We start from the raw sequence: 56,342 nt of genomic DNA, 5'->3' as shown, positions 1-56,342 counted from the left end.
AGGCCCAGTTGGCCCATGCCGAGCTGCACTTCCCCGATCACCCCGTGGAAGAGGCCAAGGGCTGGGCCGAGATGGTCCATCGCTACTTCGCCGGCACGCTGGCCGTGGTGATTGCCCTGCTCGCCTTTCAGGCGGTGCGCCGGCATGCTCGCGATGGCCAGCCCTATCGCCTGCCTGTGTTGTTACTGGGTGTGGTGCTGGCCCAGGCGGCTTTCGGCATGTGGACGGTTACCCTGAAGCTGTGGCCACAGGTGGTCACCGCGCACTTGCTCGGCGGGTTCACTACGTTGAGCCTGCTGTTCCTGCTATCCCTGCGTCTATCCCGGGCTTTTGCGCCATTGCCCAAGTTGCCGTTGAGCTTGCGCCGGATCGCTGCATTGGCCCTGCTGGTGGTGATCGGCCAGATCGCCCTGGGCGGTTGGGTCAGTGCCAACTACGCAGCGGTCGCCTGCATTGACCTGCCCACTTGCCATGGCCAGTGGTGGCCGGCGGCGGACTTCAGCAACGGCTTTCACCTGACCCAGCACGTGGGCCCCAACTACCTCGGCGGGCAACTGGACAGTGATGCACGCACGGCCATCCACATCAGCCATCGGCTGGGGGCATTGTTGGTGACTTGCGTGCTTTTGATGCTGAGCTGGAAGCTGCACCGCTGTGGCCTCCCCGGTCTGGCGCGGCTGGTACTGTTGGCGCTGGCCCTGCAAGTGGGCCTGGGCATCAGCAATGTGTTGTTCCACCTGCCGCTGGCGGTGGCTGTGGCGCACAACGCGGGTGGGGCGATGTTGCTGCTGAGCATGGTGCTGGTGAACTATCGCATTCGCGTGGTCGACAAGGTGCGCGTGGGTGTCGGCCACGGCTGGCGCCTGCGGCCGGTGGCCGGCGTGGGCACTTCCCATCACATGAGGAACGATTCGTGGCGACGCTTCTGAGCGCACGGCGGGCCAGCTGGCGCGATTACCTGGAGCTGACCAAGCCCAAGGTGGTGGTGCTGATGCTGATTACCTCGCTGGCAGGCATGTTCCTCGCCACCCGGGCCGGGGTGAGCTGGAGCGTGCTGCTGTTCGGCAACCTGGGCATCGGCTTGTGTGCAGGTGGTGCGGCGGTGGTCAACCATGTGGTGGATCGGCGCATCGATGCGCTGATGGCCCGTACCCACAAGCGGCCCCTGGCCCAAGGCCGGGTCGAGCCACTGCCCGCACTGTCGTTCGCCTTGGCGCTCGCACTGTTGGGCATGGCGCTGCTGCTGGTGTTCACCAACGCCCTGACCGCCTGGCTTACCCTGGCGTCCTTGCTCGGCTATGCGGTGCTCTACACCGGCTTTCTCAAGCGTGCCACGCCACAGAACATCGTCATCGGTGGCTTGGCCGGCGCCGCCCCGCCGCTGCTTGGCTGGGTGGCCGTGAGCGGCCATGTCAGCGCCGAACCCTTGCTGCTGGTGCTGATCATCTTCGCCTGGACGCCACCGCACTTCTGGGCCTTGGCCATCCACCGCAAGGAAGAATACGCCAAAGCCGATATCCCGATGCTGCCGGTGACCCACGGCGAGCGCTACACCAAGCTGCATATCCTGCTGTACACCCTGGTATTGCTGGCGGTCAGCCTGTTGCCGTATGCCATCCACATGAGCGGCCCGCTGTACCTGGCCTGTGCCCTGGCGCTGGGCCTGCGCTTCCTGCAATGGGCCTGGGTGTTGTACCGTGGCAGCCGGCCGCACGCGGCGATCGGCACCTTCAAGTACTCTATCGGTTACCTGTTTGCGCTGTTCATCGCGTTGCTCCTCGACCACTACCTGTTGCTGAACCTATGACCCGAACCCAGAAAACCGTCTTTATCCTCGTTGCCTTGGTCGCGCTGATCATGGGCCTGACTGTCAACAAGGTGCTCAATGGCCGCGACCAGCCCAATCCTACCGAGCTGATCGACGCCGGCATCATCCTGCTGCCGCAGAGCCGTACCGTGGCTGACGTGACCATGACCAACCAGGATGGCCAGCCAGTGCAACTGGATGACCTGAAGGGCAAATGGTCGCTGCTGTTCTTCGGCTACACCTACTGCCCGGACATCTGCCCGACTACCTTGGCCCAGTTGCGCCAGGTGAAGAGCGAGTTGCCCAAGGAAACCGTTGACCGGCTGCAGGTGGTGTTGGTGAGTGTGGACCCGAACCGCGACACGCCGAACCAGCTGAAGCAGTACCTGGGCTATTTCGACAAGGATTTTGTCGGGGTGGCGGGATCGATCGAGGATACCCAGAAGTTGGCCAATGCCTTGAGCATTCCGTTCATTCCGGCCGATACCAGCAAGCCGGGGTATACCGTGGATCACAGTGGTAACCTGGCGGTTGTGGGGCCGGATGGGCGTCAGCGTGGGTTTATTCGTGCGCCGTTCAACAACCAGAAGCTGGTGGCGCAGTTGCCCGGGCTGGTCAAGCGAGATTGATGAGGCTTTAAAAGCTTCGCGGGCAAGCCCGCGAAGAATCCAGCGCGATGTGACGGCTTAGAACGCCGGAACGACGGCGCCCTTGTACTTCTCGACGATGAACTGCTTCACCTCAGGCGAGTGCAGCGCAGCGGCCAGCTTCTTCATGTCTTCCGAGTCTTTGTTGTCCGGGCGGGCAACCAGGATATTCACGTAAGGCGAGTCACTGCCTTCGATGGCCAGCGCGTCCTTCTCCGGGTTCAGCTTGGCTTCCAGCGCGTAGTTGGTGTTGATCAGGGCGGCATCGACCTGGGTCAGCACGCGCGGGATGGTGGCCGCTTCCAGCTCACGGAACTTGATGCTTTTCGGGTTCTCGGCAACATCCTTCACGGTGGACAGGATGTTCTTGTTGTCCTTCAGCTTGATCACACCGGCCTTGTCCAGCAGCAACAGGGCGCGGCCGCCGTTGGTGGCGTCGTTGGGGATGACCACGGTGGCGCCGGAAGACAGCTCGTCCAGCTTCTTGATCTTGGTCGAGTACACGCCCAGCGGCTCGATGTGCACGCCGGCTACGCTCACCAGTTGGGTGCCCTTGGCCTTGTTGAACTCATCCAGGTACGGCTGGTGCTGGAAGAAGTTGGCGTCCAGGCGCTTTTCGGCCACCTGCACGTTCGGCTGGATGTAGTCGGTGAACTCCTTCACCTTCAGCTCCACGCCCTCTTTCGCCAGCTGTGGTTTGACGAAGTTGAGGATCTCGGCGTGCGGCACCGGGGTGGCGGCAACGGTCAGGGTATCGGCGTGGGCCGAGAAGGCCGCGACAGCGGCAGCAACAGCAAGCAGCTTCTTCATCAATCACTCCTTGTGAGGGCCGCGACGGCCCCCGAACGGGTCGGCCAGGCCGACCCCATTGGGGTTACTTACGGGAAAAATGCACGACCAGTTTGTCGCCCACGCTCTGCAGTACTTGAACCAGTACCAGCAGCAGTACCACGGTCACTACCATTACATCGGTCTGGAAGCGCTGGTAACCGAAGCGAATCGCCAGGTCGCCCAGGCCACCGGCACCGACCACACCGGCCATGGCGGTGTACGACACCAGGGTGATGGCCGTTACGGTGATGGCCGCGAAGATGCCCGGGCGGGCTTCCGGCAGTAGCGCACTGGTGATGATCTGGCGGGTGGTGGCGCCCATCGACTGGGTAGCTTCGATGATGCCGCGGTCCACTTCACGCAGGGCGGTTTCCACCAGGCGCGCGAAGAACGGCGTGGCACCTACCACCAGCGGCGGAATGGCGCCGGCAACGCCCAGCGAGGTGCCGGTGATCAGCACGGTGAACGGGATCATCACGATCAGCAGGATGATGAACGGCAGCGAGCGCAGGATGTTCACCACCAGCGACAGCAGCGCATACACGCCCTTTTGCTCGAACATCTGCTTAGGCCCGCAGAGGAACAGCAGCACGCCCAGCGGCAGGCCCAGCAGCACGGTGAAGAACAACGAGCCGAACAACATGATCATGGTATCGACGGTGGCCAGCCAGATTTCGGCCCAGTCGACGTTTGCAAAGAAATTCAGGGCGTCCATCAACGCAGTACCTCCATATGTACGTCAGCTGCCTTGAAGCGGGCGAATGCCGCTTCCATGTCACCGCCGATCAGGGCGAGGGTGAGCTGGCCATAGGGGACATCCTTGATGCGGTCGATACGCCCGGCGAGGATGCTGTAGTCCACACCGGTTTCGCGGGCCACGGTGCCCAGCAGCGGCGCGTAGGTGGCGTCGCCCTGGAAGGTCAGGCGCACGATGCGGCCTGGTACATGGGCGAAATCGTCGCGCTGTTCGCCTTCGTCGACTTGCTCGTCTTCCTGGACAAAGCGCTTGGTGGTGGGGTGCTGCGGGTGCAGGAACACATCGGCCACCGAGCCTTGCTCGACGATCTGGCCGGCGTCCATCACTGCCACGCGGTCGCAGACACGGCGGATCACGTCCATTTCATGGGTGATCAGCACGATGGTCAGCTTCAGCTCACGGTTGATCTCGGCCAGCAATTGCAGGACCGAAGCCGTGGTTTGCGGGTCGAGGGCACTGGTGGCCTCGTCGCACAGCAGGATCTTCGGGTTGGTGGACAATGCGCGGGCGATGCCGACGCGCTGCTTCTGGCCACCGGACAGCTGAGCCGGGTACTTTTTGGCGTGGTCTTGCAGGCCGACACGGGCCAGCAGCTCGGTGACACGCTTGTCGATTTCGCTGCGCGACAGCTCGCCGGCCAGGGTCAGTGGCAGGGCGACGTTGTCGGCGACGGTCTTGGAGGCCAGCAGGTTGAAGTGCTGGAAGATCATCCCGACCTGCTGGCGGAAACCGCGCAACTGGCTGGCGTTGAACGCGGTGACGTCTTCGCCGTCGACGATGATCTTGCCGCCGGAGGGCTCTTCCAGGCGGTTGATCAGGCGCAGCATGGTGCTTTTGCCGGCGCCGGAATGGCCGATCAGGCCGAACACCTGGCCATCTTCGATGGTCAGGCTGGTCGGATTCAGTGCGGGGATTTCCCTACCGGCAACGCGGTAGGTTTTATGTACCTGTTGGAACTCGATCACGTAGCGAACCTTGTGGGGCGCATGAAATTTGGGTCAGCGGTTAGCTGGGGTCGCGCATTTTAGCCTTTTCCCATAGCTGTTCTTAGCATTTATTTCGTAATGCACCAATCCATCGGGCATATCGCGACAACCGGTAATCCTGATTGAACGCTCGGCAAAGCCTCCCAGTCACTAGTTGAACAAGCCCGCAACGGGCACGCCTGAAGACTGATGAGGAGAGACGACCATGCCCAGCAAGAAAACGGACGCGCCCAAGCAGAGTGAAGCCGCTGGCACCCAGACCCCGGACCGGGCCAATACCAATGCCAAGTTGCAGAGCCTGGAAACCTTCCGCAGCGACGCTACCGGCCAGGCCCTGCGCACCAACCAGGGCGTGAAGATTGCCGACAACCAGAACAGCCTCAAGGCTGGCGCACGCGGGCCGTCGCTGCTCGAAGACTTCATCATGCGCGAGAAGATCACCCACTTCGACCATGAGCGCATTCCGGAGCGCATCGTGCATGCCCGTGGTACCGGGGCGCACGGCTACTTTCAGAGTTATGGCAACCATGCGGATCTGACCAAAGCCGGTTTCCTGCAAGACCCGGACAAGATCACACCGGTGTTTGTACGCTTTTCCACCGTGCAGGGTCCCCGTGGTTCGGGGGATACCGTGCGTGATGTGCGCGGTTTCGCGGTCAAGTTCTATACCGACGAAGGTAACTTCGACCTGGTCGGCAACAACATGCCGGTCTTCTTCATCCAGGATGCCATCAAGTTCCCCGATTTTGTGCATGCGGTCAAACCCGAGCCGCATAACGAGATTCCTACCGGTGGCTCGGCCCACGATACGTTCTGGGATTTCGTTTCGCTGGTGCCGGAGTCGGCCCACATGGTGATGTGGGCCATGTCCGACCGGGCTATCCCGCGCAGCTTGCGCATGATGGAAGGCTTTGGCGTGCATACCTTCCGCCTGATCAACGCCGAGGGCGTGGCCAGTTTCGTCAAGTTCCACTGGAAGCCGCGCCAGGGCGTGCATTCGCTGCTGTGGGACGAGGCGCAGAAACTGGCGGGCAAGGACACTGACTTCCAGCGCCGTGACTTGTGGGAGGCGATCGAGACCGGCGATTACCCAGAATGGGAACTCGGCGTGCAGATCGTGCCGGAGGCCGACGAGCACAAGTTCGACTTCGACTTGTTGGACCCGACCAAGATCATCCCGGAAGAGCTGGTGCCCGTAACGCCCTTGGGCAAGATGGTGCTGAACCGTAACCCGGACAATTTCTTTGCCGAGGTCGAACAGGTGGCGTTCTGCCCAGGCCATATCGTGCCTGGAATCGACTTTACCAATGACCCACTGCTACAGGGCCGGCTGTTCTCGTACACCGATACCCAGATCAGCCGCCTGGGCGGGCCGAACTTCCACCAGATCCCGATCAACCGCCCGGTAGCGCCTAACCACAACAACCAGCGTGATGCCCTGCACCAGCACGTCGTGCATAAGGGGCGGGCGTCCTACGAGCCAAACTCGATCGACGGTGGTTGGCCAAAGGAAACCCCGGCAGCGGCGCAGGACGGTGGTTTCGAGAGCTACCAGGAGCGTATCGATGCGCACAAGATTCGTCAGCGCAGCGAGTCGTTCGGTGATCACTTCTCGCAAGCCCGGCTGTTCTTCCAGAGCATGAGCCCGACCGAGCAGCAGCACATCATCAAGGCTTACAGCTTCGAGTTGGGCAAAGTGGAGCGCGAACATATCCGCGCCCGGGAAGTGAATGAAATTCTCGCCAATATCGATTTGAAGCTGGCGGCGGCAGTTGCAGCCAACCTGGGCCTGCCTGCGCCGAAAGCGGGTACGGTGCAGGTGAAGGGCAGCCAGCTGGCTCAATCACCGGCCTTGAGCCAGATGAACCACCCAGGTTCGGTGGGTATCAAGGGGCGCAAGATTGCCGTGCTGGTGGCCAATGGCGTGGACGCTGCAAGCGTGGACAAACTGATCAAGGCCCTGGAGGCGCACAGTGCCCGGCCGATGCTGTTGGGGCCGACCTCGGCGCCGGTAAAGGCGACGGATGGCAAGCAACTGCCGGTGGAGGCATCGATGGAGGGGATGCCATCGATCATGTTCGACGGGATTGTCGTGCCATCAGGTAAGGCTTCGACGGATGCCTTGGCAGCCAGCGGGCTAGCCAAACACTTCTTGCTGGAAGGCTACAAGCACCTGAAGGCTATGGTGTTGACCAAGGAACTGGCGGCCGGCCTGGGACTTAAGGAAGACAAGGGCTTGCTGCTGGCGGATGACCAAAAAGCCGTGGATGCCTTTGTCAAAGCGGTTGAGGGGCATCGGGTGTGGGAGCGGGAAGCTGCTGCGGAGGCTGTGCCGGCCTAAGGGGCTGCTTTGCAGCCCATCGCCGGCAAGCCAGCTTCCACAGGTACTGCGCAGGCCTTGGGCGTTATGCACTACCTGTGGGAGCTGGCTTGCCGGCGATAGGGCCCTAGAGTTTTATTGCTGGTGCGGCACCAAAACCACTTGGGCCGGCAGTGAGCGCTGAATCTCATGCTTCTGCTTCAGCTCAAACCCACTGTCGATCTTGCGCACGCGTTTCTCCAGCAAGGTCTTCAGCCAAGGGGCATCGTTAGTACGCGGCACCTGGAAAACCACTTCGCAGTCATAGCTCACCACATCGGCGGCAATGTCATCGAGCTGGCGGCGCATGGCACGGCTGTCGGTGGTCTTCAAGGCCACCACCGTGCTTGGCGCTGTCGGGTCGATGATGCGTGCCTTGGGCTTCGCTTCAGCTGCTTTCAAGGCAGCTTCTGCCTTCTCCAGCTCGGCCTTGCGTGCCTGGGACAGGGGATCGCCACCGGTCACCGCCGGGGCTTGCGGCATCAGTGCACGGGCACGGGCCAGGGCGGTAGCTGCTGCGTTCACATCGCCCTTTTGCAGGACGATCTGACTGCGTTGCAGATAGGCTTCGGCCAACTGACGCTGGTATTGCTCCAGGCGCGCGTCATCCGGCGACTGGGCCTGCAGGGCTGCCAGCTGGTCTTCGGCGGTGGCCAGCTCATTGCTGGCGATGTTTTGTTGCAACTGCTGCCAGGCATCGGCTTGGGCAGGTACAGCGGCCTGTTCGACCGGCGCGCTGGAGCAAGCAGCCAGGAACAGGGAAAACGCGGCAACAAGCAGATAACGGGAGGCGAACGGCTTCATTCCTGCGACTCTCTATTTGCGCAAAAAGCGAGCAAGTCTACACCCAGGTGCGCACGCTCGAAAACAGGTCTTACAGACCCTTTACCCGGCAAAAGGTTGCAAGGCGTGCCATCACACGCCCTGTCTTTCAGCGTTTTGGCAGGGCCAGGCTCAGCAAGAATAGCACCGCCGCGCAGACCACGATCGACGGGCCGGCGGGTGTGTCCTTGAACCAGGACATGGCCAGGCCGCCACAGACGGCGGTAACACCGAGCAGGCTGGCGCCCAGGGCCATCTGCTCGGGGGAGCGGGCGTGACGTTGCGCCGCAGCGGCGGGGATGATCAGCAGCGAGGTGATCAGCAATACGCCGACGATCTTCATGGCGACGGCAATGACCACTGCAATCAGCAGCATCAATGCCATGCGCAGGCCGGCAACGGGCAGGCCTTCGACCATGGCCAGTTCCTCGTGCACGGTGACGGCCAGCAGCGGCCGCCACAGCGCAGCCAGCAGCAGCAGCACCAAGGCACTGCCGCCGAGGATCCAGGCCAGGTCGGTGGTGCTGATGGCCAGCAGGTCGCCGAACAGGTAGGCCATCAGGTCGATGCGCACATCGTGCATGAAGCTCAGCACCACCAGGCCCAGCGACAGGGTGCTGGGGGCGAGAATGCCGAGCAGGGTGTCGGAGGCCAGCGGTTGGCGTTGCTGCAGGGTCACCAGCAGGATCGCCAGCAGCAGGCAGCCCACGGTTACCGCCAGTGCCGGGCTGACGTCCAGGGCGAAGCCCAGGGCCACGCCAAGCAAGGCAGCATGGGACAGGGTGTCGCCAAAGTAGGCCATGCGCCGCCACACCACGAAGGAACCCAGTGGGCCGGCGACCATCGCCAGGGACAAACCGGCAAGCAGGGCGTAGAGAAGAAAATCAGCCATGCTTGCAGTGCTCTCCGTGAACATGGGTGCCGGGGGCGACGACCGAGCCGTGCAGGTCGTGGCTGTGGTCGTGATGGTGGTGGTAAACGGCCAGGCTCGGGGCGTTCTGGCCGAACAGTTCGACGAAGGCCGGGTCGTTGCTGACTTGCTCCGGGTGGCCCGAGCAGCAAACGTGGCGGTTCAGGCACACCACCTGGTCGGTGGCGCTCATCACCAGGTGCAGGTCGTGGGACACCATCAGCACGCCGCAGCCGTGGCGGTCGCGCAGGCGAGTGATGAGGTTGTACAGCTCGGTCTGGCCGACCACGTCCACGCCCTGCACCGGCTCGTCGAGCACCAGCAACTGAGGTTCGCGCAGCAGCGCACGGGCCAGCAGCACGCGCTGCATCTCGCCGCCGGAAATAGTCTGGATCGGGCTGTCGATGACCTGCTCGGCACCCACTTCCTGCAACGCCGACAAGGCTGCCGCGCGGTCTACGCCGGGCACCAAGCGCAAGAAGCGCAGCACCGACAGCGGCAGTGTGGCATCGACCTGGATCTTCTGCGGCATGTAGCCAATACGCAGTTTCGGCTTGCGCCACACCTTGCCGCGATGCGGCTTGAGCAACCCGAGCACGGCGCGCACCAGGGTGGTTTTGCCCGCCCCGTTGGGGCCGATCAGGGTGACGATCTGCCCCGGTGCGACCGACAGGTCGATGCTGTCGAGCACCGCCTCACCGCCAAAGGTAACGCCCACCTGTTCCAGGCGGATCAGCGCATCGCTCATGCCGCGCTCCGGCAGTTGCCGCACAGGCCGACCACTTCCACGGTCTGGGTCTCGACCGTGAAGCCCACGCCCTTGGCGCTGTTGATGATGGCCTCGCTGATGCTGCTTTGCTCCAGCTCGATGGCCACATGGCAGGCCCGGCAGATCAGGAACTGGCCTTGGTGCACGTGCTCGGGGTGGCTGCAGCCGATGAAGGCGTTGAGCGAGGCGATGCGGTGCACCAGGCCGTTTTCCAGCAGGAAGTCCAGCGCGCGGTACACCGTAGGCGGGGCGGCGCGGCGGCCGTCCTGCTCGCTGAGCACGGCGAGGATGTCGTAGGCGCCCAGCGGCTTGTGGCTTTGCCACACCAGTTCCAGCACACGGCGGCGCAGCGCGGTCAGGCGCAGGCCCTGGCGGGTACACAAGGCGTCGGCTTCAGCCAGTGCGCTGTGTACGCAATGGGAGTGATCGTGAGGACGGTTGGCCAGCGGCGTGATGGACATGGGCAGCGACGGTTCTGGATGGAGACGTTATTATGTTACCTGTTTCTGACGACTCGAGTATCCACCGTGTCCCGATTCCTAGCCCTGTTTGTCGCTTTCATCGCATTTTCTGCCCAGGCCGATGTGCGTGTGCTCACCAGTATCAAACCCCTGCAGCAGATTGCCGCCGCCGTGCAGGATGGCGTTGGCAGCCCTGACGTGCTGTTGCCGCCAGGTGCTTCACCCCACCACTACGCGCTGCGCCCTTCCGACGTGCGGCGGGTAGGCGATGCCGACTTGTTGTACTGGATCGGCCCGGACATGGAGAACTTCCTGCCACGAGTGCTGGGCAGCCGCAGCAAGCCCACGGTGGCCGTGCAGTCGCTGACGGGCATGAAGTTGCGTCATTTTGGCGAGGACAGCCATTCCCATGAGGAAGAGGATCACGATGACCATGACCACGATCACCGCCCGGGCAGCCTCGATGCACATTTGTGGCTGTCGTCGGTCAATGCGCGGGTAATCGCGGCGAAAATGGCCGCTGACCTGGCTCAGGTTGACCCGGCCAACGCTGCCCGCTACCAGAGCAACCTCAAGGTGTTCGATGAGCGCCTGGATGCGCTGGATGGGCGAATCAAGGCGCGTGTGGCCGGTATTGCCGACAAGCCGTACTTCGTGTTCCACGAAGCGTTCGACTACTTCGAGGCCGAGTACGGCCTGAAACACACGGGCGTGTTCAGCGTGGCCTCCGAGGTGCAGCCGGGCGCGCAGCATGTTGCTGCCATGCGCAAGCGCTTGCAGGAAGTGGGGAAAACCTGTGTGTTCAGCGAACCGCCGCTGCGGCCGCGACTGGCCGAGACCCTGACCGCCGGGCTGCCGGTGCGCCTGGCCGAGCTGGATGCACTGGGCGGGACAGACCCGGTGGATGGCAAAGGGTATGAGCGTTTGCTGGAGAGGCTGGGTGGTGACCTGGCTGGGTGCCTGGAGCAGTTGTAAGCCTGTTCCGGCCCTTCGCGAGCAAGCTCGCTCCTACAGGGATAGCGCAAACCGAAAGGGCTGTCGCTGTACCTGTAGGAGCGAGCTTGCTCGCGAAGAAGCAGGCGCGGTCTAGAGGGCGAACGGCAGGTGCAAAGCCACCTGCTGGCGCTGCGCCAGACGCACCTCGAACTCGCTCGGGTCATGGATCATCACATCCATCCCGGCAAACGATTCCGCCGCAATCAGGCGCGACAGCCAGAAGCGCACGCACCCTACCCGCAACATTTCCGGCCACAGCTCGGCCTCGGCCGCCGTGAACGGCCGCAGCGCCGCATAGGCTGCCAGCAGCGCCTGGGCGCGTGGCACATCGATCGCGCCGTGTTCATCCAGGCACCAGTCGTTCACGGTGATGGCGATGTCATACAGCATCGGCCCCGAGCAGGCGTTGTAGAAGTCGATCACACCGGTCAGGTGGGTGCCTTCGAACATCACGTTGTCGCGGAACAGGTCGGCATGCAGGTTGGCCCGTGGCAAGGCCAGGATCTGCGCCTTGTGCGCGGTGATTTCATCGAGCGCCGGCTGCAGCAGTGCGGCTTGCCCGGCAGTCAGGCGTGGCAGCAGCTCGGCACCCGAGGCCAGCATCCAGTCCAGGCCACGGTCGGTGCGGCGCTCGATGATGTGCTCGCGGGTGGCCAGGTGGATGTGCGCCAGCAGCTCGCCGACCTGGGCGCAGTGCTGGTTGTTCGGCGCTTTGATGTGCTTGCCCGACAGGCGTGGTTGCAACAGCGCAGGCTTGCCGCAAAGTTCGCGCAGGCCATTGCCGTCGCGGTCACGAATGGCATAGGGCACCGGCATGTCGGCAGCGTGCAGGGTGTCGAGCAGCTCGATGAAGAACGGCATGTCTTCGCTCGGCCCACGCTCGATCAGCGTCAGGACGAACTCCCCCTGTTCGAGGCTGACGAAGAAATTGCTGTTCTCGGTGCCGGCGGCAATGCCCTGGAAGTCGAGCAAACGGCCCAGCTCGTACGGCGCCAGAAAGGTTTCCAGCTCAGGCCGGGTCACGGGGGTGAAGACTGACATGATGAAAAATTGCCCATACGGGCACTTCCGCCGGGAAGTGCCGGGTTGATGTGAACGGTGCGCGTCAGATTACCACTCGAAGATCTTCCAGGACGGAATCAGCATGTCCGGCTGGTCGGAACGAATGAAATTGCCATCAGAGCCATCGGCGCGTACCAGGAAATAAGGCTTGCCGTTTTTCGGCGTGATCTTGATCGCATACAGGAAGCCGTTCTGCCGGTATTCCTGGATGGTTTTGTCGCCTTCCGTGCGAATGGTCACCTCGGGATCGGCCGAGGGGGCGTCGTCCGCCGCCAGGGTAACGACAGGCATGGTTGCCAACAGGCCGAGCAGTAACAGGCGATTGAGTGTACGCATGATAACCTAGTCCCTTTGTCGTCAATGATTCTGGCTATTCTAGCGCCGGACCCGTCGAAAAGGTTGATTCTGCTCATGAGCCAAGCGCCCCTCGTCCTGGTGGACGGTTCCTCCTACCTGTACCGCGCCTTCCACGCGCTGCCGCCGCTGACCACGTCCAAGGGCATGCCGACCGGTGCGGTGAAGGGTGTGCTGAACATGCTCAAGAGCCTGCGCAAGCAATACCCCGACAGCCTGTTCGCAGTGGTGTTCGACGCAAAAGGCGGCACTTTCCGCGATGCCATGTTCGCCGAGTACAAGGCCAACCGCCCCAGCATGCCGGACGACCTGCGCGTGCAGGTCGAGCCGCTGCATGCCAGCGTGAGGGCGCTGGGCTACCCGTTGCTGTGCGTCGAGGGTGTCGAGGCTGACGACGTCATCGGCACCCTGGCCCGCAGCAGCGCCGCCCAAGGGCGCCCGGTGATCATCTCGACCGGTGACAAGGACATGGCACAGCTGGTGGACGGGCACATTACCTTGGTCAATACCATGACCGGAAGTGTGCTGGACGTGGCTGGCGTGCACGAGAAATTTGGCGTCGGCCCGGAACACATCATCGACTTCCTCGCCCTGATGGGCGACAAGGTCGACAACATTCCAGGCGTGCCGGGTGTGGGCGAAAAGACCGCCGTGGGCCTGCTGACCGGCATCGGCGGCGGCCTCAGCGACTTGTACGCCAACCTGGACAAGGTCCCGGCGCTGGCCATTCGGGGCGCCAAGACCTTGCCGGCCAAGCTCGAAGAGCACCGCGATGCGGCGTTCCTGTCCTATGAGCTGGCCACCATCAAAGTCGACGTGCCGCTGGATGTCGAAGTGGATGCACTGGTGTGCGGTGAGCCGGACCGTGAAGCGCTGCTGGCGCTGTACACCGAGATGGAGTTCAAGAGCTGGGTCGCCGAGGTGCAGCGTGACGCGGCCAAGGCCGGTGATGACGTGGCACCGGTAGAGGCGCCAGCCGCCAAGGCCGAGCCCAGGTACGAGACCATCCTCGACCAGGCCCGTTTCGATGCCTGGCTGGAGAAGCTGCGCCAGGCGCCGTTGTTTGCCTTCGACACCGAGACCACCGGCCTGGACGCCCAGCAGGCACAGCTGGTTGGCCTGTCGTTCGCCGTAGAGCCACACGAAGCAGCCTATGTGCCCTTGGCCCACGATTACGAAGGCGCGCCGGCCCAGCTGGACCGCGAGGCCGTGCTGCTGGCCCTGAAGCCGCTGCTGGAGGACCCGGCCAAGGCCAAGGTCGGGCAGAACGCCAAGTACGACATCAACATCCTGGCCAACGGCTCGCCTGCCATCGACATGCGCGGCGTGGCGTACGACACCATGCTCGAGTCGTATGTGCTGAACTCCACGGCTACCCGCCACGACATGGACAGCCTGGCGCAGAAGTACCTCGACCACACCACCATCGCCTTCGAGGACATCGCCGGCAAGGGCGCCAAGCAGCTCACCTTCAACCAGATCCACCTGGACAAGGCCGGCCCGTATGCCGCCGAAGATGCCGACATCACCCTGCGCCTGCATCACGCCCTGCAAGCGCGCCTGGCGCAGACGCCGAGTGTGCAGCCGGTGCTGATGGACATCGAAATGCCGTTGGTGCCGGTGCTGGCCAAGATCGAGCGCCAGGGTGCGTTGGTCGATGCCGCACTGCTGCAGGTACAGAGTGGTGAACTGGGCGTGAAGATGGCCGAGCTGGAACAGCGCGCCTATGAGCTGGCCGGTGAGGAGTTCAACCTCGGCTCGCCCAAGCAGCTGGGTTCGATCCTCTACGACAAACTGGGCATGCCGGTACTGAGCAAGACGGCCAAAGGCCAGCCATCCACTGCCGAAGCCGTGCTCGACGAGCTGGCCGAGCAAGGCTACCCGCTGCCTGAGGTGCTGATGCAGTACCGCAGCCTGAGCAAGCTCAAGAGCACCTACACCGACAAGCTGCCGGGCCAGATCAACCCGCGCACCGGGCGTATCCACACCTCTTACCAGCAGGCGGTGGCTGCGACCGGCCGGCTGTCGTCCAGCGACCCGAACCTGCAGAATATCCCGATCCGCACTGCCGAAGGCCGCCGCATCCGTCAGGCCTTCATTGCCAGCCCCGGCTACAAGCTGCTGGCGGCGGACTATTCGCAGATCGAGCTGCGCATCATGGCCCACCTGGCCAAGGACGAAGGCTTGTTGCACGCCTTCCGCAATGACCTGGACGTTCACCGCGCCACGGCGGCGGAAGTGTTCGGTGTGGCCCTGGAAGACGTCACAACCGACCAACGCCGCAAGGCCAAGGCCATCAACTTCGGCCTGATCTATGGCATGAGCGCCTTCGGCCTGGCCAAGCAGATCGGTGTCGACCGCAAACAGTCGCAGGATTACATCGACCGTTACTTCGCCCGCTACCCGGGCGTGCTGGCCTACATGGAGCGCACCCGCGCCCAGGCCGCCGAGCAAGGCTTTGTCGAAACCCTGTTCGGCCGCAGGCTGTACCTGCCGGACATCAACGCCAAGAACCCGGCCCTGCGCAAAGGCGCCGAGCGCACGGCGATCAACGCGCCAATGCAGGGCACGGCGGCCGACATCATCAAGCGGGCCATGGTCAACGTGGACAACTGGCTGACCGAGAGCGGGCTGGATGCCCGGGTGATCCTGCAGGTACACGACGAATTGGTGCTTGAGGTGCGTGAAGACCTGGTTCAGCAGGTGAAAGATGAAATTCGCCAGCACATGAGCAAGGCGGCGGAACTGGATGTGCCGCTGCTGGTGGAAGCAGGAATTGGCGCGAATTGGGACGAAGCTCACTGATTGAGCGGGGAAAGCTGTGTAGGATCTGCGACGTAGTGACGCGGATCCTGGCACCGCTCAGTGCCATGGGTACTGGAGTTTCATGAAACTATCGCAAATAGTTTTGAGGGCTTTGGAACTAAACCGGTGAAGTGGAACTCAGAGTAACTGAATGGCTGGTGAAGCCCTTCGATGCTCCTATGTTGTGTTAAGTGTTGGCAGATATCTGGACCCCGCCCTAGCGGTCCGGACTTGGACCCCGAACTTCCCCCTCCCCATACGAAGTCCGGGGTTTTTTTTGCCCGGAATTTGCCTTATGGGTTGTAGAGAATCCTGTGGGAGCGGGTTTACCCCGGAATGCGATGCCAGATGCACCGCCGCATTCGCGGGTAATCCCGCTCCCACAGGTTACGAGTAAGCCTTCAAATAACTGGCTTGTCTTCCAGCTCCATCCAGTCAGCCAGCACCCGGTAGGCGTCTTCCACGCCCAGGCGCTTGGGCGCCGAGAACAGCTGGATGGTCACGCCATCACCCCAGCCCTTGCGGATTTCCGACTGCACTTTGAGCAGGGTGTTCTTGCCCGCGCCGTGGGTCAGCTTGTCAGCCTTTGTCAGCAGGATGTGCATCGGCATGCTGCTGGCCTTGGCCCAGTCGAGCATCATTTTGTCGAAGTCGGTCATCGGGTGGCGCACGTCCATCATCAGGATCACGCCACGCAGGCACTCACGGCTGCCCAGGTAGGCTTCCAAGTGTTTCTGCCAATGCTGCTTGAGCGGAATCGGCACTTTTGCATAACCGTAGCCCGGCAGGTCGACCAAACGCCGTTCATCGTCCAGACTGAAGAAATTCAACAGCTGGGTGCGCCCAGGGGTTTTCGAGGTACGCGCCAGGCTGGCATGAGTCAGGGTGTTGAGGGCGCTGGATTTGCCGGCGTTGGAGCGGCCGGCGAAAGCCACCTCGTAACCCTGGTCGTCCGGGCATTGTTCGACCTTGGCTGCGCTGAGGGCGAATTTGGCTTTCTGGCAGAGGCCGAGGATGGGGTTCTTGACTTGCATGGGATATCCGATGTGGGTGTTGCCTGACTCTGAAGGCCCGAGCCTGGCAAGCGGTGTCGTTTCCGTTTGGATGGCGGAAGTATATAATGCCCCAGTTTTTGTGTGCTCATTCTCCCAGCGAAGGGGAAGGAGCATGGGGTGTCGAACAATAGCTCGCGCAACAGAACGCAGCGCGGCCCCCAACCCTGAAGGTCGTTCCGCATGGCGAAATGGCTGCTTGCTGTCGGTATGTTCCTGCCGGTTTTCAGCGCACAGGCTACACAGGATCCCGAGGTGTTGTACAACCGCACGTGTGCGGCCTGTCACACCGGGCAGTTGCCACAGGCACCCAGACGGGGTGACCGGGCAGCATGGGAGCCAAGGCTGGCGCAAGGCATGGAGGTACTGGTGAAGCACGTGACCCAGGGTTTCAAGGCTATGCCGCCGCGTGGATTGTGCATGGACTGCAGTGCCGAGGACTACCGTTTGGTCATCCTTTGGATGAGCGGCAGTCCCGATACATAACATTTCACCCTTAGCCGTGTTGGATTAGCTGATGAACAAACTAGTCGTGAGTCTGCTGTTGACCCTGGGTGTCGCAGGTGCGGCCACTGCTGCGCAACCTATCAAAGGCGATGCCGCCGCCGGCCAGGCCAAGACGGCCGTTTGTGGCGCCTGCCACAACCCCGACGGCAACAGCCTGGCACCGAACTTCCCTAAATTGGCCGGCCAAGGCCAGCGTTACTTGGAAAAACAACTGCACGACATCAAGTCGGGCAAGCGCACCGTGCTGGAAATGACCGGCATGTTGGCCGCGTTCAGCGACCAGGACCTGGCTGACATTGCCGCCTACTTCGCCAGCCAGAAAGGCAGCGTGGGGGCCGCCGATCCCAAGCTGGTCGAGCGTGGCCGTGCGCTGTTCAACGGCGGCGACCTGGAAAAAGGCATGCCGGCCTGCACAGGCTGCCACTCACCGAATGGCGCGGGCATCGCCCTGGCTGGCTTCCCGCACCTGGGCGGGCAGCATTCGCAGTACGTGACCAAGCAGCTCACGGACTTCCGCGAAGGCAACCGCACCAACGATGGCGATGCGATGACCATGCGCACCATCGCCGGCAAGCTGAGCAACCACGACATCGAAGCGTTGGCCAGCTATATCCAGGGCCTGCATTAACTTTCAGTTAATGTTGTAGGCCAATGATGAAAGGGCGGCCGGGCCGCCCTTTTTTCAGTCCGCAGCCGTTACACTACAGAACTCGAGCCCTTCCCGGCCTGTCCTAGTGCAGGTCGCGTCGTGGCGACCCATGACTGCTCAGGAGTAAAGCATGCGTAAACTGATTCTCAGCGCTGCGCTGGTCGCCGCCAGCGTGTTCGGTATGACTGCCGTCCAGGCCGCCGAGCCTGTCGCCGGCAAGGAATACATCGAGCTGAGCAACCCTGTTCCGGTTTCCGTGCCTGGCAAAGTCGAAGTGGTCGAGCTGTTCTGGTACGGCTGCCCACATTGCTACCACTTCGAACCGGTCATCAACCCATGGGTCGAAAAACTGCCCAAGGACGTAAACTTCAAGCGCGTACCGGCCATGTTCGGCGGCCCATGGGACGCCCACGGCCAGATGTTCCTCACCCTCGAAGCCATGGGCGTCGAGCACAAGGTTCACGCGGCAGTGTTCGATGCCATCCAGAACCAACACAAACGCCTGACCGACAAGAACGACATGGCCGACTTCCTCGCCACCGAAGGCGTGGACAAGGACAAGTTCCTCGCTACCTTCGACTCATTCGCCATCAAGGGCCAGGTCAACCAGGCCAAAGAGCTGGCGAAAAAGTACGAAATCACCGGCGTACCCAGCATGGTGGTCAACGGCAAGTACCGCTTCGACCTGGGCACCGCTGGCGGGCCGGAAGGCGTGCTGAACGTTGCCGACCAGCTGATCGACAAGGAGCGCGCCGCTAAGTAAGCGGCGTAACCCATGCCCCGCTTCCGAGCCACGCGTGGCATTGGCCTGCACCAGCCGCAGGTCAATGAGCATCACCTGCAGGCCTCTGGCCTGCCCGAGGATGGTCGGCTGCGGCTGCTCAGTTTCAATATTCAGGTCGGCATCAGCACCGAGCGCTACCGGCATTACCTGACCCGCAGCTGGCAGCACTTGCTGCCGCACAACGGTCGGGCCGGCAACCTGCAGAAAATCGGCGAACTGCTGGGCGACTTCGACCTGGTGGCCTTGCAGGAGGCCGACGGTGGCAGCCTGCGCTCGGGTTACATCAACCAGGTCGAGCACCTGGCTCAATTGGGGGCCTTCCCCTACTGGTACCAGCAACTCAACCGCAACCTCGGGCGTTTCGCCCAGCACAGCAATGGCGTGCTCAGTCGCCTGAAGCCGCAGTTGCTCGAAGACCACCCGTTGCCAGGCCCAGCCGGCCGTGGGGCGATCCTGGTGCGTTTTGGTGAGGGCGAGGATGCGTTGATCGTGGTGATGATGCACCTGGCGCTTGGCGCCAAGACGCGTGCCCTGCAACTGGGTTATATCCGCGAGCTGATTGGTGGTTATCGTCATCAGGTGCTAATGGGCGACATGAACACCCATGCCACCGACCTGCTGGAGCACTCGCCGCTGCGCGACCTGGGCCTGATTGCCCCGCAAGTCGAGGCCACCTTCCCCAGCTGGCGACCACAGCGTTGCCTGGACCATATCCTGCTCAGCCCAAGCCTCACGCTGGAGCGTGTCGAGGTGCTGGCGCGACCAATTTCCGACCACCTTCCCGTTGCAGTCGAGATTCGATTGCCTGATGCATTGACTGTGGATACGCTGCCGGTCTTGAGCTAATTGCCATCACCGTTTGCGGACCCGGGCATGACTGAAGACGCTGAGCGCTGGAAAGAAAAATACCTTAAAAGCATCGAGCAGCAAGAAAAGCTCGAACGCCGGTGGGACGCCCGTCTCGACCTGCTTCGTCGTGGCCTGGTGCGCAGCAGCCTGGCTGCAGAAGGCAGTGACAAGGTGGTAGACGCGTGCATGAAGGAAATGCGCGAAGTCATCCGCGGTGACAACATGGACGCCGGCCTCGCCGGTTTGATCCCGCGCCTTGAAAAGGCGGTGCTGGACTCCGAACAGCGCCGTGAAACCCGCATGAACCAGGTCAGCGATGCGCTTGCCGCGCTGGTTGGCCAATTGCAAGGCCTGTCGCTGCCCAGCGATATCTCGCGTCCGCTGAAAAAACTGGCGAAGAAGCTCGAGGGTGGAGTTGCCCAGTCCCGCGATCTGCCGCCGCTGCTGGGCGAGTTGAGTGGCTTGCAGGGCCGTGCCCTGTCGGCGCTTGGTAAACCGGAGGATGAAGCCCGGCCTGGTTTCTTGCAGCGCTTGTTCGGTAGCCGCGAGGATGACCCACAAGGCGAGCCAGTACCTGAACCGGTGGCAGTGTCTGCTGCCGAAGCGCCGCCTCAGGTTGCGCAGCCCCCTATTGAAGCCCCGCAGCCCGACGATGTGGATGCGCTGCAACCGTTGCCGGCACTTGTCCCCGAAGCGAGCGCAGCGGCCGAATCCGAGCCGGAGCTACAGGGCCCATCGCTGATCGAAACGGCTGAAACACCCGCCGTCCAGCAATCGCTGCAGGAGGACGTGCTGGAGCCCGACGCGACCGCCAGCGAACCTGTGGCTGCAGCACAACCGGCACCCACGCTCGAAGAGACGTTCGGCGAAGACGGCCCCTATGCCCTGCCTTATGCCGTCGAGCCACCCTACAGCCAGGTTGCCGCGCACATCGAGCAGACCCTGATCGGCCTGCTCGACGACCTCAGCCTGCCCGAGCGGCACAAGGCCCAGGCGCTGGAAATGCGCGAGCGCGTTGCCCGTGGCCTGAACTGGTACGAGCTGATCCCGGTGCTGGATGACCTGGCTGTGCTGATGCTGGCAATAACCGACAGTGGCCAGCACGAATTCGAAACCTACCTGCAACAGCTCAACGAACGCCTGGAAGGCTTCCAGAGCCACCTGCAGGAGGCCAGCGCCGGCCATGCCGACAACAGCAGCGCTGCCCGCGAACTGGATACCCAGCTGCGCGAGCACGTCGACGGCTTGCAAAGCAGTGTGCAAGGCGCCGCCGATGTGGACAGCCTCAAGCACATCCTGGAAAACCGGCTGGAAGGCCTGTTGGTCACCATGGACGAGCATAAGCTTGAGCGTGATCGCCGCGAGCAGGAACTGGCAGGCCGCCTGCAAGGCTTGTCGGAGCGGGTGGCGAACATGGAGCATGAAGCGCTCGGCTACCGTGAACACCTGGAAGAGCAACGGCAGAAAGCCCTGCTCGACCCGCTCACCGGCTTGCCCAATCGTGCGGCCTGGAGCGAGCGGGTAGAGCGCGAAATACTCGAATGGCAAGAGGCCGGCGGCCATCTGGCCATGGCGATTCTCGACCTGGACCACTTCAAGCGCATAAACGATAGCTATGGGCACCTGGCCGGGGACAAGGTACTCAAGATTGTTGCTGACCAGCTGCGCAAACGCCTGCGTGGTCGTGACTTCATTGCCCGTTTCGGGGGCGAGGAGTTTGTCCTGTTGCTGCCGCAGACGTCACCCGCGGCAGCGGCCCAGATGGCGGAAGTACTGCGCGCCACGGTGGAGGCCTGCCCGTTCCACTTCAAGGGCGAGCGGGTGGTGATCACCACTTCTATCGGTCTGGGGGCGTTTCGCTCTGGCGAGCGTGGCGACCAGGTGCTCAAGCGCGCCGACGCGGCGCTGTACCGGGCCAAGGAGCTGGGGCGTAACCGCGTCGAGCAGAGCTAGCGTTTGCTAACACTGACCCACGGTAAGCGCGGCCATGGGGAGCACGTTATACTGTAGCGCTCATTCGCTGAGGCCACTGACGTGCTTTCCACGCTTAAAAAAACGCTGATTTCCTTTTTGCTGTTGTCTGTTGCCGGATGTTCGACGGGGTTGCGCATCGACCGCAGCCACCCCTCGTCCAACCAGGACAACCGCATCCAGTTCGTTGTACTGCATTACACCAATGCGTCCCTGGAGCGCTCCCTGGCGTTGCTTACCCAGGGCGAGGTCAGCAGCCATTACCTGATCGGCGACGGCCCGGCCACGGTGTATCAACTGGTGGATGAAAACCGTCGTGCCTGGCATGCCGGCGACAGCCAGTGGCAAGGGCGCACCTGGCTGAACTCGTCGTCCATCGGGATCGAGATCGTCAACCCGGGCTTCACCGACACGCCGAATGGCCGGGTCTGGCATCCTTATAGCGAAGCGCAGGTTCAGTCGCTGATCGCGCTGCTCAAGGACATCGTCAAACGTAACAACATCGAGCCTCGGCACATCATTGGTCACAGTGATATCGCACCATCACGCAAGCTGGACCCGGGCCCGCTGTTCCCGTGGAAACGCCTGGCCGATGCCGGGCTGGGTATCTGGCCTGATGCCAATGCCGTGGCACGCCAACAGGCCTACTTCAGCGTCAACCCGCCAAGCGTTGGCTGGTACCAGCAGGAACTGGCGCGGTTTGGCTATCAAGTCGAGCAGACTGGGGTGCTGGATGTCGCCACCCGCCACGTGATTGCTGCGTTCCAGATGCGCTTCCGTCCGCAGCGTTTCGACGGCATGCCCGATGCACAGACGGCGGCGATGCTGCAGGTGCTCAACCGGATGCGTTGAGCCTGCAGCGAGGCGCTAAACGGCGAGGATGATTCTTGATCCAGTTGCTATACCTTGGTAATCAACTGGATGCCTTCGATGTCAGCTCTCATTTCTACGCTGCGCCAATTTTTTTACCGTCCCTGGATGCTGGCCACCTTGGCAGCATTGGCCAGCGCAGCACTTTTGCTTACTGCCAGCATCGGCATTGCCCTGCAGCAGATGAAGCAAAGCGAGAGCGAACAGATGAACGCCCAGGGCGAGCGTTTTCTCGACCGCCTCGAACAGGTATTCGGCCAGTTGCGCGAAGGGGTCGACCTGCTGCAAGCCCAGCCCTTGCGTGGCTGCAGCCCGGCGATGTTGGCGGCGTTGCAGCAGGTTGGCCTGAGTTCGCGGTTCATTTATGAAGCGGCCTATGTGGATGGTGAAGTCGCCTGCTCCAACCGTGGCGATGAGCGGGCATTCGAGCCTTTGCGGGCACCCGACATCCAGGGGCCGACCTACAGCTACTGGTTGAACACCACGACCGAGCCGAACGAGAACCTGGCTGCGTTGATGCTGGGCCGGGGCAAGTTCGTGGTCTCCACCTCGCGTGGGCACCTGACCGACGTGGTCGACCTGCCACCGGGCGGCAGCCTGGTGGTGGTGTTGGACAACGGTGCCCGGGCCATACCCGTGCTCGGCCCGCCACAGGTGTGGCCGCCGCCCTCGGCCTGGTCGACCAGCCACAAGTCGTTGCTCGAACTCAGTGACCGGCTGATCTACCGCATGCCCACCAAGTCGCCGGATTACCAGTTGGTGCTGATTGCCCCACGGGCCAGCCTGCCGTTGAGAATGAATGGCATGCTCTGGCTGCTGTTCCCTGGCAGCGTGTTGGCTGCCTGCTGCATCGGCTGGCTGGTGCTGCAGTTGATCCTGCAACGGCGGTCGATGAGTTCGGAGTTGCAGAATGCCTTGCGCCGGGGAGAGCTGCAGGTGCTCTACCAGCCGATCTTCGAACTCGACACACGGCGTTGTGTAGGCGCCGAGGCCCTGGTGCGCTGGCGCCGCCCGGATGGCACGCTGACCAGCCCGGACCTGTTTATCCCGTTGGCGGAAAACACCGGGCAGATACGCCAGATCACGGATTTTGTCCTGCAGCGCGTCCTCGAACAGCTGGGGCAGTTGCTGCGCTCGCACCCCAAACTGTACATATCGGTGAACCTGGCCGCCTGCGATGTGATGGTGCCGCGTATTGGCCGAGTGGCGGCACGCCTGCTGGCCCTGCACCGGGTGGCCGCTAGCCAGATTGCGTTTGAGGTGACCGAGCGCGGCTTGATCGACGTGGTGGTGGCACGTGACAATCTGCAGGCGCTACGCGCCGTGGGGCATCAGGTGCTGATCGACGACTTCGGTACCGGCTATTGCAGCCTGGCCTATCTGCAAACCCTGCCGGTGGACTGCCTGAAGATCGACAAGGCCTTCATCGATGCGCTGGGCCACGATGCCGCCAGCAGCGGGGTTGCCCCGCATATCATTCGCATGGCCCATGACCTGCACCTGCGGGTGATTGCCGAAGGCATCGAATGCGAGGACCAGGCGGTGTTGCTGAACAGTGAAGGGGTCAATTACGGCCAGGGCTGGCTGTTTGCCCGACCGCTAAACGCCCGGCAGTTTGCCGAGCTGGTGACCCGCGGGCAGCTGCCGCGTCGGGTTGAACATTGAGAAGTCCTGCGCCCGCGAAGAGGCCGGCACAGACAATACTCAAACCGGCAGCGCCATGTAGAACTGTGTCCCCTGCCCTGGCCGGGAAAACACGCCCATGCGCCCGCCATGCAGCTGCACGATTTCCTTGCACAGTGCCAATCCAAGCCCTGCACCACCCTTCTTGCGCCCTACCTGCACAAACGGCTCGAAAATGCGCCCCTGCTGCCCATAGGCAATCCCTTCGCCTGTGTCCTCGACGCTGATGATCACCCGCTCCGCATGCCGCCGCGCATGCAGGCGGATACGCCCGCCGTTGGCGGTATGGCGGATGGCGTTGTGCAGCAGGTTGTCCAGAACCCGATCAAGTTGCGCAACGTCGGCCTGAATACGCGGGAGCGGTGGCTCAAGTGCCTTGACCAGTTCAACCTGCTTGTTTGCCGCCTGCTCGGCAAAACGCAGTTGTGCGCGCTCCAGCAATTCGTCGATGGCACAGGGGGCCAGGTCGAGTTTCTGCAGCCCGCTCTGGTAACGCGAGAAGTTGAGCAGGTCGTTGATCAGCTGGGTAAGCCGCTGCATTTCTTCGCCGATGGTTTCCAGCAAGTCATTCTCGCGTGCCTCAGGCGGAAACTTGACCCGCTCGCGCAACAGCCCGAAGGCCATGTGCATGCCGGTTACCGGGGTGCGCAGTTCGTGGGACGCGCGTAGCACGAACTCACTGCGCACGCGTTCGAAGGCCCGTTGCTCGGTTACATCGTGCAGCACCATCACCGCGCCAAGAATCGGCCCTTGCGGGTGGCTCACCGGGGTCAGGCTGTAGGTCAGCAAGCGCGTTTCTTCATCCACCTCCATGGTCAGGTCTTCCGGCGGGCGGTCCAGATTGCCACCGCGCAGCACCTGACGCAGCTGCTGCTCCAGCTCCGGCCGTCGGAGGGCCTCGGCCAGGCTGCTGCCCACGCGGCTATCATTCCAGCCCAGCTGGCGCTGCGCCACCGGATTGAGGTGTTCCAGGCGGCCCTGGCGGTCGATGATCAGCAGGCCATCGTCGATGCTGTCGAGCACGGCCTGCAGGCGCTGCTGCCCGGCCAGCAGTTCGTCGACGTTGGTGGCCTGGTGCTTGCGCAAGGCATCGGCCATGAGGCCAAAGCGGCGGGTCAGCTGGTTCAGCTCGGTGGCCTGGGTGACCGGCAGGGTGACGTCAAAGTTGCCCTTGCCCAGCTGGTCGGCTGCTTTGGCCAAGGCTTCGATCGGTTGGCCAAAACGTCGGGCGATGTTGTGCGCAGTAATGAAGCCCAGCACCAGCACCACCAGGCCCATCAGGCCAAGCACACCGCTGACCAGCAGGGCGTGGTCACGGCTGTATTCCTCGCTGCGGGTGATGAGGTCCAGCGCCTGTTTGTGGGAATCGATCAGGTCGGTACGCACTTGGTTGAAGGCGGCCCCCAAGGGTTGGTCGACACCCATGCTACGAGCGGGCGCGGGGCTGTCACGGTAGGCTTGCAGGAACGTCTGGTAGTTACTGCTGGCCTTGCTGAAGCCGTTGCGCTCTCCGCCTTGCTCCAGGCCTTGGTTCAGCAAGGCCTGAAAGTTTTCTTGCAGCAGCCGCAGGTTTTCCGGGGCCGTGCCTTCATCAAGGATCAGGGTCAACTGTTCGCCAAGGTTCTGCCGCAACTTCAGCCCCACTTCCAGGACGTGGGTGGTGTCACGCACCAGCTGCTGTTGCGCGCTAGCCATCTGCAGCACGCTGACCAGGCCCAGCAGCAGCCCGAGCAAGGCCACCGTGACCAGTGCCGAGATACTCAGGAAAAGCCGCGTGCGCAGCTTCATGGGCGGCCACTTCATAGGTTGTACTGCTTGCGCTTGCGGTACAGGGTGGAGGCGTCGATGCCCAAGGTTTTGGCGGCCTGGTCGAGGGTGTCGCTGGCAGCCAGCACCGCGCCGATGTGGGCGCGCTCCAGCTCGTCCAGGCTCAGCGCGGCACCCACGCGCGGGGCATTGCCAGCCGGTTGTTCGCCCATCCCGAGGTGGCTGACTTCCACGCGCTCCTGCGGGCAGATGATACTGGCCCGCTCTACCACGTTACGCAGTTCGCGAATGTTGCCGGGCCAGCGGTAGTTGAGCAGGGCGGTGCGCGCTTCGTCGCTGAAGCCCCGGGCGGGGCGGGAGTATTCCTTGACGAAGCGGGCAAGGAAGCGGTCGGCCAGGGTCAGGATGTCTTCACTGCGCTCGCGCAGGGGCGGCAGGTGCAGGGTGATGACGTTCAGGCGGTATAGCAGGTCTTCGCGGAAGCGGCTTTCGCGCACCATCTCTTCGAGGTTGAGGTTGGTGGCGGCCAGGATGCGTACATCTGCACGCCGTGTCACGGGGTCGCCCACGCGCTCGTATTCCTTGTCCTGAATGAACCGCAGCAACTTGGGTTGCAGGGTCAGCGGGAAGTCGCCGATCTCGTCGAGGAACAACGTACCCCCATCAGCCTGGCTGACCCGCCCCAACGTGCTTTCGCTGGCACCGGTAAAGGCGCCGCGGGTGTGGCCGAACAGTTCGCTTTCCATCAGCTCGGCGTTCAGCGACGGGCAGTTGATGGTCACGCAGGCTTTGCGGGCACGTTTGCTCCAGCCATGGATGGCCCGGGCCAACTCGCCTTTACCCGTACCGGACTCGCCAAGAATGAGGATGTTGGCGTCGGTGGTGGCGACCTGGCGGGCAGTTTCCAGCACCGCCATCATGGCTGGGCTGTGCGAGTCCAGGCCGTCCTTGGGTTTGCGCATTTCGCCTTCCAGGGCCTCCAGGCGTGCTGAAAGCTGGCGCACTTCCAGCTGCTTGGCGGTGGCCAGGCGCAACTGATCGGGGCTGCATGGCTTGACCAGGTAGTCGGCGGCGCCTGCCTGGATGGCATCTACCGCTGTATCGATTGCCGAGTGCGCGGTCACGATCACCACACGCATCCAGGGTGCCTGGATGCGCATCTGCGCCAGTACGTCCAGGCCGTTGTCCTCGCCCAGGCGCAAATCCAGGAAGCAAAGGTCGAACACCTGGCGCTGCAACAGCGTTTCGGCCTGGGCCGCGCTGTTGGCTGTGGCCACGCTATAGCCTTCGTCTTCAAGGCAGTAGCGGAAGGTGCGCAGGATCGCGGACTCGTCATCCACCAGCAGAATGCGGCCTTGGTTGTCCTGGGCTGATTCCATTTCCTGCGCTCCTTAGGGATAGATCTTCATTTAGTGTGGGAAAAATCGGGCAAGTTGCATGGTCAATTCTGAAGGATTCTGCCCTTTGCATGCTAGCCAATGGCCTGATGCTTACTGCAGGCCGTGAAATTCCATTGATTTGCTTAGAGGTACTCAGTGGCACATTGGTTGCGAAGGTTTTTACCTTTTGCCTAAAAACAGGAGGCACTGCCATGCTCTTTTCCTTGCGTACAGCCGTGTTGACAGCCGCCCTGCTGCCCGTTTTCACCCCGGCTATCGCCGACCCTGTGCGGGACGCGCGCCTGGAAGGCGCCCTGCAAACCGCCCTGTCTTTGAACCGCATGCTTGACCCGTTCCGTATCAGGGTTGATGTAGACGGCAAGCATGCACGGCTTTCCGGCGAGGTGGAGAACGAGGTAGAGCGGCAGCTGGCCGAAGATGTGGCCCGTGCCACACGGGGCATCGAACACGTGGAAAACCAGCTGCAGGTCAACGCCCGACTGGTTGACCGCCCGTTGGAGCTACGTGCCTACGCCCAACGCCTGGAGGACGCCACCCTGGCGGCGGTGATCCGTGCCCGGCTGTTGTGGAGCCGAACCACCGAGAAGGCGCCTATAGAGGTACAAAGTAGCGAAGGCGTGGTGACCTTGCGCGGCAAGGTCGACAGCGCCGAAGCCAAGGAGCTGGCCGGCGTGATAGCGCGTACCACCGACGGTGTGTACCTGGTCAACAACCTGGTCAGCCTCGATACCGCCGCCATGGCCAAGGCCCGCGAGACACCGGTAGGGGCACCAACGGGTCCGCAGCCAGGCGACAGCTGGATCATCGACAAGATCCAGAACAGCTACCGCTTCAGCCGCAACCTCGATGGCCTGAAGCTGAAAGTTGCCAGTGAAGCGGGCATGGTGCGGCTGTCGGGCGAGGTGGTCAGCGCTGAGCAGAAAACCATCGCCGTGGAGATCGCCCGGCAGATCATTGGCGTGCGCGGGGTGGATGCCGACCTGCTCAAAGTGGCGACGAAAGCGGAAGGCTGATCGTGCAATTCGCACGACTACACAGACGGCATCGTGCAGGATACGTCCCTGTTGAACGTTTATGTAAAAGCTAAATTATTGATTTTAAAGGTATTTTTAAAAATCAAAAGGCTGGCATGCAGGCTGCAATTACCTGTTCAGGTTTGAACAAAAATTACAGCAGGAGGAGCCGGCATGAACCGCCAATCCGTCAACCGCTCGCAGAACGTCGCCCTGTCCCTGCGCCAGATGTTGTCTGTCGGCATGGCGCTGCTGCTGACCTTGGCCGCTGGCCTCTTTTATTACAGCTGGCAGACCGCGCGTCTGGCTGAGCAAGTGGCAGCGCAGACTGCGCTGTTGACGCAGATTCAGGCAACCCGTGCCAATACCCTGGTCAAGGCAGCTGACTCATTGCCTGCCGGCCAGGCCTCTGCCTCACCGGCCACCCTGGAACATGTCGTACCCCAGGACCGTTGGGTCTTCTGACCTGCCGGCCGCACCGATTCTGAAAAAGAAAGGAGAACCACCATGCTGAGCTGGGCTATCACTTTCCTCATCATCGCCATTGTCGCTGCCGTACTGGGCTTCGGTGGTATCGCGGGCGCTGCGACGGGTATCGCGAAGATCCTGTTCATTGTCTTCCTTGTGTTGTTCGTAGCCTCCTTCTTCTTTGGACGTGGACGAGGTTGAAGATGGGCAGGAAGCTTTTTACAGCCCTGGCTGCCGCCCTGATGCTGGGTGGCAGCGCGGCGGCGATGGCGGCCAATGACGGCCAGGTCCGGGTCGACCAGTTGCTCGGCTCGGACCCGGAGTACCGGGAAACCTGGCAGGACACGATCAAAGGCGAGGAACGCCTGCCCGATTGGGTGGTCAATCTGACCGGCAGTTCCCAGCAGCAGATGTCCGCCACTACCGAAGATGGCGACAAGTACCTGGTCGGTGCGTTGTGCGAAGCACAGGACAACTGCACCTACAAGCGGCTGATCGTTGCGTTCAGCTGGGACAAGGAGGATGCCTACGGGATGCTCGTGGAGGTACCTGAAGGCTTGCCGAGCGACAAGTCGCCTACACGCCATGCGCAATATCGCTGGCTGGGCGACCCTGACGACGGCATGAAGGCAATGCTGCAGGAGCAGCTAAAGCGTGACCCGAACTGGTACTGAGCATTTATTGCCGGTACGGATGAATGGTCATCGACTGTCACGTAATAGAAGCTGAACCTTTCTATATTTCAGCCTTCTATGATGCGCCGCCCCGAGGAGGGGCAGCACATGACCAAGGGGCCGGGCTGTTCTGATTGTTGCAGGATCGGAGTGGCCTAGGGGTACAGGGAGTGCCTCCAGCGATGGGCCGGGTCAGGAAAGGCGGAATCGGAAGTATCAGGTCGGCGGTGTCACAGGGATACCTGACCAGACCTGACTTCCGAGGAGCCATTTAGGCATCGCCCTCTTCCTTGCGCGATTTCATCCCTAAGACACATTTTGTCTCGACCGTACATCAAATTTTTTTCCGCCTTGCGAGCCCTTCTTCAAGTGGTATTTCGGCCATTCGGATTGTCGAACAAGCCATCTTTCATGCCCTTTGTGTACCGTCAAATCTGCCGAAATATGGCGGTTTGGTCTTGTTCGGGATTCCGAACGTTATAAATCAAGCACTTGCGAACCCCCTGTTTTGGCATGAAACATTATGCATAATTGGTATGGGTCATGCGCTTCCGGCATTAGATTTCCCCCTTTCCCATCGCAATAGTTGCCGCCTTTTTCGCTGGTCAGAGCGCCCTGTCGCTCGCCTGCGGTGTCCTTACATGAAGTCGCCAGACGGGTGCGCTTGAAGCCAGAGGCTTTGCCGATGGCTCTGTTACGCGTGTTTCGTCGGGTGCCATGACCACTAGAACAAAGGGTAAAGACATGAAGAAGGCAAAACTGAGCCTCGCCTGGCAGATCGTCATCGGTCTGGTCCTGGGCGTTGCAATCGGCGCGCTACTGAATCATTTCAGTGCAGAAAAGGCATGGTGGATCAGCAACGTCCTCCAGCCCGCCGGTGACATCTTCATTCGCCTGATCAAGATGATCGTCGTCCCGATCGTGATTTCGTCGTTGATCGTGGGTATCGCCGGGGTTGGCGATGCGAAGAAACTGGGCAGCATCGGCCTGAAGACCATCATCTACTTCGAAGTGGTGACCACCATCGCCATTGTCGTGGGCCTGGTGTTGGCCAACCTGTTCCACCCGGGCGCCGGCATCGACATGAGCACCCTGGGTACCGTGGACATCTCCAAGTACCAGGCTACTGCGGCCGAGGTACAGCATGAGCACGCGTTCATCGAAACCCTGCTGAACCTGATCCCGTCGAACATCTTCGCAGCGCTGATGCGTGGCGAAATGCTGCCGATCATCTTCTTCTCGGTCATGTTCGGCCTGGGCCTGTCGAGCCTGCAGGCCGAGCTGCGCGACCCGCTGGTACGCACCTTCCAGGCCGTATCGGAAACCATGTTCAAGGTCACCCACATGATCATGAACTACGCCCCGATCGGTGTGTTCGCCCTGATCGCCGTGACCGTGGCCAACTTCGGCTTCAGCTCGCTGCTGCCGCTGGCCAAGCTGGTACTGCTGGTGTACTTCGCCATCGCCTTCTTCGCCTTCATGGTGCTGGGCCTGGTTGCCCGCGTGTTCGGCTTCTCGGTGATCAAGATCATGCGCATCATGAAAGATGAGCTGATTCTGGCCTACTCCACCTCCAGCTCCGAAACCGTGCTGCCGCGCGTGATCGAGAAGATGGAGAAGTACGGCGCGCCGAAGTCGATCTGTTCGTTCGTGGTACCGACCGGCTACTCCTTCAACCTCGACGGTTCGACCCTGTACCAGAGCATCGCGGCCATCTTCATCGCCCAGCTCTACGGTATTGACCTGTCGTGGAGCCAGCAGCTGCTGCTGGTGCTGACCCTGATGGTCACCTCCAAAGGCATCGCTGGTGTGCCGGGCGTATCGTTCGTGGTGCTGCTGGCCACCCTGGGCAGCGTGGGTATCCCGCTGGAAGGTCTGGCCTTCATCGCCGGTGTCGACCGCATCATGGACATGGCCCGTACCGCGCTGAACGTTGTAGGCAACGCCCTGGCAGCACTGGTCATCGCGCGTTGGGAAGGCATGTACGATGCCGCCAAGGGCGAGAAGTACTACGCCTCGCTGATGGCCGACAAGCAGGAAGCCGCAGTGGTTGGCGAAGCCGCCAAGCGCTGAACCTGAGTGCTGTCCTAAAAAGCCCCGCCTTGTCGGGGCTTTTTGTTGTCTGTCTGGATCGCAGGCCCCGGTACAAGCAACTTCCGCTATCATTCGGGCATTTTTCAGGGGGAATACGCGGATGCTCAACGGCCTTTGGCTTGGCTTTTTCCTGGTGGCGGCAGTGTCCGCCCTGGCCCAATGGCTGGTGGGTGGTAATGCCGGGATCTTCGCGGCAATGGTCGAAAGCATTTTCGCCATGGCCAAGCTGTCGGTCGAGGTGATGGTGCTGCTGTTCGGCACACTGACCCTGTGGCTGGGCTTTCTCAAGATCGCCGAAAAGGCCGGTATCGTCGAATGGCTGGCCAAGGTATTAGGCCCGCTGTTCGCCCGCCTGATGCCGGAAGTGCCGCCCGGCCACCCTGCCCTGGGCCTGATCACCATGAACTTCGCGGCCAACGGCCTGGGGCTGGACAACGCCGCCACGCCGATTGGCCTGAAGGCCATGCGTGCGCTGCAGGAGCTCAACCCCAGCAGCACCACAGCCAGCAACGCGCAGATCCTGTTCCTGGTGCTCAACGCCTCGTCGCTAACGCTGCTGCCGGTGACCATCTTCATGTACCGGGCCCAGCAAGGCGCACCAGACCCGACCATGGTGTTCCTGCCCATCCTGCTGGCCACCAGTGTCTCGACCCTGGTTGGCCTGCTGTCGGTGGCGGTGATGCAGCGCCTGCGTCTGTGGGACCCGGTGGTGCTCGCCTACTTCATTCCCGGCGCGTTGCTGCTGGGAGGCTTCATGGCGTTTCTCGGCACCCTGTCGGCCGCCGCGCTGGCCAGCCTGTCGTCGGTCCTGGGCAACCTCACACTGTTTGGCGTGATCATGCTGTTCCTGGTGATTGGCGCCCTGAGGCGGGTCAAGGTGTATGAAGCCTTTGTCGATGGGGCCAAGGAAGGCTTCGATGTGGCCAAGAACCTGCTGCCCTACCTGGTGGCGATGCTGGTAGCGGTGGGTGTACTGCGTGCTTCAGGCGCGCTGGAGCTGGCCCTGGACGGTATCCGCCATGCGGTGAACTGGCTGGGCCTGGACACCCGCTTCGTCGAGGGCCTGCCCACAGCGCTGGTCAAGCCGTTCTCCGGCAGCGCAGCGCGGGCCATGCTGATCGAGACCATGCAGACGCAGGGTGTAGACAGCTTCCCGGCCCTGGTAGCGGCGACCATCCAGGGCAGTACTGAAACGACCTTCTACGTGCTGGCCGTGTACTTTGGCGCGGTGGGTATCCAGCGCGTGCGCCACGCGGTCGGTTGCGCACTGCTGGCCGAGTTCTCTGGCGTGGTCGCAGCGATCTTCGTCTGCTACTGGTTCTTCGCCTGAACCTTGCGCTGTGCCTGGCTGGCCTGGTCGACGGTCCAGGTCACAACTTGCCCCACCAGCTGGTCGCTGGCCTGGCCGAAACCGGCGACCACCGCTGACACCTGCTTGTCGGCCAGCGGCTGGCGGACCTCGAAACGCTTGCTGGCGAGGATGCGCTGGTTACGGCCCTGAACCAGCCGAGCGTCATAGCGAATCACCACCTCCACCGCGCCGCCCGGGCGGTACTCACTCTGGAATGCCTGCAGCTCGCCAGCCAGCTCGTAGTCGGCCTGCAGGTTGCTGTCGTCGGCGCTCAGGCGCTGTACCTGGCCATCACGCTGGAAGCCATCGAGCAGGCGATTGCGCAGCAGCACCGGGGCGGCATCGCTCCAGCGTGCACCTTTGTAGCTGCTGACCACATCGCCCTGTGGAATCACGGCAATGCGCGGGCCGGCCAGCACTTCACTGGCCAGCGGCTTGTTCAGCCGCAATGACCAGTCCATCGGCGCTGCGGTGCGGCTGGGCTGGTTAACCGGTAAGCGATAGAGGTCGACGGGCTCGCTCTTGGGCAGGATCGAGCAGGCACTGGCCAGGCTCAGCGCGGCCGCCAGGGCCAGCAGGCGCAGCGACGGTTTCATGGCTGGAACTCCTTGTTGTTGTCGCGGCCGAGCAGATAGCCGCTGGGGTCGGCCTCCAGTTGCCGGGAAATACCTTTGAGTGCGTTAAGGGTTTCGCGCAGTTCGCGAATGGCAGGTGTGAGCTGGTTCAGGCCCTGGGCGCCGTCGCCGATGGCCTCGCTGTTGTTTTTCAGCAGATTGTTGATGGTGGCAGTGCTTTCGGCCAGCGACTGCATGGCCTGCTCGGCGCTGCCGATCGCCTGTTTGCCTTCGCTGCCCAGCAGCCCGTTGGCATTGCGCATCAGCGTTTGGGTTTCGGCCAGGGTGGCGCTGGCCTGCTTGCCTACCTGCACCAGTTGCTCGATGGCCTCGGCGATGCTGCCGTGCTGGCCGGCGAAGGCGCCGGTGGTCTTGTCGAGGTTGGCCAAGGTGCTGCTGAGGTGGCCGATATTGTCTTCGGAGAACATCTGGTTGGCGTTGTGCAGCAGCATGTTGATGTTGGTGACCAGGTCGCTGCTGTCATTGAGCAGGCGTGAGATAGGCGACGGCGAGGCGATGATGACCGGCAGCTTGCCGTCCTTGCCCTTCAGCTCGGGGCTCTGTGGCGTGCCGCCGCTGAGCTGGATGAACGCGTTGCCGGTCACGCCGGCCAGGGTCAGCTTGGCCTGGGTGTCTTCCTTCACCGGGGTATCGCCGCTCAGACGAACGCGGGCCAGTACCCGGCGCGGGTCTTTCGGGTCCAGGCGCAAGGTGGACACATCGCCCACCTTGATGCCGTTGTACTGCACCGGGCTGCCACGGGACAGGCCGGAAACGGCCTCGTTGAACACCACTTCGTAGTCCTTGAACGCGTCATCGACACTGGACTTGGTCAGCCACAGGCCAAACAACATGGCGCCGGCCACCACCAGGACGGTGACCAGGCCGATTAATACGTGATGGGCTCGCGTTTCCATTGCTCAGCGCTCCTGCCCGGCACGGGTGGCGGCCTGCTCGGCTGCACGCCCGCGGGGGCCATGAAAATATTCTTGAATCCAGGCGTCGTTGGTCTGCTCGACTTCAGCCAGCGGGCCGGCCACCAAAACCTTCTTTTGTGACAGCACCGCGATGCGGTCGGTGATGGTGTACAGGGTGTCGAGGTCGTGGGTGATGAGGAACACCGACAGGCCAAGGGCATCGCGCAGGGTAAGGATCAGCTGGTCGAACGCGGCAGCGCCGATCGGGTCCAGGCCTGCGGTGGGTTCATCGAGGAACAGTATGTCAGGGTCCAGTGCCAGGGCTCGGGCCAGCGCGGCACGTTTGATCATGCCCCCCGACAGCGAAGACGGGTACTTGTCGGCGGCGGATATCGGCAGCCCGGCCAGGGCCAGCTTCACGCCGGCCAGGTGTTCGGCGTCGGCGCGGGACAGCCCGGCGTGTTCGATCAGCGGCAAGGCCACGTTCTCGGTAACGGTCAGCGAAGAGAACAGCGCGCCCTTCTGGAACAACACGCCAAAGCGCCGCTCGACCAGGGAGCGCTGCGCTTCACGCAGGCCGGCGAGGTCCTGGCCAAACACCTTGATCTGCCCTTCGTTGGGCCGGCGCAGGCCAATGATGCTGCGCAGCAGCACCGACTTGCCGCTGCCCGAACCGCCTACCACGGCGAGGATTTCGCCGCGGTACAAGTCCAGGTCGAGGTTTTCATGCACCACCTGGCGGCCGAAGCGGTTGCAGATGCCGCGCGCCTCGATAACGGTTTCCTGGCCACTCACCAGCCCATCTCCATGAAGAACAGGGCAGCCACCGCGTCCAGCACGATGACCACGAAAATCGATTGCACCACTGCCGATGTTGTATGCGCGCCTACCGACTCGGCGCTGCCACTGACCTTGAAGCCTTCCAAGCAGCCGATGGCCGCGATAAGGAAGGCGAAGAACGGCGCCTTGGCCAGGCCCACCAGGAAGTGCTGCACGCCGATGTCGCTTTGCAGCAGTGAAAGGAACATGGCCGGTGAAATATCCAGCGTCAGGGCGCATACCACTGCGCCACCGACAATGCCGCAAATCATCGCGACGAAGGTGAGCAGTGGCAGTGAGATCAGCAGTGCAAGTACCCGTGGAACCACCAGCAGTTCCATCGGGTTCAGGCCCAGGGTGCGGATGGCGTCGATTTCCTCGTTGGCTTTCATCGAGCCGATCTGCGCGGTGAACGCGCTGGCGGTGCGGCCGGCCATTAGGATGGCGGTGAGCAGCACGGCGAACTCGCGCAGAAACGAGAATGCCACCAGGTCGACCGTGAAGACCGTTGCCCCGAAGTCGGCCAGCACCGTGGCGCCGAGAAAGGCCACCACCGCACCCACCAGAAAGGTCAGCAAGGCGACGATAGGGGCGGCGTCCAGGCCGGTCTGCTCGATGTGGGCCACAACCGGGGTAATGCGCCAGCGGTGTGGTTGCAGGGCTCGACGCAGCAAGGTTTCGAGGATCACGCCGACAAAGCCCAGCAATTGCATGCTGTCCTGCCACAACGTGCCGACGGCGCGGCCGATGCGTTCCAGCAGCAAGATCAGCACATTGCGCTCGGGTTCCTTGACCGGGATGCAGTAGTCCTGCACCGAACAGTAAACGTTCTTGAGCAGCGCACGGCTGGCTTCGGGCAGGTCTTGGGTGCAGTGGGACAGGCGCTCGGAACCCAGCAGTTCGGCCAGCAACGAGGCGCCCGCGGTGTCCAGGCGGCCCAGCTGGCTGAGGTCGGCGACTGTGTCGGGGGTGGACTGCGCTCGCAGGCGTTCGCTCTCGCGCTTGAGGCTGGCGTAGTGCGCCAGGGTCCAGTCACCGGTTATACGCAGGCAGGCCGGTTGGCTGCTGGTGTCCAGGGTGGCACTGGGGGTGGTCATTGGCTCCATGCTACTGACTCGGCGCTAAGGCTTTGGGGCTGATCATAGCGCAGCAGGCATGGGCTGTTTGGTGATTATGTGCTGTCTGTTGGGTTTGGAGGCCGCAAAGCGGCCCCCTTTCAATCACTGTGCCGGTGCGTCATCGACCACCTTGAAGCGCAGCACGCCAATCACCTGGCCATCCTCGGTCAACACCCGCACCTGCCATTTGCCCACCGGGTTTGGCGGGAAGTTCTGCTTGTGGGTCCAGGCCCGGTAGCCTTCCTTGCGCCCGCCGTGGATGTCCAGAGCGATGCGGTCGACCTCTTTGCCGTCCTTCTGCCACACGTGGTAAATCCGCTCGTTCAGGCCGCGTGGTGCGTTGATGGCGGTGTAGGCATACAGGCCGCTGCTGCGAATGCGGCTGGCGGCAATCTCGTCCAGCGAATCGCCCGGTTGGCGATTAAGCACTTCGGTGCTCACCGCCACTTCGGTCATCCACAGGGTAGCCGGCGGTACCCAGGAACGCAGCAGCCAGCCCCCGGCACCCACCGACAGGGTAACCAGCACCAAGGCGACGCCGCGCCGCCAGGTGTTAATCGGGAAGCTGCTGGCCAGGCTGGGGAACGACAGGGCCATGGCGGCGATCAGGGCCAGCTTGAAGCTTTGCGCGGTGGTCAGGTGCAGGATGATCGGCAACGCGGTCAGCAGGGCGGCGAACAATGTCAGGGTATGCAGCGCCAGGAACAGCCAGCGCCGGGGCGCCAGCCACTTGTAGTACAGCGGGTCGGTGATCGAAATCAGGCCTGCGGCGCCGAGCAAACCGGTAAACACCAGCTGGCCGCTGTTCCAGGTGGTGGTGATGAAGAAGAACGGCAGCACGAAGAACAGCGTTTCCTGGTGGATCATCTGCGTCGCGTAGCGCAGCAGCGGCTGCGGGATTTCGCGATTGAAGGTGCGGGCGAAGAGGCCGGTCAGGGTGTTCTCCAGCATCAGCCAGACCCAGCTGACCAGCATAAGCACAGCTACCCAACTGGCCAGGCCGGCCTGGCGGTCGACCAGGATGAAGCTGCCGATACCAGAGAGGAAACCACAGAGCGCGATGATGCCGGGGTAGCGTTTGAGCAGTTCGATGATGCGTAGGACGATATGGGGGATTTGGGGCATTGGGTCTGCAACAGGAGAGGATTAGGTGGCTGTGCCGGCCTCTTCGCGGGTTTACCCGCGAAAGGGCCGGTACTGGCAAAAGGATACCGCCGATTCACCGCTGTCGTGTAGCACCACTGGGCCGTTCAGGGCCATGCCGTCGCCAACGCAGCAGCCCCGCCGCCAGGACCAGGCCCATCAGCAAGGCGGCCAGCCCGTACAGCTCGTCATAGCCGAGCAATGGCTTCTCGATACGCAGGTAACCCTCTTCCTTCAGCAATGCCTTTAGCGCCTCATTGGCCTGCTCCAGGCTAACCTGTCGCAACTTGCGCACCGGGTTGGCAAAGCGTCCGTCGGTGTAGTCGTTCAGCGCCCCCCAGTAGTAGTCGGCCAAGGCACTATTGCCCTGGGTGCTCCAGCTTTCCTTGGCAACGCTGGCGTCCTTGATGCGGGCGAAGGTGTCCGGGTCGAGGCCTTCCTTGCGCAGCTGCTCGAACAACGCCTGCATCACCTTCACCGCCTTGTCGATGTCGTCGCGTTCCAGGTCGGCATTGAGGCTGAGCAGGCCGGTATCGCCAAAGCTTTCACGCTGCACCGATGGCCCGTAGGACAGCCCGTTGCGCAGGCGTAGCTGGTCGTACAGCGCCCAGTCCAGGTAACGCGACAGCAGGTCGAGGGTGGCCTGATGGTCGTTGTCCAGCACCGGCTCGATGAACAGCCAATGCAGCTTGACACTATCGCCCAACCAGCCCCGGGTCAGGTCGCGGCGCTGCTCGGCCTGATGGGTGATGCTTTCCAGGTTGCGGCGTTCTTCCGGCTCGGTGGCTGGCAGTTCGCCAAAGGTGCGTTCCAGGTAGGCTGGCAGCAAGCGATCAAGGCCGCCGACCATGATCAGGGTCATGTTGTTGGCGGCGTACCAGCGGTCACGCAAGGCTTGTACCTGCTCCTGGGTCATGTCGTCGATGTTGGAGCGCTCGGGGCATTTCAGGCCCAGCTCGGTCGCCAGCTGGTCACTGGCAGGGTGGCCGATATCCTGGCGGTCGAGCCAGCGCTGCAGGTGCCCATAGTGGCCGCCATCTTCTCGCTCGATGATGCGCTTGGCGGTGGCCAGGGCTTTGGCATCGATACGGGTGTCGCGGATTATCGCCAGCAGCAGGTCGAGCACTTTGCGCTGGTTGCGTGCGGGGGCTTCGATGACAAACGTGGTGTCGGCGCTGCTGGTGTAGGCATTCCACTCGCCGCCGAGCGATTGCATGCGCTCTTCCAGGCCGCCCTCGCCGGTTTCGTCGATGCCGCTGAACAGCAGGTGCTCAAGCAGGTGCGGCAGCTCTTTCTGTTCGCAATCGAAGTCGTCCAGGCCCACCCCGACCACCAGGCGAATCGCCACATGGTCGCGCTCGTAGCCGTTTTTCAGAATGACCTGCAGGCCGTTGGGTAGCAGGTAGCCCTCAACCCGCGAGCGGTCGAGGGCCAATGAGGGCAGGCTGCAGATCAGCAGGCAAATGAACATCAGGCAACGCATGGGCGAGCTTCGGTCCTCAGGTAGGCATTCACGGCAGGCGAGCTTCGTCCGGCACACTGTCGAGCATCAGCCCGCCGGTGTCGGAGCCGCCCAGTACCACATAGGCACTGCTGCAGAACAAAGAGTTCAACCGCTTCATGTCGGCGATCAGCTCCAAGTGTAGCGAACTGGTTTCGATGCTTTGCACCACCTTACGCTGCAAGCGGCTGACGTGGGCATGCGCCAGGCGCCGTTCCTGGGCGCGAAAACGGCGTTTTTCCTTGAGTAGCAAGCGGGCGCTTTCCGGATCGGCGCTAAGGAATACTGACAGGCCAAGGCGCAGGTTGGCTAACAATTGCTCTTGCAGCCCGGTCAGTTCTTCCAGCCCCACCTGGGAAAACTCCCGGCGCTGGCTGGTTTTCTGCTGCTGGACCTTGCGCAACATGCGCTCGATGAGGTCGCAGGCGAGCTTGAGGTTGATGGCCAGCTCGATGATCTCGGCCCAGCGGCGGTTGTCCTGCACGCTGAGGTCTTCGCGCGACATCTGCGCAAGGTATAGCTTGATGGCGCTGTACAGGGCCTCGGCATCCTCACCCAGGGCGCGAACCTGCTGTGGTAGGGCGGTCTGGGTGCCGCGCAGGGCCCCCAGCATGGCTTCAAGCAGGCTGTCGACGATATCGCCCAGACGCAGGGTTTCGCGGGCAGCGTTGGCAAGCGCCAGGCTGGGTGTTTCCAGCGCCGAGGCGTCGAGGTGGCGCGGTCGGATCTGGCCGTTGCCGTTTTCCCGCTCGGGCAGCAGGCTGTTGCACAGCCGGCCCATGAGTTTGACCGTGGGCAGCATGAGCAGGCAGCGCAGGGTGTTGTAGAGCAGGTGGAAGCCGATGACCAGCTCTTGCGGGCTGAAGCTGAGCGAGTCCATCCACTCCACCAATGGGTGCAGCACAGGGATGATCAGCAGCAGGCCGATCAGCTTGTAGAGCAAGCTGCCCAACGCCACACGGCGCCCGGCAGTGTTCTGCATGCTGGTGCTGATGAAGGCCAGTAAGCCGCTACCGATGTTGGCACCGACCACAAGGCCAATGGCCACCGGCAGGCTGATGACCTCGGCACCGGCCAATGTTGCGGTAAGCAGCACGGCGGCGAGGCTGGAATAGGAAATCATGGCGAACATGGCGCCGACCAAGGCGTCGAGCATGATGTCGCCGGTCAGCGAAGCAAACAGCACTTTCACGCCTTGGGCGTGGGTGATCGGCGCAGCTGCCTGCACGATCAGCTCCAGTGCCAGGATGATCAGGCCAAGCCCGATACCGACACGGCCCAGTTGGCCAGCCCGTGTCTGCTTACGTGAGAGGAAGAAGATCACGCCCAGGAATATCAGCAGGGGTGATAGCCAGGACAGGTCGAAAGTGAGTACCCGGGCCATCAGCGCGGTACCCACATCGGCACCCAGCATGATCGCCAGGGCCGGGGTCATGGCCATCAGGCCCTGGCCGACGAAGGACGTGACCAGCATGGCCGTGGCGTTACTGCTCTGCACCATGGCCGTGACCAGTATGCCGGCAATGAACGCCAGCGGGCGCTTGTCCATGTTCTGGCTGATGATGCGCCGCAGGTTCGAGCCGAACACGCGGAGAATGCCGGTACGTACGATGTGGGTGCCCCAGACCAGAAGCGTCACGGCCGAGAGCAGGTTGAGCAGGGTCAGCATGGCGAAAGCCCCCTGTTGCATTGGCCCAGCGGGCCAAGAAAAGAAACGTGAGCGTTTGAAGAATTTTCGGTGCTCACTCAAAGCTTTAGTTGTTTTGCGCAGCTGTCGCCAGCTTCGCATGGCTGTCATGTGTTTGAAACCGATCAGGCATGAAAAAGGGCCCTGCGAAGGACCCTTTGTATTTTGCGCCTCCTGGTCTTACTGACCCGGAATGTCCTTGCGCAGTTTCACCGGCTCATGCTCTTTGCCTTCCTTGCGGGCCAGGGCGGTGCGCATGCGGATGTTGATGGCTTCCACCGCCAGCGAGAAGGCCATGGCGAAGTAGACGTAGCCCTTCGGCACATGCACCTCGAACGCTTCGGCGATCAGCACGGTACCGACCACGATCAGGAACGACAGCGCGAGCATCTTCAGCGACGGGTGCTTGTCGATGAAATTGCTGATGGCGCCGGCGCACAACATCATCACCAGCACGGCAACGACGATGGCGGCAATCATCACCGGTACGTGGGAAACCATACCCACCGCAGTAATTACCGAGTCCAGTGAGAACACGATGTCGATGATGGCGATCTGGATGATGGTGTAGAAGAACTTGCCGCCAGCACCTTTCGGCTCTTCGGCGTTTTCGTCCTCGCCTTCCAGGCCGTGGTAGATCTCTTGCGAGCTTTTCCACAGCAGGAACAGGCCACCGAAGAACAGGATCAGGTCACGTCCGGAGATGCCTTGGCCAAATACCACGAACAGGTCGGCGGTAAGGCGCATGACCCAGGTAATCGATAGCAGCAGCATGATACGGGTGACCATGGCCAGGGCCAGGCCGAAGATCCGGGTGCGTGGCTGCATGTGCTTGGGCATGCGGCTGACCAGGATCGAGATCATGATGATGTTGTCGATACCGAGGACAATCTCAAGCGCGGTAAGGGTGAAAAAGGCAACCCAGATTTCCGGGCTGGTCAGCCATTCCATGTATTTTCCTTCGAGCGGTAATGGCAACGCGCCTCGGTCGAGGCGCGTCGCGTCAGACTAATACGTGTTTATTAAAGACTACTGAACAGCGGGAAAATGCCCATCAGCAGCGCGGCGAACATTATGCACAGGCATACCAGCACTGCCCACTTGAGCGTGAAGCGCTGATGATCGCCAAACTCGATGCCGGCCAGGGCCACCAGCAGGTAGGTCGACGGCACCAACGGGCTAAGCAGGTGAACCGGTTGCCCGACGATCGATGCACGGGCCATTTCCACCGGGGTGATGCCGTAGTGGCTGGCGGCTTCGGCCAGTACCGGCAGCACGCCGTAGTAGAAGGCATCGTTGGACATGAAGAAGGTGAACGGCATGCTCACGATCGCGGTGATCACCGCCAGGTAAGGGCCCAGTGCTTCGGGGATGACGGCCAGCAGGCTTTTGGACATGGCATCGACCATGCCGGTACCCGACAGGATACCAGTAAAGATACCGGCGGCGAAGATCAGCCCGGTCACGGCCAGCACGCTGCCAGCGTGGGCGGCGATGCGATCCTTTTGCTGCTGCAGGCACGGGTAGTTGACGATCATGGCGATGCTGAAGGCAATCATGAACAGCACGGGCAGCGGCAGCACACCAGCAATCAGCGCGACCATCAGGGCGGCTGTCAGGGCACCGTTGAAGTACAGCAGTTTGGGCCGTCGCGCGTCAGGGTACTGCGAAACGGTGATTTCGCTGTGGTCGATGTCGTCAGTCGGCAGGTGCAGTTCACCCAGGCGGGCACGTTCACGTTTACCGTACATGTAGGCGATGGCCAGAATTGCCAGCACGCCGAACAGCATGGCCGGGATCATCGGTACGAAAATGTCCGACGGGTCTACGTGCAGGGCACTGGCGGCGCGGGCGGTCGGGCCACCCCACGGCGTCATGTTCATCACCCCGCCGGCCAGGATGATCAGGCCGGCCATGATCCGCGGGCTCATGCCCAGGCGGCTGTACATCGGCAGCATGGCGGCGCAGCAGATCATGTAGGTGGTGGCGCCGTCACCGTCGAGCGAGACCACCAGGGCCAGCACGGCGGTACCGACAGAGACTTTAAGCGGGTCGCCCTTGACCAGTTTGAGGATCTTGCGCACGGCCGGATCGAACAGGCCGGAGTCGATCATCAAGGCAAAATAGAGGATGGCGAACATCAGCATCACACCGGTGGGCGCGAGCTTGCTGATGCCTTCGAGCATCATGGGGCCGATCTTGGCGGAGAAACCGCCGAACAGGGCGAACAGGATCGGTACCAGAATCAGCGCGATCAAGGCCGACAGGCGCTTGGTCATGATCAGGTACATGAAGGTGATGACCATGGCAAAGCCGAGGAAGGTCAGCATGGCAATACTCCAGGCGTGGCGCGGCGAAAGGAATGTCGATTCGGGCGGATCAGCGCGTCGGGCGCTGCGCAGGGAGCATGCGGAGGGGGACTACAGAAAGGCGGGCACAGGAATACATCAGAATCACCATTGTTGTTGTTGATTGGGCCGGGCTCGGTAATTACCGGGTGCCCTGGCTGACCGGTCTTGTGCCGGTAGTGGGGGCTATCCTATGAGCGCAAGCTTTCAGCCAGCTTTCGCCGAAGCAAAGGCGACGAGAGGTAGGTGATGCAGGATGTGACCGAAGGGGGCTGCCATTGTGGCGCCTTGCGTTACCGGCTGGTGGGTGACCTGACAGACATCGCCCACTGCCATTGTTCGATTTGCCGGCGGGTAAGCGGTGGGTTGGTGGTGACCTGGCTCACCCTGCCCCGCGCGGGGTTTCAGTGGTTGGCGGGTGAGCCGAACTGCTATGTGGCGCCGGCCAGTTGCAGCCGGTACTTCTGTGGGCAGTGCGGGGCGCATGTGGCGCTGATGACTACCCATAGCCCGGAAACGGTCGATGTGACGGTGGCGACGCTGGATCACCCGGAGCGGGTCAGGGCCAACCGGCATATCTGGGTGGGTAGCCGGTTGCCTTGGTTGCACCTGGATGAGGATTTGCCTTCGCAGGCAGAAGAGAAACTGTAGGCAACATCACAACTGCAGGCCTCCCGCTGCCTTGTGCAGTGCCCGCAAATGTTCGCCAATCTGCTTCACATTGGCCTCGACAGCCGCAATTTCCTTGGCCCGAGACGGCTCCAGCAGCGCCCTCACCTCTTTGTCCAGGCTGGTGCTCAAACGCAACAACTGTGCCTGGCGTTCGCTGCTGACCTGCTCAAGGTGCATGCGCTCCTCGGGCTGCGGCAGCCCGTAGCCCTTGGCATCGAGCAGTTCTGCCGGGCGGCTGAGAAAACCGCTGTTGGCGAGCATCTGCTTGAGGGTCGCATCGGCCTTGCTGACGCTGCCATCTTTCAAGGCAGCGGCATTCAGGTAGCGCTGCTTGACCTCGTCCTGGGCTAGCAGCAGTTGCCGGCGCAAGCTGGCCTGTTCGAGCAGCAGTAACGCGGCGCTGGTGCGCAGGTCGGCCTTGGCAAACCATGGACGGCGTTGCTCGGCATCCAGTGCCAGCCAGTCTTCGACCAGGGCCTGCTTGATCGGCAGCTGTTTGCGTAGCACCTCGAACATGGCCTGGTAGCGGTCGCGATAGGAATCGAACCGGTAGCCCAGGCGCAGCGCCTCACGCGGGTCATCCAGCACGCTGGTGTCTGCCAGCCCCCTGCCCTTGAGTACTGCCAGCAAGCCGTTGGGCATGATGCTGTCGAGGTCGTTGAGGCGTGGGTTGGCGGTACCGCTGCGCAGCAATTTCAACGACTCCACGGCACAGTTGTTGGACAGGAACCAGTAATTGCCGTCGTAGCTCCAGTGCATTTCGGCGGCCTGGCGTACGAGGCGCTCGATTTCGTCGCGGTTTAGCCTCAAGGGCACGGAAGCCAGGCTGCGCAGCTCGGTCTTGGTGTACTCGTCGATTACCTGGCCCAGCGGCAACACGAATAGCCGCGAGGGGTAGTTGCCGACCAGGCCGTCCCAGCTGGACAGCTGCACATCGTTGACGAAAGCGCGATACGACAGCACCAGGCTCTGGTCGAGGTCCAGGCGGCAGTCCGGCCCGCGTGGGCGGCCCGGCTTGCAGATCACCAGACGCAGCATGCTGTGGCCCCAGCGGCTGACCAGATTCTGGTTGGCTTCGGCCAGCAGGTAGTCCACTTCATAGACCCGCTCAGGGTCGATTTCACCCAGCGGCTGGCGGGCAAAGTCGCTGCCGGCATTGATGAACGGCAGGCCCTTGGCGCAGGTGTCCTGTTGCGGTGCCCAGCCGAAGTGCTCGCGCAGGTACTGGTTCAGCGCCGGGCGGCGGCAACCGTAGCTCGGGTCGAGGAGGAAGTACTCCATGTTGACCGCGATGTACTCCTTGGGGCTGCTCAGTTCATAACTGTCGGGGCTGCGCACGAACTGACCATTGTGCTGCTCGCGCTCGCCACGACGGCCTACGTACTGTTGCCAACCCGCCAGGTCGAGCAAACGCGGGTCGTCGCTGAGGGTGAAGCGGCGTTCGGCCTGGCCCCGGCACGCTTCGGGCAGGCCGATTTTGCCCAGCGTGCCTTGCTGGCGCTTGCAGCGGGTAATCAGCGAATGCTCGGCAGCGGGCCACAGCCGGGCACGGTCGTAGATATGGGTAAGCTCGTGCAGCACGGTGGCCAGCAATTCTTCGCGCACCGTGCCATGGGGGCGGTTGGTGCGTTCGGTAGCAGCGCTGCCGTCGGTGAGACCGGGCAGCAGGCGTCGATTGAGCTCAAGGGTGGACACCAGCGATGCCTGGCCGTAGGCATCTGCCGGCATGCTGTCGCTCCAGCTGACCCGCACGCGGCGGTCCAGCTGCTGCTTGAATCGGGGGGGCAGCTTGCCCAAGGCCTCATCGAGCAGGGCCTGGGTGGCCTGGGTTTGCTGCGGGTCCAGGCCGGTTGCCTGCAGCTGAAGCTGCAGGTCGGCCAATACGGGCGTGCCGGGCAGCGTCAGGGCGCAGCCGAGCAGCCAGGCACGCACGCGTTTCACAGTGCGAGAATGGCTTCGGCCAATACCTGATCGCTGGCGCCACGCGCTTCTGGCACGCGCTCGCGCAGGGTGTTGAAGGCCGCCTCAAGCTGGGCGCCGCGAATGTCACCGTTGCTGGCGACGAAGCTGGCAGCGTCGTCATGGGCTTCGCGCACCACTTTGGAGTCGCGAATCGAGGTGGTGGTGTCCGAGGTGAAGTCGATCGAGCGGCCAAAGGCACGCACGATGATATTGCTGGTGGCCACCAGGGTCTGTGCCTGGGCCAGGTCGGCCAGCAGCAGCATGCCGAGGGTAGCGGCAATCAGCGGTTTACGCATGGAGCATCTCCGAAAAATACAGGGAGTCAGATGTAGTTATTGGACGAGAATTGCCTGCGCCAGTTCCAGGTCGCCGACGGCGTGCCGTGCACAATTGTGGCGTAATGATTCCAGCGCAGCTTCCAGCCGCACACCGCGGATCTGGCCGTCGCTGGCCACGAAGGCCGCCGCATCGTCGCGCGCCTGGCGGACCAGTTTGCGATCGAAGGGTGCAGTGGTGACCTGGCTGGTGACATAGCCGGTAATGACCAGGCTTTGCGTGGTGGTATCCATGGCATGGGCGCTGGCCATGCCTGCAACGGAAAACAGCAGCGGCAACAGATAACGCATGGGCTCTACAACAGCTGGAAAGGTGGGGCGCAAAGGTTGGATGGCTGTGCTGGTAGCCACCAGCACAGCTAGAGGGCTCAGCTGGCGTCAGAGTGCCAGGATGGCCTGGGCCAGTTGCGCATCGCTGGCCTGCAACGCGGGTGCTTGCGAGCGGATGTGCAAGAAGGCGCTTTCCAGTTTGGCACCGCGGATGTCGCCCTGGCTGCCAACAAAGGCAGCGGCGTCGTCGCGGGCGGCCTTGACGATCTTGTCGTCTTTGAACGAGGAGGAGATATCGGAAGTGGCATCGGTGGACGCGGCTACCGCGCCAACGACGGCGTCGGTGGTGACAACGAAGCTGGTGGCGTTTGCGGTGCCGGCCAGGCTCAGCATCAGGGCGGCGCCAATCAGGTATTTACGGGACATGATCGTGGACTCCTGGACTAGGGTCGGGTGGTTCTGCTTATCGGACGCTCGCACAGCTCGTCACGGTACTTTTAACAGTGGGTTCTACCAGACTGTGAAGCCAAGCGTATCACGCGCCGGTGTTTCTGGATGTTAATGAAAAGCGCGCCAACAAACTGTATCTATGTTTTTTTGGATTATCAAAACTGTACCTATTTGTTTGCGAGAGGCTCTAGCATGCGGCCTGAATGCAAAAAACCCGTTGCAGTTACCTGCAACGGGTTTCGGGAATTCGCGGTGCCGGCCGAAGCCGGCAAGCCGGTGCTTAGCGCCAGAAAGGCTTGCTCAGCTCTTCGTAACGCTGCGACTCGCTGATACCGGCGTCGGCCAGCAGACGGGCGTCCAGGCGAGCCAGTTGACGGCGGCTAGCCATACGGCGCTGCCACAGCAGCAGGGTGGACAGTGCGCGCAGCGGCAGCGAGGCGTTGGATTGCTGGGCGTTGCTTTCAAAAACCAGACCGGAACTGAGGGTACGTTCCATGATGCTTCATCCTTCCGCTTATGGCGGGATTAGGTAGTGATTTAACTGATGCCAATGATCCTCCTCTGTCGTCCATAACAGTAGATACAGTTCAGTTGAAAGACGATGACTCAGTTAACTGTGTAACCCTACTGTTGCACCCGAAACAAGCGCAACTGTACTGGTCTGCACGCTATTGGTGCGTTTTCGACTGATGGGGGGATTTCAGGAGGAAGGGACTGGCAGAAATACCAGTACAGTAGAACAGTTTTTAATGGAGATTGTAAGGGTGTTGCGGAAGCGGGCTTGCCCGCGGAACAGGCGACACGGAGGATGGCACCGGCTGTGCCGGTATTCCCGGCTAAAGCCGCTCCTGCAGAGCGCGTGACCGGAACAGCACACGCTGTTCCGGATCACGAATTGATCAGCTAGCCAGCATGCGCCCGGTTTCTTCCAGGTTTTCGTGCCAGCTCAGCGCTTCACGCAGAATGTGCGGGGTATGGCCGCCACGCTGGCAGGCACGATCGAAGTAATCGTTCAGCGCAGCGCGGTAGTCTGGGTGCACACAGTTGTCGATAATCGCCCGTGCCCGCTCGCGTGGTGCCAAGCCACGCAGGTCGGCCAGGCCTTGCTCGGTCACCAGGATGTCCACGTCGTGCTCGGTGTGGTCGACATGGCTGACCATCGGCACCACACTGGAAATCGCGCCGCCTTTGGCAATCGACTTGGTGACGAACACAGCCAGGTGGGCGTTACGGGCGAAGTCACCCGAGCCACCAATGCCGTTCATCATTTTGGTGCCGCACACGTGGGTGGAGTTGACGTTGCCGTAGATATCGAACTCCAGTGCGGTGTTGATACCAATGATGCCCAGGCGACGCACCACTTCCGGGTGGTTGGAGATCTCTTGCGGGCGCAGCACCAGCTTGTCCTTGTAGCGCTCAAGGTTGCCGAATACGTCGGCATTACGGCGAGTGGACAAGGTGATCGAGCTGCCCGAAGCGAAGCTCAGCTTGCCGGCATCGATCAGATCGAAGGTGGAGTCCTGCAGTACTTCGGAGTACATGGTCAGGTCTTCGAACGGCGATTCGATCAGGCCGCACATCACGGCGTTGGCAATGCTGCCGATACCGGCCTGCAGCGGGCCGAGCTTGTTGGTCATGCGACCAGCTTCAACTTCTTTCTTGAGGAAGTTGATCAGGTGGTCGGCAATGCCTTGGGTTTCGTCATCCGGCGGCAGCACGGTGGATGGGGAGTCCGGCTGGTCGCTGATGACGATGCCGACGATCTTGGCCGGGTCGATCGGGATGGCGGTGCTGCCGATACGGTCATCGACCTTGACCAGCGGGATTGGCGTGCGGGTCGGGCGGTAGGTCGGGATATAGATGTCGTGCAGGCCTTCCAGGTTGGGGTTGTGCGAGAGGTTGATCTCGACAATCACCTGCTTGGCGAAGATCGCGAAGCTGGCCGAGTTGCCTACCGACGTGGTTGGCACGATGTGGCCTTGCTCGGTAATGGCCACGGCTTCGATGACGGCGATGTCCGGCAGTTTCAGCTGCTGGTTGCGCAGTTGCTCGACGGTTTCCGACAGGTGCTGGTCGATGAACATCACCTGGCCGTCGTTGATGGCCTTGCGCAGAGTGCTGTCGACCTGGAATGGCATGCGGCGAGCCAGCACGCCGGCCTCGGTCAGTTGCTTGTCCAGGTCGTTGCCCAGGCTGGCGCCGGTCATCAGGCTGATTTTCAGTGGCGACTGCTTGGCACGTTCGGCCAGTGCATGCGGTACAGCTTTGGCTTCACCGGCGCGGGTGAAACCGCTCATGCCGACGGTCATGCCGTCCTCGATCAGACCAGCGGCATCAGCCGCACTCATTACCTTGCTGTGCAGGGAGGACAAGCGGATACGATCACGGTACATGGATTGTTATCTCGGGCTACTGAAACTACTGCAGCGCAGTCTAGAGATTTCGCCCATTGCCGTCCCACGACCATGGTCGTATGAGAAGCCCTGAAGTAGAGCCGTTGATCCGGATCAATAAAAGAAAAGCCCCGGCAGATTCTGACCGGGGCTTCCTTTATATCCGCTGGTTTTCAGCCGTGGGTATCAGTCCACAGCCTTGACCATGTCTTCGATCACTTTCTTGGCGTCACCGAACACCATCATGGTCTTGTCCAGGTAGAACAGTTCGTTGTCCAGGCCGGCATAGCCGCTGGCCATGGAGCGTTTGTTGACGATGATGGTCTTGGCCTTGAAGGCTTCGAGGATCGGCATGCCGGCAATGGGCGATTTCGGATCGTTCTTCGCCGCCGGGTTGACCACATCGTTGGCACCCAGCACCAACACCACGTCGGCCTGACCGAATTCGGCGTTGATGTCTTCCATTTCGAACACCTGGTCGTAAGGTACTTCGGCCTCGGCCAGCAATACGTTCATGTGCCCGGGCATGCGGCCTGCCACTGGGTGGATCGCGTACTTCACGGTTACGCCGTTGTGGGTCAGCTTTTCGGTCAGCTCCTTCAGCGCGTGCTGGGCACGGGCCACCGCCAGGCCATATCCCGGCACGATGATTACGCTGTCGGCGTTGCTGAGCAGGAAAGTGGCATCGTCGGCCGAGCCGGACTTCACCGGGCGCTGCTCTTTGGAGCCTTGCGCCGCACCCGTATCGGTGTCAGCGCCGAAGCCGCCAAGGATGACGTTGAAGAACGAACGGTTCATCGCCTTGCACATGATGTACGAGAGGATGGCACCGGACGAACCCACCAGCGAACCTGCAATGATCAGCATCGAGTTGTTCAGCGAGAAACCGATGCCGGCCGCAGCCCAGCCCGAGTAGCTGTTGAGCATCGACACCACCACCGGCATGTCGGCGCCACCGATCGGAATAATGATCAGCACACCCATGATGAAGGCCAAAACCAGCATCAAGGTGAAGGCACTGTAGTGGCCGGTGAAGGTGAACAGCAGGCCTAGGGCAATGGTGGTCAGGCCGAGGATCAGGTTCAGCTTATGCTGGCCGGCGAACTGTACTGGTGCGCCCTGGAACAGGCGGAACTTGTACTTGCCCGACAGCTTGCCGAAGGCGATTACCGAGCCGGAGAAGGTAATGGCACCGATTGCAGCACCCAGGAACAGCTCCAGGCGGTTGCCGGTAGGGATCGGGTCGCTGATGGCGGCAACGATGCCCATCGACTGCGGCTCCAACACGGCGGCGATGGCAATGAACACCGCAGCAAGGCCGATCATGCTGTGCATGAAGGCGACCAGCTCCGGCATCTTGGTCATTTCGACGCGCTTGGCCATGATCGAGCCGGCGGTACCACCAACCAGCAGGCCGACGATCACGTAGCCGATGCCGGCAGTAGCGAGCTCTGCCCCAAGCTTATAGATAAGGCCGACGGTCGTGAGGATGGCGATCCCCATGCCGATCATGCCGAACAGGTTGCCGCGCCGCGAAGTGGTCGGGTGCGACAGGCCCTTGAGCGCCTGGATGAAGCAGATCGACGCAACCAGGTACAGAAGTGTTACCAGATTCATGCTCATGCTTACTTCTGCCCCTCGTTCTTGGCTTTCTTTTTGAACATCTCAAGCATGCGGCGGGTGACCAGGAAGCCACCGAACACGTTGACTGCGGCCAGGGCCACGGCCAGGGTGCCCATCAGCTTGCCTGCCGGGGTAACGGTTAGGGCCGCGGCCAGCATGGCGCCGACGATAACGATTGCCGAGATGGCATTGGTGACCGCCATCAATGGGGTGTGCAATGCCGGGGTGACGTTCCAGACCACGTGGTAGCCCACATAGATGGCCAGCACGAAGATGATCAGGTTGTAGATGCCGTGGGAAATCAGCATATCTTCCATTGTCGTGCTCCTTAGCCGTTCTTGCGGACGACCTGGCCATCGCGGCACATGAGGCAGGCCGCGACGATGTCGTCTTCGAGGTTAATGACCAGTGCGCCGTCCTTGTCGAACAGCAGCTTCATGAAGTCCAGCAGGTTGCGTGCATACAGCGCCGAGGCATCGGCACCCACTTGGGCAGGCAGGTTGGTCGGGCCGACAATGGTCACGCCGTTTTCCTGCACGACCTGGTCAGCAACCGTCAGCGGACAGTTGCCACCCTGGGCTGCAGCGAGGTCGATGACCACCGAGCCAGGCTTCATTTGCGCGACGGTTTCGGCGCTGAGCAAGGTCGGAGCCTTGCGGCCGGGGATCAGTGCGGTGGTGATGACGATATCCGCCTGCTTGGCGCGCTCATGCACGGCCTGGGCCTGGCGTTGCATCCAGCTGGCAGGCATCGGGCGGGCGTAACCCCCCACCCCTTCGGCGCATTCGCGCTCCTCATCGGTCTCGTAGGGCACGTCGATGAACTTGGCGCCCAGCGACTCGATCTGCTCTTTCACGGCCGGGCGTACGTCGGACGCTTCGATCACTGCGCCCAGGCGCTTGGCCGTGGCGATGGCCTGCAGGCCGGCAACGCCCGCACCCAGAATCAACACGCGCGCGGCCTTAACGGTACCGGCAGCGGTCATCAGCATGGGCATGAAGCGCGGGTAGTGATGGGCCGCCAGCAACACAGCCTTGTAACCGGCGATGTTGGCTTGCGACGACAGCACGTCCAGGCTTTGCGCCCGCGATGTACGCGGTGCGGCTTCCAGGGCGAAGGCGGTAATACCGCGTTCGGCCATTTTGCCGATCAGTTCGCTGTTGAAGGGGTTGACCATGCCCACCAGAAGGCTGCCACTGTTGATCAGGGCCAGTTCCTGGTCGTTGGGGGCGACCACTTTGAGTACCAATTGGGCGCCGTAGGCGTCGGCGGCATTCCCCATGGAAGCACCCACGGCCTCATAGGCACTGTCCGGAATGGCGGCGTTTAGCCCTGCCCCCCGTTGGACGGTGACCTGATGGCCCTGGCCAATCAGTTTCTTGATGGTTTCCGGGGTCGCAGCGACCCTTGTCTCACCGGTCTGCGTCTCGAGAGGAACACCAATGTGCACGACTTTTCTCCTGCGGTGACCTTTTGTCTTTGTAAAAGCCAGCACACTTCGGATGGTGCACTGGGGCGGCTGTGGAGCGCCGACCCGCCAGTTCCCGGGCGGGCGAAGCATTTTGCAGACGAACCAAGGGGCCTTCAACCGGTTCTGGAGCGAAACGAAGTTAAAACTACAAGTCACCCTGTGACCGCTTGTCGCAGTAGTAAGGCTGTAGCCCGTCAAGCATGGGCTATTGGCAGATTAGGAGAAAAAAACAAAAATTTTTCGGTCATTTCGCTTACGGCACGCTGAGTGTCGCAAAATAACCCGCAAGGCCGCGTGCTTAGCAGGGTTAAAGGGTATTTTCTGGCTTGCATAACAGTTTACGGATATGCGACAAATCCATATATCTGTAGGTGTTTAAAATAATTGACTACAGGGTCAATTTGTCGCACTACTCATTTTCTTGCAATGTAGGCGTGGGCCTGGCTTACCAGCCAGTCCCGGAAGGCGCGTAGTGATGCCGATTCCACCTTGCGCTCCGGAATCATCAGATAGTAGGCCTTGTCGCTGTCGAGGGCATGCCTGTTAGCGACCACCAGCCTACCCTCCTCCAGTTCGCGCTGGATCAGGAACGGCGGAATCAGCGCGATCCCCATTTCATGTATGGCCGCCTGGGAGAGCATCGAGAATAGTTCATAACGCGGGCCTGTCATGTCGCGCTCCACATTCATCCCCAAGCTGCCGAACCATTGCCGCCAGGCATAGGGGCGCGTGCTTTGCTGCAGCAGGGGTAGTTGGGCGATGCACTGTGCTTCAAGCGTGCCCTGCCCGGCCAGCAATGCCGGGCTGCAGACGGGGACAGGGTTTTCCCCCATCAGCCGGTGAGACTGGGTGCCGGACCAGTCGGCATCACCGAAATAGATCGCGGCATCGAACGAAGTGTCGGCGAACAGGAATGGCCGAGTTCGGTTGGTGAGGTTGACCGTGACCTCTGGGTGGCGTTGCTGGAAGTCCTTGAGGCGCGGAAGCAGCCATTGAGTGCCGAAGGTAGGCACCACTGCCAGTTCGATCACGCTGGCCCCCTGCTGGCCCATCACCGACAAGGTATCGCGCTCCACGGCGTCCAGTTGGGCGGCCACCTGACGGCTATAGGAAAGGCCGGCTTCGGTCAGCTTCACGCCGCGGCGCGAGCGGCGAAACAGTTCCACATTGAGAAAGGCCTCCAGGCCGCCAATTTGGCGACAAACGGCGCCCTGGGTCAGGGCCAGTTCCTGGGCGGCCTTGGTAAAGCTCTCGTTGCGTGCTGCCGCCTCGAAGCAAACCAGGGCAGCGGTACTGGGGATCTTGCGGCGCATGTACGTCAACCTCACTTGTAAGGCTTTCAATAAGGCGTTTTGCCGATTTACGGAGTGACAAATTATCACTAATTGGTGCGCAATCCTCGTTTGTCCCGGGCGCCGATCAGGCCTAGGCTCAAAGGCACAAGAAACTGCCCCCTATTTCGAGGATTTCGCTCATGGCCGGTAAAGCAAGCTTCAACTGGATCGACCCGCTGCTGCTGGATCAGCAGCTCACTGAAGAAGAGCGCATGGTGCGTGACAGCGCTTATCAGTTCGCCCAGGACAAGCTGGCCCCTCGTGTACTTGAAGCGTTCCGCCACGAGCAGACTGACCCGGCGATCTTCCGCGAGATGGGTGAAGTCGGCCTGCTGGGGGCCACCATCCCTGAGCAGTACGGTGGCAGCGGCCTGAACTACGTGTGCTATGGCCTGATTGCGCGTGAAGTGGAGCGTATCGACTCGGGCTACCGCTCGATGATGAGTGTGCAGTCGTCGCTGGTCATGGTCCCGATCAATGAGTTTGGTACCGAAGCACAAAAGCAGAAATACCTGCCCAAGCTGGCCAGTGGTGAGTGGATCGGTTGTTTCGGCCTGACTGAGCCTAACCACGGTTCTGATCCAGGTTCGATGATTACCCGCGCCAGGAAGGTAGATGGCGGCTACCGGCTGACCGGCAGCAAGATGTGGATTACCAACAGCCCAATCGCTGATGTATTCGTGGTCTGGGCTAAGGACGATGCCGGTGATATCCGCGGCTTTGTGCTGGAAAAGGGCTGGGAAGGCCTGAGTGCGCCGGCTATCCATGGCAAGGTTGGCCTGCGCGCCTCCATCACCGGTGAAATCGTCATGGACAATGTGTTCGTGCCAGAAGAGAACATCTTCCCGGATGTGCGTGGCCTCAAAGGCCCGTTCACTTGCCTTAACTCAGCCCGTTATGGCATCTCCTGGGGGGCGCTGGGTGCTGCGGAAGCCTGCTGGCACACTGCGCGTCAGTACACGCTGGATCGCCAGCAATTCGGTCGCCCGCTGGCTGCCAATCAGCTGATCCAGAAGAAGCTGGCTGACATGCAGACCGAAATCACCCTGGCACTGCAAGGTTGCCTGCGCTTGGGGCGCATGAAGGACGAAGGGACGGCTGCGGTGGAGATCACTTCGATCATGAAGCGCAACTCCTGCGGCAAGGCGCTGGATATTGCCCGCATGGCGCGTGACATGCTGGGTGGTAATGGCATCTCCGACGAGTTCGGCGTGGCCCGTCACCTGGTCAACCTGGAGGTCGTCAACACCTACGAAGGCACGCACGACGTGCATGCATTGATCCTGGGGCGTGCGCAAACCGGTATCCAGGCCTTCTATTAATAAGGAGCCAGCCCATGGGCGCGCTATCACATCTGCGGGTGCTGGACCTTTCGCGCGTGTTGGCTGGCCCATGGTCTGGCCAGATTCTCGCTGACCTGGGCGCTGACGTGATCAAGGTCGAGCGCCCGGGCAGTGGTGACGATACGCGCGCGTGGGGCCCGCCCTTCCTGAAGGATGCTGCGGGTGACAATACCAGCGAGGCGGCTTATTACCTGTCAGCCAACCGTAACAAGCGCTCGGTGACCATCGACTTCACCCAGCCTGAGGGGCAGCGCCTGGTGCGTGAGCTGGCAGCCAAGTCCGATATCGTCATCGAGAACTTCAAGGTGGGCGGTCTGGCTGCTTATGGGTTGGACTACAAGAGCCTGAAGGCGGTCAATCCACGGCTTATCTATTGCTCCATTACGGGGTTTGGCCAGACTGGACCCTATGCCAAGCGTGCGGGTTACGATTTCATGATCCAGGGGCTGGGCGGGCTGATGAGCCTGACTGGCCGCCCGGAGGGCGAGGAAGGCGCAGGGCCGGTCAAGGTGGGTGTGGCGCTTACCGACATTCTTACCGGGCTGTATTCCACGGTGGCGATGCTCGCTGCCCTCGCCCACCGGGATCAGACCGGGGTGGGGCAACATGTCGATATGGCATTGCTCGATGTGCAGGTGGCTTGCCTGGCGAACCAGGCAATGAACTACCTGACTACGGGAACCCCGCCTCGCCGGCTAGGTAATGCGCATCCTAATATAGTGCCCTACCAGGATTTCCCGACGGCGGATGGTGACTTCATTCTTACCGTGGGCAACGACAGTCAGTTCCGCAAGTTCGCCGAAGTGGCCGGGCAGTCACAATGGGCGGATGATCCGCGTTTCGCCACTAATAAGCTGCGGGTGGCCAACCGGGCGGAGCTGATTCCTTTGATCCGCCAGGCAACGGTGTTCAAGACCACGGCCGAGTGGGTAAGCCAGTTGGAAGCTGCGGGCGTGCCATGTGGGCCGATCAATGACCTGGCGCAGGTGTTTCAGGACCCTCAGGTGCTGGCTCGGGGGTTGGCGGTGAGCATTCCCCATTCTTTGGCGGGTAGCGTTCCGCAGGTGGCAAGCCCGATACGGTTGTCGGAGACGCCAGTGGAGTATCGCCTGGCGCCGCCACTGTTGGGTGAGCACACTGAGTTGGTGCTGGGGGAGGTGTTGGGGCTGCAAGCGGGAGAGGTGCGGCGCTTGCGTGATGCGGGCGTGCTGTAGAGCTGTCCGGTGTTGCTGAAAAGCGGGGAGGCCGTCAGGCCTCCCCGCTTTGCTTTTCAGCGATGTTAAGGTTTCTTGAAATTAACGGTTGACGCGGTTTCGAATCCCCTTATAATGCGCCCCACTTCCAGCGACATCGGAACGAAAAACTCCTTGAGAATCAATGAGTTAAATAGTTAAGGTGGAGTTGAAAGGGCTACGATCGAATGATCGCAAGCGGTTGAAATGGTGGTTGACAGCGGTTTTAAACGCTGTATGATTCGCCTCCCGCTACGAGAGATCGCAGCGAGCCAAGTGTTTGAAGCTAAACGAGTTTCTCGCAAAAAACTTCAAAATAAACGCTTGACAGGCTCTGAGGAAAGCGTAGAATGCGCGCCTCGGTTGAGACGAAAAGCTCTTAACCAAACGCTCTTTAACAAATCGAATCAAG

52 protein-coding genes and 1 pseudogene (1 of these 53 running past the window's edge) are annotated in these 56,342 nt (G+C 61.9%); 22 read left to right on the top strand and 31 right to left on the bottom strand.

Annotation, left to right across the window (positions count from 1 at the left end; all coding sequences use genetic code 11):
- The 3 genes in view from D8767_RS00270 to D8767_RS00260 are tightly spaced (each overlapping or abutting the next) and all read left to right on the top strand, a layout consistent with a single transcriptional unit that may run on beyond the window.
- Window positions 1-929, top strand: partial view of a heme A synthase gene (locus D8767_RS00270; protein WP_016712833.1) — the 3' portion only. It extends 151 nt beyond the left edge of the window; the window shows 929 of its 1,080 coding nt (coding positions 152-1,080); its start codon lies off the left edge, out of view; it ends in the stop codon at window positions 927-929.
- Window positions 914-1,807, top strand: coding sequence for a heme o synthase (gene cyoE / locus D8767_RS00265; protein ID WP_016712834.1), 894 nt, complete (start codon window positions 914-916; stop codon window positions 1,805-1,807). The genes D8767_RS00270 and cyoE overlap by 16 nt, the downstream gene beginning before the upstream one ends.
- Window positions 1,804-2,436, top strand: a complete 633-nt coding sequence (locus D8767_RS00260; protein ID WP_016712835.1) for an SCO family protein — start codon at window positions 1,804-1,806, stop codon at window positions 2,434-2,436. Before cyoE ends, D8767_RS00260 begins: the two co-directional genes overlap by 4 nt.
- Window positions 2,437-2,493: 57 nt before the next feature.
- On the opposite strand, the gene D8767_RS00255 is transcribed toward D8767_RS00260, so the two are convergent.
- The 3 genes from D8767_RS00255 to D8767_RS00245 form a co-directional block, all read right to left on the bottom strand.
- Complete coding sequence (locus D8767_RS00255; protein ID WP_016712836.1) at window positions 2,494-3,264, bottom strand: MetQ/NlpA family ABC transporter substrate-binding protein; 771 nt, start codon at window positions 3,262-3,264, stop codon at window positions 2,494-2,496.
- A gap of 64 nt (window positions 3,265-3,328) precedes the next feature.
- Window positions 3,329-4,000: a methionine ABC transporter permease gene (locus tag D8767_RS00250; RefSeq protein ID WP_010951513.1), complete on the bottom strand. Its 672-nt coding sequence runs from the start codon at window positions 3,998-4,000 to the stop codon at window positions 3,329-3,331.
- Window positions 4,000-5,007, bottom strand: coding sequence for a methionine ABC transporter ATP-binding protein (locus D8767_RS00245; protein ID WP_016712837.1), 1,008 nt, complete (start codon window positions 5,005-5,007; stop codon window positions 4,000-4,002). Before D8767_RS00245 ends, D8767_RS00250 begins: the two co-directional genes overlap by 1 nt.
- 226 nt (window positions 5,008-5,233) lie before the next feature.
- Here D8767_RS00245 and katE point away from each other — a divergent pair, with 226 nt between their 5' ends.
- Window positions 5,234-7,369 carry a catalase HPII gene (katE, locus tag D8767_RS00240; RefSeq protein WP_016712838.1) on the top strand — a complete coding sequence of 712 codons (2,136 nt, stop codon included), beginning with the start codon at window positions 5,234-5,236 and terminating at the stop codon, window positions 7,367-7,369.
- 114 nt (window positions 7,370-7,483) lie between these two features.
- Here katE and D8767_RS00235 read toward each other — a convergent pair whose 3' ends face one another.
- From D8767_RS00235 to zur, 4 genes are all read right to left on the bottom strand, one after another.
- Window positions 7,484-8,191, bottom strand: a complete 708-nt coding sequence (locus tag D8767_RS00235) for a PA5502 family lipoprotein (RefSeq protein ID WP_016712839.1) — start codon at window positions 8,189-8,191, stop codon at window positions 7,484-7,486.
- A gap of 127 nt (window positions 8,192-8,318) precedes the next feature.
- Window positions 8,319-9,101, bottom strand: coding sequence for a zinc ABC transporter permease subunit ZnuB (gene znuB / locus D8767_RS00230; RefSeq protein ID WP_016712840.1), 783 nt, complete (start codon window positions 9,099-9,101; stop codon window positions 8,319-8,321).
- Complete coding sequence (gene znuC / locus D8767_RS00225; protein ID WP_016712841.1) at window positions 9,094-9,867, bottom strand: zinc ABC transporter ATP-binding protein ZnuC; 774 nt, start codon at window positions 9,865-9,867, stop codon at window positions 9,094-9,096. Before znuC ends, znuB begins: the two co-directional genes overlap by 8 nt.
- Window positions 9,864-10,349, bottom strand: a complete 486-nt coding sequence (zur, locus tag D8767_RS00220) for a zinc uptake transcriptional repressor Zur (RefSeq protein ID WP_003253002.1) — start codon at window positions 10,347-10,349, stop codon at window positions 9,864-9,866. The genes znuC and zur overlap by 4 nt, the downstream gene beginning before the upstream one ends.
- 18 nt (window positions 10,350-10,367) lie before the next feature.
- On the opposite strand from zur, the gene D8767_RS00215 reads away from it, so the two are divergent.
- Entirely contained in the window at window positions 10,368-11,324 is a 957-nt protein-coding gene (locus D8767_RS00215) for a zinc ABC transporter substrate-binding protein (protein ID WP_016712842.1), read from the top strand.
- Window positions 11,325-11,435: 111 nt separating this feature from the next.
- Here D8767_RS00215 and D8767_RS00210 read toward each other — a convergent pair whose 3' ends face one another.
- Window positions 11,436-12,386, bottom strand: coding sequence for a homoserine kinase (locus D8767_RS00210; RefSeq protein WP_016712843.1), 951 nt, complete (start codon window positions 12,384-12,386; stop codon window positions 11,436-11,438).
- A 69-nt stretch (window positions 12,387-12,455) separates the two neighbouring features.
- Complete coding sequence (locus D8767_RS00205; RefSeq protein ID WP_013970316.1) at window positions 12,456-12,743, bottom strand: DUF2782 domain-containing protein; 288 nt, start codon at window positions 12,741-12,743, stop codon at window positions 12,456-12,458.
- Window positions 12,744-12,818: 75 nt separating this feature from the next.
- On the opposite strand from D8767_RS00205, the gene polA reads away from it, so the two are divergent.
- A complete protein-coding gene (polA, locus tag D8767_RS00200; protein WP_016712844.1) occupies window positions 12,819-15,566 on the top strand; it encodes a DNA polymerase I in 2,748 nt (915 codons plus the stop codon).
- Window positions 15,567-15,967: 401 nt separating this feature from the next.
- On the opposite strand, the gene yihA is transcribed toward polA, so the two are convergent.
- Window positions 15,968-16,600, bottom strand: a complete 633-nt coding sequence (yihA, locus tag D8767_RS00190; RefSeq protein ID WP_003252993.1) for a ribosome biogenesis GTP-binding protein YihA/YsxC — start codon at window positions 16,598-16,600, stop codon at window positions 15,968-15,970.
- 201 nt (window positions 16,601-16,801) lie between these two features.
- Here yihA and D8767_RS00185 point away from each other — a divergent pair, with 201 nt between their 5' ends.
- The 7 genes and pseudogenes from D8767_RS00185 to D8767_RS00155 all read left to right on the top strand — a co-directional run bounded on the left by D8767_RS00185 (window position 16,802) and on the right by D8767_RS00155 (window position 23,913).
- Window positions 16,802-17,104 (top strand): cytochrome c5 family protein, encoded by a 303-nt coding sequence (locus D8767_RS00185; protein WP_016712845.1) that lies wholly within the window; start codon window positions 16,802-16,804, stop codon window positions 17,102-17,104.
- Between the two features lie 31 nt (window positions 17,105-17,135).
- Entirely contained in the window at window positions 17,136-17,753 is a 618-nt protein-coding gene (locus D8767_RS00180; RefSeq protein ID WP_016712846.1) for a cytochrome c, read from the top strand.
- Window positions 17,754-17,904: 151 nt separating this feature from the next.
- Window positions 17,905-18,537 carry a thiol:disulfide interchange protein DsbA gene (dsbA, locus tag D8767_RS00175; RefSeq protein WP_016712847.1) on the top strand — a complete coding sequence of 211 codons (633 nt, stop codon included), beginning with the start codon at window positions 17,905-17,907 and terminating at the stop codon, window positions 18,535-18,537.
- Between the two features lie 34 nt (window positions 18,538-18,571).
- Window positions 18,572-19,404: pseudogene (locus D8767_RS00170) on the top strand (endonuclease/exonuclease/phosphatase family protein).
- Between the two features lie 27 nt (window positions 19,405-19,431).
- On the top strand, window positions 19,432-21,360 hold the full coding sequence (locus D8767_RS00165; protein ID WP_016712849.1) for a GGDEF domain-containing protein: 1,929 nt from the start codon (window positions 19,432-19,434) through the stop codon (window positions 21,358-21,360).
- Window positions 21,361-21,441: 81 nt separating this feature from the next.
- Window positions 21,442-22,230 carry an N-acetylmuramoyl-L-alanine amidase gene (locus D8767_RS00160; RefSeq protein WP_016712850.1) on the top strand — a complete coding sequence of 263 codons (789 nt, stop codon included), beginning with the start codon at window positions 21,442-21,444 and terminating at the stop codon, window positions 22,228-22,230.
- A 78-nt stretch (window positions 22,231-22,308) separates the two neighbouring features.
- Complete coding sequence (locus D8767_RS00155) at window positions 22,309-23,913, top strand: EAL domain-containing protein (protein WP_016712851.1); 1,605 nt, start codon at window positions 22,309-22,311, stop codon at window positions 23,911-23,913.
- Between the two features lie 39 nt (window positions 23,914-23,952).
- Here the strand turns inward: D8767_RS00155 and D8767_RS00150 are convergent, their stop codons facing one another.
- Both D8767_RS00150 and algB read right to left on the bottom strand, forming a co-directional pair.
- Window positions 23,953-25,734, bottom strand: a complete 1,782-nt coding sequence (locus tag D8767_RS00150) for a KinB sensor domain-containing domain (protein ID WP_016712852.1) — start codon at window positions 25,732-25,734, stop codon at window positions 23,953-23,955.
- Entirely contained in the window at window positions 25,731-27,077 is a 1,347-nt protein-coding gene (gene algB, locus D8767_RS00145) for a sigma-54-dependent response regulator transcription factor AlgB (protein ID WP_016712853.1), read from the bottom strand. Before algB ends, D8767_RS00150 begins: the two co-directional genes overlap by 4 nt.
- A gap of 212 nt (window positions 27,078-27,289) precedes the next feature.
- Here algB and D8767_RS00140 point away from each other — a divergent pair, with 212 nt between their 5' ends.
- From D8767_RS00140 to D8767_RS00115, 6 genes are all read left to right on the top strand, one after another.
- Window positions 27,290-28,111: a BON domain-containing protein gene (locus D8767_RS00140; RefSeq protein ID WP_016712854.1), complete on the top strand. Its 822-nt coding sequence runs from the start codon at window positions 27,290-27,292 to the stop codon at window positions 28,109-28,111.
- A 174-nt stretch (window positions 28,112-28,285) separates the two neighbouring features.
- Window positions 28,286-28,576, top strand: coding sequence for a hypothetical protein (locus D8767_RS00135; RefSeq protein ID WP_016712855.1), 291 nt, complete (start codon window positions 28,286-28,288; stop codon window positions 28,574-28,576).
- A 42-nt stretch (window positions 28,577-28,618) separates the two neighbouring features.
- A complete protein-coding gene (locus D8767_RS00130) occupies window positions 28,619-28,780 on the top strand; it encodes a DUF1328 domain-containing protein (protein WP_003252966.1) in 162 nt (53 codons plus the stop codon).
- A gap of 2 nt (window positions 28,781-28,782) precedes the next feature.
- Complete coding sequence (locus D8767_RS00125; protein ID WP_016712856.1) at window positions 28,783-29,253, top strand: inhibitor of vertebrate lysozyme family protein; 471 nt, start codon at window positions 28,783-28,785, stop codon at window positions 29,251-29,253.
- Between the two features lie 744 nt (window positions 29,254-29,997).
- Complete coding sequence (gene gltP, locus D8767_RS00120) at window positions 29,998-31,326, top strand: glutamate/aspartate:proton symporter GltP (RefSeq protein ID WP_016712857.1); 1,329 nt, start codon at window positions 29,998-30,000, stop codon at window positions 31,324-31,326.
- Window positions 31,327-31,447: 121 nt separating this feature from the next.
- Window positions 31,448-32,677, top strand: coding sequence for a nucleoside recognition domain-containing protein (locus D8767_RS00115; RefSeq protein ID WP_016712858.1), 1,230 nt, complete (start codon window positions 31,448-31,450; stop codon window positions 32,675-32,677).
- Here the strand turns inward: D8767_RS00115 and D8767_RS00110 are convergent.
- The 9 genes from D8767_RS00110 to D8767_RS00070 all read right to left on the bottom strand — a co-directional run bounded on the left by D8767_RS00110 (window position 32,659) and on the right by D8767_RS00070 (window position 42,827).
- Window positions 32,659-33,294, bottom strand: a complete 636-nt coding sequence (locus tag D8767_RS00110) for an ABC-type transport auxiliary lipoprotein family protein (RefSeq protein ID WP_016712859.1) — start codon at window positions 33,292-33,294, stop codon at window positions 32,659-32,661. The two genes, D8767_RS00115 and D8767_RS00110, sit on opposite strands and share 19 nt — an antisense overlap.
- Window positions 33,291-34,229, bottom strand: a complete 939-nt coding sequence (locus D8767_RS00105) for an MlaD family protein (RefSeq protein WP_016712860.1) — start codon at window positions 34,227-34,229, stop codon at window positions 33,291-33,293. Before D8767_RS00105 ends, D8767_RS00110 begins: the two co-directional genes overlap by 4 nt.
- Window positions 34,230-34,232: 3 nt before the next feature.
- Window positions 34,233-35,024, bottom strand: a complete 792-nt coding sequence (locus D8767_RS00100; protein ID WP_016712861.1) for an ABC transporter ATP-binding protein — start codon at window positions 35,022-35,024, stop codon at window positions 34,233-34,235.
- Window positions 35,021-36,154, bottom strand: a complete 1,134-nt coding sequence (locus D8767_RS00095) for an ABC transporter permease (protein WP_016712862.1) — start codon at window positions 36,152-36,154, stop codon at window positions 35,021-35,023. The genes D8767_RS00100 and D8767_RS00095 overlap by 4 nt, the downstream gene beginning before the upstream one ends.
- A gap of 114 nt (window positions 36,155-36,268) precedes the next feature.
- The gene (locus D8767_RS00090; RefSeq protein WP_016712863.1) at window positions 36,269-37,291 is read right to left on the bottom strand and encodes a DUF5924 family protein; all 1,023 of its coding nucleotides are present in this window, start codon (window positions 37,289-37,291) and stop codon (window positions 36,269-36,271) included.
- 94 nt (window positions 37,292-37,385) lie between these two features.
- The gene (locus D8767_RS00085) at window positions 37,386-38,792 is read right to left on the bottom strand and encodes a pitrilysin family protein (protein ID WP_016712864.1); all 1,407 of its coding nucleotides are present in this window, start codon (window positions 38,790-38,792) and stop codon (window positions 37,386-37,388) included.
- Window positions 38,793-38,820: 28 nt separating this feature from the next.
- On the bottom strand, window positions 38,821-40,479 hold the full coding sequence (locus tag D8767_RS00080) for a Na/Pi cotransporter family protein (RefSeq protein WP_016712865.1): 1,659 nt from the start codon (window positions 40,477-40,479) through the stop codon (window positions 38,821-38,823).
- A gap of 198 nt (window positions 40,480-40,677) precedes the next feature.
- Window positions 40,678-41,448 carry a TerC family protein gene (locus D8767_RS00075; RefSeq protein WP_016712866.1) on the bottom strand — a complete coding sequence of 257 codons (771 nt, stop codon included), beginning with the start codon at window positions 41,446-41,448 and terminating at the stop codon, window positions 40,678-40,680.
- Between the two features lie 71 nt (window positions 41,449-41,519).
- Window positions 41,520-42,827, bottom strand: coding sequence for a CitMHS family transporter (locus D8767_RS00070; protein WP_016712867.1), 1,308 nt, complete (start codon window positions 42,825-42,827; stop codon window positions 41,520-41,522).
- Between the two features lie 267 nt (window positions 42,828-43,094).
- Here D8767_RS00070 and D8767_RS00065 point away from each other — a divergent pair, with 267 nt between their 5' ends.
- Window positions 43,095-43,496 (top strand): GFA family protein, encoded by a 402-nt coding sequence (locus D8767_RS00065; RefSeq protein ID WP_016712868.1) that lies wholly within the window; start codon window positions 43,095-43,097, stop codon window positions 43,494-43,496.
- Between the two features lie 6 nt (window positions 43,497-43,502).
- Here the strand turns inward: D8767_RS00065 and D8767_RS00060 are convergent, their stop codons facing one another.
- The 10 genes from D8767_RS00060 to D8767_RS00015 form a co-directional block, all read right to left on the bottom strand.
- Window positions 43,503-45,458 carry a DUF4105 domain-containing protein gene (locus D8767_RS00060; RefSeq protein ID WP_016712869.1) on the bottom strand — a complete coding sequence of 652 codons (1,956 nt, stop codon included), beginning with the start codon at window positions 45,456-45,458 and terminating at the stop codon, window positions 43,503-43,505.
- Window positions 45,455-45,775, bottom strand: coding sequence for a DUF2388 domain-containing protein (locus D8767_RS00055; protein ID WP_012316830.1), 321 nt, complete (start codon window positions 45,773-45,775; stop codon window positions 45,455-45,457). Before D8767_RS00055 ends, D8767_RS00060 begins: the two co-directional genes overlap by 4 nt.
- A 36-nt stretch (window positions 45,776-45,811) precedes the next feature.
- On the bottom strand, window positions 45,812-46,105 hold the full coding sequence (locus D8767_RS00050) for a DUF2388 domain-containing protein (protein ID WP_016712870.1): 294 nt from the start codon (window positions 46,103-46,105) through the stop codon (window positions 45,812-45,814).
- 87 nt (window positions 46,106-46,192) lie between these two features.
- Window positions 46,193-46,510 (bottom strand): DUF2388 domain-containing protein, encoded by a 318-nt coding sequence (locus D8767_RS00045; RefSeq protein ID WP_016712871.1) that lies wholly within the window; start codon window positions 46,508-46,510, stop codon window positions 46,193-46,195.
- A gap of 304 nt (window positions 46,511-46,814) precedes the next feature.
- Entirely contained in the window at window positions 46,815-47,030 is a 216-nt protein-coding gene (locus D8767_RS00040) for a DUF1127 domain-containing protein (RefSeq protein WP_003256968.1), read from the bottom strand.
- Between the two features lie 403 nt (window positions 47,031-47,433).
- On the bottom strand, window positions 47,434-48,927 hold the full coding sequence (locus D8767_RS00035; protein ID WP_016712872.1) for an acetyl-CoA hydrolase/transferase family protein: 1,494 nt from the start codon (window positions 48,925-48,927) through the stop codon (window positions 47,434-47,436).
- A 186-nt stretch (window positions 48,928-49,113) separates the two neighbouring features.
- Window positions 49,114-50,550: an NAD(P)(+) transhydrogenase (Re/Si-specific) subunit beta gene (locus tag D8767_RS00030; RefSeq protein WP_016712873.1), complete on the bottom strand. Its 1,437-nt coding sequence runs from the start codon at window positions 50,548-50,550 to the stop codon at window positions 49,114-49,116.
- 2 nt (window positions 50,551-50,552) lie between these two features.
- Window positions 50,553-50,867 (bottom strand): NAD(P) transhydrogenase subunit alpha, encoded by a 315-nt coding sequence (locus D8767_RS00025; protein WP_016484308.1) that lies wholly within the window; start codon window positions 50,865-50,867, stop codon window positions 50,553-50,555.
- An 11-nt stretch (window positions 50,868-50,878) separates the two neighbouring features.
- The gene (locus tag D8767_RS00020; RefSeq protein WP_016712874.1) at window positions 50,879-52,000 is read right to left on the bottom strand and encodes a Re/Si-specific NAD(P)(+) transhydrogenase subunit alpha; all 1,122 of its coding nucleotides are present in this window, start codon (window positions 51,998-52,000) and stop codon (window positions 50,879-50,881) included.
- 434 nt (window positions 52,001-52,434) lie between these two features.
- Window positions 52,435-53,334, bottom strand: coding sequence for a LysR family transcriptional regulator (locus D8767_RS00015; RefSeq protein WP_028699519.1), 900 nt, complete (start codon window positions 53,332-53,334; stop codon window positions 52,435-52,437).
- Between the two features lie 161 nt (window positions 53,335-53,495).
- Between D8767_RS00015 and D8767_RS00010 the strand changes: the two genes are divergently transcribed.
- Entirely contained in the window at window positions 53,496-54,677 is a 1,182-nt protein-coding gene (locus tag D8767_RS00010; protein ID WP_016712875.1) for an acyl-CoA dehydrogenase, read from the top strand.
- Between the two features lie 14 nt (window positions 54,678-54,691).
- Window positions 54,692-55,912: a CaiB/BaiF CoA-transferase family protein gene (locus tag D8767_RS00005; RefSeq protein WP_016712876.1), complete on the top strand. Its 1,221-nt coding sequence runs from the start codon at window positions 54,692-54,694 to the stop codon at window positions 55,910-55,912.
- The last annotated feature ends 430 nt before the right edge of the window (window positions 55,913-56,342 follow it).

The sequence above is a fragment of the Pseudomonas sp. LTGT-11-2Z genome (assembly GCF_003691445.1).
GTDB lineage: Bacteria > Pseudomonadota > Gammaproteobacteria > Pseudomonadales > Pseudomonadaceae > Aquipseudomonas > Aquipseudomonas monteilii.
The sequence above is the reverse complement of the archived record's forward strand: the minus strand, read 5'-3'. Positions and strand labels throughout refer to the sequence as shown.

Excerpts from the sequence above, each read along its gene's own strand:
- D8767_RS00260 (WP_016712835.1), top strand. The coding sequence starts at position 1,804 with ATGACCCGAACCCAGAAAACCGTCTTTATCCTCGTTGCCTTGGTCGCG.
- D8767_RS00255 (WP_016712836.1), bottom strand. The coding sequence starts at position 3,264 with ATGAAGAAGCTGCTTGCTGTTGCTGCCGCTGTCGCGGCCTTCTCGGCC.
- D8767_RS00250 (WP_010951513.1), bottom strand. The coding sequence starts at position 4,000 with ATGGACGCCCTGAATTTCTTTGCAAACGTCGACTGGGCCGAAATCTGG.
- katE (WP_016712838.1), top strand. The coding sequence starts at position 5,234 with ATGCCCAGCAAGAAAACGGACGCGCCCAAGCAGAGTGAAGCCGCTGGC.
- D8767_RS00235 (WP_016712839.1), bottom strand. The coding sequence starts at position 8,191 with ATGAAGCCGTTCGCCTCCCGTTATCTGCTTGTTGCCGCGTTTTCCCTG.
- znuB (WP_016712840.1), bottom strand. The coding sequence starts at position 9,101 with ATGGCTGATTTTCTTCTCTACGCCCTGCTTGCCGGTTTGTCCCTGGCG.
- znuC (WP_016712841.1), bottom strand. The coding sequence starts at position 9,867 with ATGAGCGATGCGCTGATCCGCCTGGAACAGGTGGGCGTTACCTTTGGC.
- zur (WP_003253002.1), bottom strand. The coding sequence starts at position 10,349 with ATGTCCATCACGCCGCTGGCCAACCGTCCTCACGATCACTCCCATTGC.
- D8767_RS00215 (WP_016712842.1), top strand. The coding sequence starts at position 10,368 with ATGGAGACGTTATTATGTTACCTGTTTCTGACGACTCGAGTATCCACC.
- D8767_RS00210 (WP_016712843.1), bottom strand. The coding sequence starts at position 12,386 with ATGTCAGTCTTCACCCCCGTGACCCGGCCTGAGCTGGAAACCTTTCTG.
- D8767_RS00205 (WP_013970316.1), bottom strand. The coding sequence starts at position 12,743 with ATGCGTACACTCAATCGCCTGTTACTGCTCGGCCTGTTGGCAACCATG.
- polA (WP_016712844.1), top strand. The coding sequence starts at position 12,819 with ATGAGCCAAGCGCCCCTCGTCCTGGTGGACGGTTCCTCCTACCTGTAC.
- yihA (WP_003252993.1), bottom strand. The coding sequence starts at position 16,600 with ATGCAAGTCAAGAACCCCATCCTCGGCCTCTGCCAGAAAGCCAAATTC.
- D8767_RS00185 (WP_016712845.1), top strand. The coding sequence starts at position 16,802 with ATGGCGAAATGGCTGCTTGCTGTCGGTATGTTCCTGCCGGTTTTCAGC.
- D8767_RS00180 (WP_016712846.1), top strand. The coding sequence starts at position 17,136 with ATGAACAAACTAGTCGTGAGTCTGCTGTTGACCCTGGGTGTCGCAGGT.
- dsbA (WP_016712847.1), top strand. The coding sequence starts at position 17,905 with ATGCGTAAACTGATTCTCAGCGCTGCGCTGGTCGCCGCCAGCGTGTTC.
- D8767_RS00165 (WP_016712849.1), top strand. The coding sequence starts at position 19,432 with ATGACTGAAGACGCTGAGCGCTGGAAAGAAAAATACCTTAAAAGCATC.
- D8767_RS00155 (WP_016712851.1), top strand. The coding sequence starts at position 22,309 with ATGTCAGCTCTCATTTCTACGCTGCGCCAATTTTTTTACCGTCCCTGG.
- D8767_RS00150 (WP_016712852.1), bottom strand. The coding sequence starts at position 25,734 with ATGAAGTGGCCGCCCATGAAGCTGCGCACGCGGCTTTTCCTGAGTATC.
- algB (WP_016712853.1), bottom strand. The coding sequence starts at position 27,077 with ATGGAATCAGCCCAGGACAACCAAGGCCGCATTCTGCTGGTGGATGAC.
- D8767_RS00140 (WP_016712854.1), top strand. The coding sequence starts at position 27,290 with ATGCTCTTTTCCTTGCGTACAGCCGTGTTGACAGCCGCCCTGCTGCCC.
- D8767_RS00135 (WP_016712855.1), top strand. The coding sequence starts at position 28,286 with ATGAACCGCCAATCCGTCAACCGCTCGCAGAACGTCGCCCTGTCCCTG.
- D8767_RS00130 (WP_003252966.1), top strand. The coding sequence starts at position 28,619 with ATGCTGAGCTGGGCTATCACTTTCCTCATCATCGCCATTGTCGCTGCC.
- D8767_RS00125 (WP_016712856.1), top strand. The coding sequence starts at position 28,783 with ATGGGCAGGAAGCTTTTTACAGCCCTGGCTGCCGCCCTGATGCTGGGT.
- gltP (WP_016712857.1), top strand. The coding sequence starts at position 29,998 with ATGAAGAAGGCAAAACTGAGCCTCGCCTGGCAGATCGTCATCGGTCTG.
- D8767_RS00115 (WP_016712858.1), top strand. The coding sequence starts at position 31,448 with ATGCTCAACGGCCTTTGGCTTGGCTTTTTCCTGGTGGCGGCAGTGTCC.
- D8767_RS00110 (WP_016712859.1), bottom strand. The coding sequence starts at position 33,294 with ATGAAACCGTCGCTGCGCCTGCTGGCCCTGGCGGCCGCGCTGAGCCTG.
- D8767_RS00105 (WP_016712860.1), bottom strand. The coding sequence starts at position 34,229 with ATGGAAACGCGAGCCCATCACGTATTAATCGGCCTGGTCACCGTCCTG.
- D8767_RS00095 (WP_016712862.1), bottom strand. The coding sequence starts at position 36,154 with ATGGAGCCAATGACCACCCCCAGTGCCACCCTGGACACCAGCAGCCAA.
- D8767_RS00090 (WP_016712863.1), bottom strand. The coding sequence starts at position 37,291 with ATGCCCCAAATCCCCCATATCGTCCTACGCATCATCGAACTGCTCAAA.
- D8767_RS00085 (WP_016712864.1), bottom strand. The coding sequence starts at position 38,792 with ATGCGTTGCCTGATGTTCATTTGCCTGCTGATCTGCAGCCTGCCCTCA.
- D8767_RS00080 (WP_016712865.1), bottom strand. The coding sequence starts at position 40,479 with ATGCTGACCCTGCTCAACCTGCTCTCGGCCGTGACGCTTCTGGTCTGG.
- D8767_RS00075 (WP_016712866.1), bottom strand. The coding sequence starts at position 41,448 with ATGGAATGGCTGACCAGCCCGGAAATCTGGGTTGCCTTTTTCACCCTT.
- D8767_RS00070 (WP_016712867.1), bottom strand. The coding sequence starts at position 42,827 with ATGCTGACCTTCCTCGGCTTTGCCATGGTCATCACCTTCATGTACCTG.
- D8767_RS00065 (WP_016712868.1), top strand. The coding sequence starts at position 43,095 with ATGCAGGATGTGACCGAAGGGGGCTGCCATTGTGGCGCCTTGCGTTAC.
- D8767_RS00055 (WP_012316830.1), bottom strand. The coding sequence starts at position 45,775 with ATGCGTAAACCGCTGATTGCCGCTACCCTCGGCATGCTGCTGCTGGCC.
- D8767_RS00050 (WP_016712870.1), bottom strand. The coding sequence starts at position 46,105 with ATGCGTTATCTGTTGCCGCTGCTGTTTTCCGTTGCAGGCATGGCCAGC.
- D8767_RS00045 (WP_016712871.1), bottom strand. The coding sequence starts at position 46,510 with ATGTCCCGTAAATACCTGATTGGCGCCGCCCTGATGCTGAGCCTGGCC.
- D8767_RS00040 (WP_003256968.1), bottom strand. The coding sequence starts at position 47,030 with ATGGAACGTACCCTCAGTTCCGGTCTGGTTTTTGAAAGCAACGCCCAG.
- D8767_RS00035 (WP_016712872.1), bottom strand. The coding sequence starts at position 48,927 with ATGTACCGTGATCGTATCCGCTTGTCCTCCCTGCACAGCAAGGTAATG.
- D8767_RS00030 (WP_016712873.1), bottom strand. The coding sequence starts at position 50,550 with ATGAGCATGAATCTGGTAACACTTCTGTACCTGGTTGCGTCGATCTGC.
- D8767_RS00025 (WP_016484308.1), bottom strand. The coding sequence starts at position 50,867 with ATGGAAGATATGCTGATTTCCCACGGCATCTACAACCTGATCATCTTC.
- D8767_RS00015 (WP_028699519.1), bottom strand. The coding sequence starts at position 53,334 with ATGCGCCGCAAGATCCCCAGTACCGCTGCCCTGGTTTGCTTCGAGGCG.
- D8767_RS00010 (WP_016712875.1), top strand. The coding sequence starts at position 53,496 with ATGGCCGGTAAAGCAAGCTTCAACTGGATCGACCCGCTGCTGCTGGAT.
- D8767_RS00005 (WP_016712876.1), top strand. The coding sequence starts at position 54,692 with ATGGGCGCGCTATCACATCTGCGGGTGCTGGACCTTTCGCGCGTGTTG.